Below are 52,537 nucleotides of genomic sequence, written 5' to 3'. Positions count from 1 at the left end.
GCTACTGCGGGCCAACTCGATCGCGCGCTGACGGAACTCCGGCGGGTGTGCTGGTGGCATCCAGACTCCTTTCGGAGGCGAGTATCTCGCCTCACCATTGGTGTCCGGAAGACCGGGGCAACCTCAGGGCGGTCGTCGATTTGCTGGGCAGGGCAGGGTACGAACCGATCGCGATGGTTCGCAGGAGCAGTTCGTCCGTTCAGGTGCCGACCCGGGTCGCCGACCTGCTGCACGAGGGCGGGCTGCGAGAGGCGCTGGACGGTGTGGCGGCGGTCTGTCATCTGGCCGGGCTCACTCGTGCGCGAGAGTCGACGGCCGATCCGCTCCGGTACTTTCGCGTGAACACCGGCGGGACCGTGACCTTGCTGGACGCGATGGCCGCGGCCGGCGTCGCTCGGATCGTCTTCGCCTCGACCGGTTCGATCTACGGCAGCCCGGAGCGCCAGCCGATGACAGAGCGGCTGCCCGACGCGCCGCCGCACCCGTACGCCGCGAGCAAGCTGGCGGCCGAGTGGGCGATCCGCGCCCAGGCACGCACCGGTCGTTTATCCGCTACCGTGCTGCGCTTGACCAACGTCGCCGGCGGCGCCGACCCCGATCCCACGCGCCTGATTCCCCGCGCGTTCGCCGCCGCGACGAAGAGTTCGGCATTGGAGATCAACGGCGACGGCAGCGCGGTTCGCGACTACCTGCACGTTCTCGACGCCGCGGCCGCTTTCGTCGCGTGCGTCGAGCACATGCCACCGCCGGGCGAGTTCGGGCAGTACATCATCGGCAGCGGCCGCGGCAGCAGCATCCGCGACGTCGTAGCCGCCGTCGAGCGGCGGACCGGTCGTCGCATCCAGCTGATCCATCGGCCACCGGCGCCCGAACCGGCCGTGCTGATCAGCGATCCCGCCAAGGCGGCGTCCGAATTAGGCTGGTACCCCGAGCATTCCGACCTCGAGACCATCGTCCGTGACACATGGCGCGCGGCGCGCGACGACGAGCGACGGAACTCGCCTGAGCGCGCCTGAGGTCATCAGCCCAGGCCCGCCCGGTCGAGCAAGTAAGCGATCAGCGGCTGGTAGTGGTCGGGGTGCACACCGTCGTCGAGCGGAACCGTGACGGCGATCTTGCCCTCGTCCTGCCCGGCGAACAGCGCGGGGTCGTTGCTGTCGGCGAACCCGACGGTCTCGATGCCCGCCTCACCCGCCGCCCCGGCCCAGCCGTGATCGGCGATGACCAGGTCGGGCCGACGGCTGGGGCCGGCGTCGCGCAACTCCCGCAATATCGCCCGCATCGGGTGCGGGTCATGAGTGTGTTTCAGCTGACCGTCGGTGCCGAGTGCGGCAACTCCCGAGCTGTAGACGATCTCGCGATACTTCGGGCCGAAGGACGTGCCGACCCGGTAGGACCATCCGGCCGCGGGCGTCGGCACCAAGCAACCCGCGGCACGCAAGGCATCCTCGACAGCGCGATACACGCCCATGAGCGTCTCCGGATGCCCGGTCGCCAGGAGCACCGTTTCCCGGCGACGAGCCGCGAGCCCGATCCGCGCGCCCATCGCGTCGAGCGCATCGAGGGTCAGGTCCGCATCGATGGTGTCGGGGCCCCGCAGATGACGCGGATCGGGGCTGACCCCGCACAGTCGCGCCATCATCGCCAAAGTCTCATCGAAGGTCCAATCCCTCAGTGCCAGACCGAACTGATACCTCGGATTCTTCTCCACCATCTTCCGATAGTTCGAGAGATTCCCCTCCCGGGGCGTCGCGACATCCCCCGCGATCCGGGTCTTCACCAGATGTTCCCGCAGCAGCTCCCGGTCATCGGGGCGGCCTGGCCGAGTCACATTCCCCACCGCTCACACCTCCATATCGGCCGTAAGCCGCGACCGATTCGCCGTTCCGGTCATGCCCGCAGCCCGGTAGCCCGTTCGCTGCCCGCGACCCAACACGACAGTACCCATCGGGTCGGTGACAACCGACTTTTCAGGTATCGGACCCGCTCGGAACGGCGAAGGCCCGCCTCCCGGGACGGGAAGCGGGCCTTGCGGTTTCACGCCGTGGCGAAGGCTTACTTGGCCTTCTCCAGGACCTCGACCAGACGCCAGCGCTTGGTGGCCGACAGCGGACGGGTCTCCATCAGCTGAACGCGGTCGCCGATGCCGGCGATCTCGTTCTCGTCGTGCGCCTTCACCTTCGAGGTGGTGCGAATGATCTTGCCGTAGAGCGGGTGCCGGTTACGGTCTTCCAGCTCGACGACGATCGTCTTGTTCATCTTGTCGGAGACAACGTAACCGACACGCACCTTGCGGGTGCCGCGCTGCCCTTCAACTTTGTCGCTCATGCGGCATCTCCCTTGCCAGCGGGTCCGGTGGCCAGACCGAGCTCGCGCTCACGCATGACCGTGTAGATGCGCGCGATCTCGTGACGGACGACGCGCAGACGACGGTTGTTGTCCAGCTGACCCGTCGCCATCTGGAAGCGCAGGTTGAACAGCTCTTCCTTGGAGTCGCGCAGCTTGGCCACCAACTCCTCTTCGGTGAGCTCGCGGAGCTCTGCGGCCGGTGTTCCGGTAGCCATCAGAACTGCTCCTCCCTGGTCACGATCCTGCACTTCATCGGGAGCTTGTGCATCGCGCGGCGCAGGGCCTCACGAGCGGTCTCCTCGTTCGGGTAGCTCATCTCGAACATCACGCGACCGGGCTTGACGTTCGCGACCCACCACTCCGGCGAACCCTTACCCGAACCCATGCGGGTCTCGGCGGGCTTCTTGGTCAGCGGGCGATCCGGGTAGATGTTGATCCAGATCTTGCCGCCACGGCGGATGTGGCGAGTCATCGCGATACGCGCCGACTCGATCTGCCGGTTGGTGACGTACGCCGGCTCCAGCGCCTGGATGCCGAATTCGCCGAACGCCACCGAGGTGCCGCCCTTGGCCATGCCGGAGCGGCCCGGGTGATGCTGCTTGCGGTGCTTCACCTTGCGAGGCATCAGCATGCGTCAGCCCTCCTGTGTCTCTGCCGGCGCGTCGGCCACCGCGGTGGCGGCGCGCCCGGCCTCGGTGCTGGTCGCAGTGGTGCCGGTGGAACCGGACCGACGCGGACGGCTCGGCCGCTCCCGGCGCGGACGCTCGGGCGCGGCGGCAGCGGCGGCCAGCTCACGCTTGCCACCGACGATGTCGCCCTTGTAGATCCAGACCTTCACGCCGATGCGACCGAAGGTGGTCTTGGCCTCGTAGAGGCCGTAGTCGATGTCGGCGCGCAGCGTGTGCAGCGGCACCCGACCCTCGCGGTAGAACTCCGAGCGCGACATCTCGGCGCCACCGAGGCGGCCCGAGCACTGCACACGGATGCCCTTGACGTTCGGCGAACGCATGGCCGACTGGATGGCCTTGCGCATCGCGCGACGGAACGCCACACGGTTGGACAGCTGCTCGGCGACGGCCTGGGCCACCAGCTGCGCATCCGACTCGGGGTTCTTCACCTCGAGGATGTTCAGCTGGACCTGCTTGCCGGTGAGCTTCTCCAGCTCGGCGCGGATGCGGTCGGCCTCGGCGCCGCGGCGGCCGATCACGATGCCGGGACGCGCGGTGTGGATGTCCACCCGCACGCGGTCACGGGTGCGCTCGATCTCGACCTTCGAGATGCCCGCCCGCTCCATGCCGGTGGCCAGCAGCTTGCGGATCGCGACGTCTTCCTTCACGTAGTCCGCGTACTGCTTGTCCGCGTACCAACGCGACTTCCAGTCGGTGGTGATACCGAGGCGGAAGCCATGGGGATTGATCTTCTGTCCCATTTACTTTGCCCCTCCCTTCCGGCGGTTACGAGTGGATCCACCGGCGGTGGGGATGCTCTCGACCTCGATGGTGATGTGGCTGGTGCGCTTGCGGATGCGGAACGCACGGCCCTGGGCACGCGGCTGGAACCGCTTCAGGGTCGCACCCTCGTCGACGTAGGCCGTCGAGATGACCAGCGTGGCCGGGTTCAAGCCGAGGTTGTTCTCGGCGTTGGCGGCAGCGCTGGCGACGACCTTGGCGACCGGCTCGCTCGCGGCCTGGGGCGCGAACTTCAGCAGGGCGAGGGCGTCCTCGACGCGCTTGCCGCGGACCAGGTCCACGACACGGCGTGCCTTCATCGGGGTCACGCGAACGTGCTTGGCGGTCGCGCGCGCAGTCGGGTTCGACGGAGTCGTCAGCAGTGTCTGATTGCTCTTCGCTTCGCTCATCGCCGCTTGCTCTTCCGGTCTTCCTTGACGTGGCTCTTGAACGTCCTGGTCGGCGCGAACTCACCGAGCTTGTGCCCGACCATGTTGTCCGAGATGAACACCGGCACGTGCTTGCGGCCGTCGTGCACCGCGAACGTGTGCCCGATGAAATCGGGGATGATGGTCGAACGACGCGACCAGGTCTTGATGACCTGCTTGGTGCCCTTCTCGTTCTGCACGTCCACCTTCTTCAGGAGGTGGTCATCGACGAACGGGCCTTTCTTGAGGCTGCGTGGCATTTCTTACCTCCTCCTTCAGCGCTTCTTGCCGGTCTTGCGACGGCGGACGATGAGCTTGTCGCTCGGACGGTTGGGCTTGCGGGTGCGGCCTTCCGGCTGACCCCACGGCGAGACCGGGTGGCGACCACCGGAGGTCTTGCCCTCACCACCACCATGCGGGTGGTCGACCGGGTTCATGACGACACCACGGACCGTGGGGCGGCGACCCTTCCAGCGCATGCGGCCGGCCTTACCCCAGTTGATGTTCGACTGCTCGGCGTTGCCGACCTCGCCGACGGTGGCGCGGCAGCGCACGTCGACGCGACGGATCTCACCGGAGGGCATACGCAGCGTGGCGTAGGGGCCTTCCTTACCCAGCAGCTGGATGCTCATGCCGGCCGAGCGGGCCAGCTTGGCCCCGCCGCCCGGACGCAGCTCCACCGCGTGGATGGTGGTACCGGTCGGGATGTTGCGCAGCGGCAGGTTGTTGCCCGGCTTGATGTCGGCCGTGGGGCCGGACTCGATGCGGGTGCCCTGCGTCACGCCCTTGGGGGCGATGATGTAGCGCTTCTCGCCGTCCACGAAGTGCAGCAGCGCGATGTTCGCGGTGCGGTTCGGGTCGTACTCGATGTGCGCGACCTTGGCCGGGATGCCGTCCTTGTCCAGGCGACGGAAGTCGATCAGACGGTAGGCGCGCTTGTGCCCGCCACCACGGTGCCGGGTGGTGATCCGGCCGTGGGCGTTGCGGCCGCCGGACTTGGTCAGCGGACGCAGCAGCGACTTCTCCGGTTCCGACCGGGTGATCTCCGCGAAGTCCGAGACGCTGGCGCCACGACGGCCCGGCGTAGTCGGCTTGTACTTACGGATTGCCATGAGTTCTTCTCTGCTTTCTGGATTCCCGGGCGCTTACGCGACCGGGCCTCCGAAGATCTCGATGGGCTTGCTGTCGGCCGAGATGGTCACGAGCGCGCGCTTGGTGTTCTTGCGCTTGCCGTAACCGAAGCGGGTCCGCTTGCGCTTGCCCTGACGGTTGGCGGTGTTGACGCTGGTCACCTTCACACCGAAGACCTTCTCCACGGCGATCTTGATCTGCGTCTTGTTCGAGTCCGGGTGCACCAGGAAGGTGTAGGTGCCCTCCTCGATCAGCCCGTAGGACTTCTCGGAGATGACCGGCGCCAGCAGGATGTCGCGGGGGTCGGCGATGGTGGTCACTTGCTCTCCTCCTGTGCGATCGCCGCGGTGTCCTGCGGAGACTCCGCGGGGCCGTGCACGAACGTGTTGAGCGCCTCGACACTGAACACCACGTCGTCGCTGTTGAGCACGTCGTAGGTGTTGAGCTGGTCCGGGGCGATCGGGTGCACGTTCTGCAGGTTCGCCACGCTCTTCCACGCGGCGACGTCCTCGCGGCCGACGACGACCAGGAACTTCTTGCGGTCCGACAGCTCGGCCAGGAAGCTCTTGGCGGTCTTGGTGGACGGGGCCTGGCCCGACACCAGTTCGGTGATCACGTGGATGCGCTCGTTGCGCGCCCGGTCGGACAGGGCGCCACGCAGGGCGGCGGCCTTCATCTTCTTGGGCAGGCGCTGGGAGTAGTCGCGCGGCTGCGGGCCGTGCACGGTGCCACCACCGGCGAACTGGGGCGCGCGGGTCGAACCCTGGCGGGCGCGACCGGTGCCCTTCTGCCGGTACGGCTTCTTGCCGCCACCGGACACCTGGCCACGGGTCTTGGTCGCGTGGGTGCCCTGGCGGGCCGCGGCCTGCTGGGCCACGACGACCTGGTGCATCAGCGCGATGTTGGCGGTCACGTCGAAGATCTCCGCGGGGAGGTCGACGGTGCCGTTGGTCTTGCCACCGATCTCCTTGACCGGCAGCGTGAGATTTGCAGACTTCTTCTCTGTGTTCACAGCAGAGTTCGTCATGCGTGCGCACCACCCTTCACGGCGCTCTTGACGATCACGACGCCGCCCTTGCGACCCGGGATCGCTCCCTTGATCAGCAGCAGGCCGTTCTCGGCATCCACCTTGTGCACCGACAGGTTCTGCGTGGTGACCCGGTCGTTACCCATCCGGCCCGACATGCGCATGCCCTTGAACACGCGGCCGGGGGTGGCGCAGCCACCGATCGAACCCGGGCGGCGGTGCACGGCCTGCGCACCGTGCGAGGCGCCCTGACCACGGAAGCCGTGGCGCTTCATGGTGCCCGCGAAGCCCTTGCCCTTGCTGGTGCCGGTGACGTCGACGTAGGCGCCCTCTTCGAACACGTCGGCGTTGATCTCCTGGCCGACCTCGAAGGTGGAGGCGTCCGCGACGCGGATCTCGACGACGTGGCGGCGCGGGGTGACGCCCGCCTTGGCGAACTGGCCGGAGACCGGCTTGTTCACCTTGCGCGGGTCGATGGCGCCGAAGGCGACCTGGACGGCGCTGTAGCCGTCGCGCTCAACGGTGCGGATCTGGGTGACGACGTTCGGCCCGGCCTTGATGACGGTCACGGGAACGACGCGGTTCTTGTCGTCGAAGACCTGGGTCATGCCGAGCTTGGTGCCCAGGATGCCGGCGGCCGGCCTGTTCTTGTTGTCAGTCATGTCTCGAGTCCCCGTCACTGAATGTTGACGTCGACGCTGGCCGGCAGGTCGATGCGCATCAGCGCGTCCACCGTCTTCGGCGTCGGGTCGAGGATGTCGATAAGGCGCTTGTGCGTACGCATCTCGAAGTGCTCGCGCGAGTCCTTGTACTTGTGCGGCGAACGGATGACGCAGTACACGTTCTTCTCGGTCGGCAACGGCACCGGGCCGACGACGCGTGCCCCGGTGCGGGTCACCGTCTCCACGATCTTGCGCGCCGATGCGTCGATCGCCTCGTGGTCATAGGCCTTGAGCCTGATGCGGATCTTTTGTCCCGCCACGCTAAGTGTCCTTTTCTCCGCTTTCCTTCGTGATCCGGAAGCCGGCTACACCAGCCCTCTGGACCACCCTCATTTGCACAGCCCGAACACACGAAGACGTCCCAGCCCGGGCGGTCAGGCCCGGAAGAGGCTGCCTGCGCATCCACGCAGGGCCCCGGTCGGGCCTGGATCCGACACAGTGGAGACCAATGACCGGGCACGCCCGATCCTCGCCGCTGTTCATCTGTCATGGTTCTCCGGTCCACGCGGTCGGGCGTGTCGCCCGTCCGCTCATTCCTCGGCCTCGGATCGCAAAGCATCTCAGGCCTGGAACGTGTCCCGGACGTACCCACGCCGGAAACCGGCGAGGTACACGATGGGGTACTGCTCACCCCGCCCGACCAGTCGTTTCACGGGGAAACGGACATGGCCCGGTGCAAGGCAACCCGAACAGTATGCACGACCCCGGCCGGTGACTTCAAATCCGCCCCGTCCGCTCGCCGTCGCACCCGAAGCGGACAGCGCTCAGCCCGCTCGGCGAGGCTCGGGGCCGGGTCGGCCACCGGAAACTTACTTTTGAGTAAGATATGCGCATGACGAAAGAGACCGCGACCTACCGCGGCTGGAAGAAACTGCCGGACAACCGGCTGGGGCATGCCCTGTTCTCGCTCGGGATGGTGGCTCGGGTGCCCTACTTCGGCACCGTGTTGCCGAACGTGGTCCGGCTCGAACCGGGGTTGTGCGAGGTGACCTCGCCGAAGTGGTTCGGAATCCACAATCACCTGGGCACTTTTCACGCTATCGCGGCGTGCAATCTCGCCGAGGTCGCGATGGGCATGCTGAGCGAGGCGACCGTGCCAGGGACGCACCGGTGGATTCCGAAGGCGATGAACGTCCAGTACCTGGCCAAGGCCGAGACCGGTCTGCGGGCGGTGGCGAAGCTGCCGGAGATCCCCGATTTCGCGAGCATCACCGAGGGACGCGAGCTGGTGGTGCCGGTCTCGATCTACGACAAGCACGGCCTGGAGGTAGTGCACGCCGACATCACCACGTGGGTGACGCCCAAATAGCCGCTCGGCGGCCGCTCCGCAGTTTCGGCGGCCTGGTTTCGAGAGCGAATTGCGGCCCGGATCGTCGGGTTCCGGTCCGGCGATTCACTCGGTAGCGACGACTCGCCCCTGGTCGATGTGCAAAGTGCGCTCCGCGCAACCAGCGAGCCCGTCTTTCGCGCAAGCCGAGACGACAATCGTCATGTCCTGCCGCGCAAGAGTTCGCAACGTATCGGCGAGATAGCGACGGCCGTCGGCGTCCAGGTCCGCCATCGGATTGTCCAGCACGAGCGCCGCCGGATCGGAAACGAGCGCCCTGGCCAGGCCCAGCCACTTCTTCTCGCTGCGGGAAAGGCGGAGAACGGGTTTGGCACAGAGTTCGCGCAAGCGCGACAGACGCACTGCCCGATCGACAAGGCGCGCGGCCGCGTCGCCGCTGTTGCCCGCGATTTTCGCCGAATAGGCCAAAGTCTCGGCAACGGTCCACGTCTCGTTGCCTTCGTGCACGTCGGGAACCCAGCCGACCTTGGCTCGCACCACCCATGGCTCGACACTCGGGTCGGCGTTCTCCACACGCAGATGCCCTCGGTGCGGGCGCAACTGACCGACGAGCATCAGCAGCAGAGTCGTCTTCCCCGCACCGTTCGGACCGATTACCGCGGTGACTCGGCCCGCAGGGGCCTGAAACGTCACATCATCGACTACGGCGACTCCTCCGAATTCGCGGCGGAGCCCGCTACAAGTAATGCCGAGACCCACCGAGCTACTCCGTATTCGTCATTCGTCGTGAACAATCGTGTCCGGCCGCGGTGCGATCAGCAGGGTAACGCTCGCTGATCACCGGCGAGCGCCGAGAGAACGGCGGCGGTGGTGCGCGGGTCTTCCAGCATGCCGCTGTGGCCCGCGGCGTTGCCGGGGCATCCGTCCTGCAGCCAGACGTTGCGGTCGGCGGCGGTGGGCGCGGTGAGCAGGGCGGTGTCCTGCGGCGTGATCACTTGGTCGGCGCGGGAGGCGATGGCCGTGTACCGGAGGCCGGGCACGGTCTCGCCCCCCGCGTTCAGCCGGTTCAGCAGCGGTGACCCGACCACCTGCTGCTGTCCCGGAGTTCCGAAGACCTGGGCCGCGATCTGGGCGTTGCCCAGGCCGAGCGAGGCCAGGTCCGGGTAGCCCGCGCGCAGCCCGTCCCAGGTCGTGCCGCGATACGGCGTGCCGAGCGTCACCACCTGCGAGACCGCGTCCGCGCCGCGAGCCCGCAGATACTGCCGGATCACGGTGCCGCCGGTGGAATGGCCGACCAGCGCCACCCGGCTCGCACCGGTCGTTTCCCGCACCGAGCGCACGACCTCGGCGAGTTCGGCCGCCATCCGATCGATGTCGGCCACCCCGTAGAGCTCGCGCCCCATCAGGGCGGCGCCGATCGGCCCGATGCCGGTCGAACTCGAGCCGGTCTGCCCGCTCACCGCGTCGACGACGCCCGGCGCCGCACCCAGATTCGCGGCGAACACGCAATGCCCCTCGGCCCGGACCGCGGGCGCGAGCAGGAGGAAGCTGCGGCCCACATCGGTACCCGAGCCGTGCACGAGGATCACCGGTTCCGGCCGCGCCTGGGTGGGCAGGCAGGACCAATCGTTGGCACCGTCCAGCGCAGGAGTCTGTGGGGCGGCGGCAGCGCTCGGCGCGTGCAGCAGCGCCGCGCAGGCCGCGACCATCATGAGGCCGGCGACTCGCGCGGCCCGGAAGCGAAGAGGCATCTCGAAATCCCGACCGATCAGATTCCCAATGGAGCGGCCAGGGTCGGCCAGGAGTCCTTCAGCGCGTCCTCCCAATATCCCCAGGAATGGGTGCCTTCCGGCCGGAAGTTGTATCGCGCGGGGATTCCGAGGCTGTCCAACCGTTCTTTCATGTTGCGCGAGCAGTAATTGGCGCCCGCTTCGATGACGCCGCCGACCACCAGTTGATTCGCGAAACCCCACGGACCGTTCAGCGAATATTTACCGCCGTACTGGTCGTAGACACCGGGCATGCCATTTCCACTGGCGATGTATATCGACTTCCCGCGCAGCCCCTCGGCGTGCACGTACGGGTCGTTGGCTTTCCATTGCGGGTCGCCCGCGGGGCCCCACATGTTGTCGAGCTCGGCCAGGCCCCACTCCTCGACGGTGAGCCGGACGAACTCCCGGCCGACCGGATCGCTGGTCTGCGCGCAACCGCTGTAGGCGGCGACGCTGGAGAACAGGTCGCCGGTGGTCGCCGCGAGCGCGAGCGTCGTCGTCGCCGACATGGAGTAGCCCGCGACGGCATTGCGCCCGCTGGTCGCGAGGTAGGCGTTGATCAACGGCGGCAGTTCGGTGCTCAGGAAGGTCTTCCACTTCTGGCGCCCGAGCCGGGGATCGTCCTTCTGCCAGTCCGCGTAGTAACTGAACATGCCGCCGATCGGCGTGACCGCGTGCACGTTCTTGTCCGCGAGGAACTGCATCGCATCGGTTTTCGTGGCCCAGGTGGCGCCGTCGATCCCACCGCCCGCGCCGAGCAGCAGGTACAGCACCGGACGCGGCACGCTGGTGTCCGCGGCACGCTGCACCTCCACCGGGATATCGAGATCCATGGCGGCGGAGTGCACCGTCAATGTGAGGCTGCGCGCGCTGTGCTCCTGCACCGAAACGATAGAAGACTCCGCGGGCGCCGCGTTCGCCTGCACCGACACGACCGCCGATGCCGCGGCGCCGACGACTGCCGCCGCCAACACCAGCCGGCGGAAGTGGCTTCCTCTCATGACTCCCCTTATCCCGAATCCCGGAACGCCTCGCGTTCCGAGCCCACGGTATGGTGCGCCGCAATCCATTTCACGACTGAAGTTGCTGGGCCACTGATTCTGGGGGCACGCGCGGAAGCGGAATTCTGGCGTCGCCCCGCCGATTTATTCCGATATCGCGAGACCCGAATTCCTTGGGCTCGCGCGCTTCGGATAGTTGCGCTCGCATCGGCCGAGCGGATTGAATGCCCCTATGGGTGTCAGCGCGGGCCGGGAAGTCGATGTGTGCGTGGTGGGGCTCGGTCCCACCGGGCGGGCGCTGGCGCACCGCGCGACCCGCGCCGGGCTGTCGGTCACCGCCATCGACCCGCGCCCCGAGCGGCTGTGGCCGCCCACGTTCTCCTGCTGGGTGGACGAGTTGCCGGAGTGGCTGCCGTCCACGGCCGTCGCGACCACCATTCCGGCGCCCACGGTCTGGACCGGGACCGAACACCGCATCGACCGCCCGTACTGTGTGCTGTCCAAGCCAGGTCTGCACGCGGCGCTGGCGCTCGACGACGCCACCGTCGTGCCCGGCCGCGCCACCCGGGTGGACGCGCACGAGGTGGAGCTCGCCGACGGCACGGTGCACCGAGCGGCGGCGGTGTTCGACACGCGCGGGCTGCCTTCGCTCGGACGACGCCGGGCGGCGAGCGCGCACGGCATCTTCGTCGACGCCGAGACCGCCGCGCCGATGGTCGCCGAGGGCGAGGGCCTATTGCTGGACTGGCGACCGGAGAACGGTGCGGGCCCGGACGAGCCACCGTCGTTCCTCTACGCCGTACCGCTGGGCGACGGCACGGTGATCTTCGAGGAGACCAGCCTCGGCCTGCGGGGCGGCATGCCGCAGCACGAATTGCGCAAACGCACGCTCAACCGCTTGGCCGCGCACGGCATCCGCCTCACCGGCGCCGAATCGAGCGAAGCGGCGCACTATCCGCTCGACCAGCCGCCACCGCGCCGCGGTACCGCGCGCGCCATTCCCTTCGGTTCCCGCGGCGGCATGATGCACCCGTGCACGGGGTACAGCGTCGCCGACTCACTGGCTCTGGTCGACACCGCGATCACCGCGCTGCGCCAGGGCCGCGACCCGATCGCCGCGCTGTGGCCGCCGCGTGCGCGACTGGTGTACTGGATGCGGATGCGCGGCCTCTACGGCCTCGGCAGGCTCACCACCGAACAGTCCGTCGCCATGTTCGACGCGTTCTTCAACGCCTCCCCGCGCGGTCAACGCGCGCTGCTTTCCGCGCACGGCGACTACACGGCGCTGGGCGCCGTGCTGTTCAACACGGTCGCGCACACCTGGCCGTTCCGTTGGCGCTACGACCTGGTCGGCTGGACCAACCGCGATCGCTGGCTGGACTACGACTTCGCCCAACCGCGGGAAGAGGCCGAACGCCGGGTGCGGTGAGCACGACCGGCGCACGGCGAGGGCGTGCGGCTAGGGCCCCGTCTCCGCGGCTCGCCGGTATCCCCTGACCGCGGGATAGGCGAACACGACGATCAACCCGAGCGTCCAGGCGACCGTCTTGATCAGCGGCTCGGCGACCGCGCCACCGTAGGACAGCCCGCGCATCGCATCGATCGCGCAACTCATCGGCTGGTTCGCCACCGCGTCCTGCAACCAGACCGGGTAGGCGAAGACGGGAACGAAACCGGAGTTGAAGAACATCAGCAGCGTGTTGACGATGCCGATGATGTTCACCAGCATCACGCCCTCGGAAACGGTCGCCAGCGCGGTGACCAGAACGGCGAACGCGACCCCGAACAGGACCGGGATGCCGATCAACGCCACCGCCGCCGCAGGCCCCTGATCGAACCGGAAGCCGAGCAACAGGCCGACCGCCACGACGAACAGTGTGGTCACCAGGACGCGGACCGCCTCGGCGAGCAGTCGTCCGGTGAATCCGGCCGCACGATGCACCGGCATCGTCCAGAACCGGCCGAGCAGCCCGGTCATCTTCTCGGTCTTGAAACCGAGCGCGCTCACCACCGCACCGGACATCGCGGCGACCAGCGTCAACAGCGGAACGGTTCCGTACACGGCGGGCATGCCGGTGGCCCCGGTGACCGGCTTGTTCAAGACGATGTAGAACATCACCAACGTCAGCGCGGGATAGACCAGCGTCTGGATGGTCGTCGCCGGATCACGCGCCCAGACCAGCAGCAGCCTCTTGCACTGGATCAGGCTCTGCGTCACCCAGGTGACCAGCGAACCCTCCGGCCTCGCCCGGACGATCGGCAGAGGTTCGCTCGCGCGTACCTCGACCTCGTCGGCCCGCTGGTCGGTGCGCTCCACGGTCGATTCCACCGAACTCATGACCGCCTCACACTCGCCCAGATCGCCAACGGAACGAACGCCGCGGCGAGCCCGATCAACCACACCAACGGCACCCACAACACCTGCCAGGTCACGCCGTCGGCGGCCATGTCGCGCAGGGCGAAGGAGAACTGGGAGATCGGCTGATTGCGCACGAAGGGACGAATCCACTCCGGGAAGTTGCGTTCCGGGACGAACCCGCAGGAGAGCATGCCGAAGATCAGCGTCGGCAGGGTCAGCGCCTGGCTCAGCGACTCCGGACTCTTGGTCAGGCTGCCCAGCGCGTCGGCGCCGATCGCCAGCACCGTGCCGACGCCGAGGGAGAACGTGCAGAACAGCACGGCCTGGCCGAGACCCGCGTCGAAGCGGAAGCCGATCATGTGCCCGAAGAGCACCGCCGCGGTGAGCGAGGTGACCGAGCGGACCAGTCCGGCGCAGATGCGCGCGGTGAACGGCACCAGCGTCCCGATCGGCATGGTCTGCAGGCGGGTGCTCAGTCCGGTCATCGCCTCGAACGCGGCCAGCTGCGCGTTCGACATCATCGTGAACGCCATGGTCTGCAACACGATGATCGGCATGACGTACTGGGCGTAGTCGACGCCCTGGAACTTCATCACGTAGCGCAGCGGCAGGTAGAAGCCGACGGTGAACACCAGCGGCGTGACCATCGCCACGATCAGCTCGCCCTTGGTGGCCATGGTCCAGATGATCCGGCCGGTCAGCGCGCGCCACTGCGCGAAGGACGACAGCCGCGCCGCGGGAAGCTCGGCGAACAAGCTCACCTCGGCCTCGGCGTGTTCCGGGGCGGTCGCAGCGGTCACGCGCGCCCGCCCGAATGGCCGGTGATGGACAGGAACACGTCGTCGAGCGAGGGGCGGCGCAGGGCGATGTCGGCCAGGTCGACGCCGGCGCTGTCGAGTCTGCGCAGCGCCTCGGTCAGCGTGGCGGCGCCCTCCGGCGCCGGGATGGACAGCCGGTCGCCGCCGTCGAGGTCGGCCATGACCGCGGGCGGCACCAGGTCGCCGAGCGCGTACGCGGCGGTGCGCAGCTTCTTCGGATCCAGGGGGACCACTTCGCAGTAGCTGCCGCCGGTCTTCTCCTTGAGCTCGTCGGCGGTGCCCTCGGCGATCACCGTGCCCTTGTCGATGACGATGATGTTGTCGCTGAGCACGTCGGCTTCCTCCAGGTACTGCGTGGTCAGCAGCACCGTGATGCCCTGCGTCTTCAGCGCGGTCACCAGATCCCAGACGCCCTGGCGGCTGCGCGGGTCCAGGCCGGTGGTCGGTTCGTCCAGGAACACCACTTCGGGACGCACCACCAGGCCGCAGGCGATGTCGACGCGGCGGCGCATGCCGCCGGAGTAGTGGCGCACGGCGCGGCGGCCCGCGCTCACCAGGTCGAATTCCTCCAGCAGGGTGTCGGCGCGCTTGCGGGCGACGGACTTGCCCAGGCCCATCAGCCTGCCGAACAGCTCCAGGTTCTCCCGGCCGGAGAGGTTCTCGTCCAGCGCCGCGTACTGACCGGTCATCATGATCGATCGCCGCACGCCCGCCGGGTCCTTCAGCACGTCGTGCCCGGCGACCACGGCGGTGCCGGAGTCGGGACGCAGCAGGGTGGACAGCACCTTCACCATGGTCGTCTTGCCCGCGCCGTTGGGCCCGAGGATGCCGAGGACGGAAGCACGTTCGGCGACGAAGCTGACGCCCTGCAGCGCATGCACGTCGCCGAACGACTTGCGGACGTCCGCCACCCGGACCGCTGGCTCACCCGCATGCGAATCTGCTTGGTTGGAACTCGGCATCAACTCTCCACTATCGGCCGGTACGGCGACCACGTCGCCCGAGCGCAAGCGCACGCTCGGATTGGTGATCCGTCGCGCTCGGCGTGATGTTACCGGCCGAGGTCTGGCCTTTCGCCGCGCGCGGGGACACATACCGCGCGCAGCCGGACGAAGTTCGTCCCCGACCCGCGCGGGGCCGAGCGAAGGCTCGGTAGCCGCCCACTCCGGCGTGCGCCAATTGTGTCCTTACTCACATTTCTCGCCGCCTGTCCGTTGCGCAAGGGATCGACGCTGGTGAGCGCGATCCGGTGCGGCCGGGACCCGGTGGCCGAGCCTTGTCGGGCCGCCGCGCCAGCCCATAGTCTGCTTTGCGGGGGACCACACTCACTCGTCCGCGGCTGTGCCCCGCTGAGCAGTCCGCACGCCGGTTTCGACACTGCGAGAGGTGATCATGGCCGAGTCCGCGCAGCCACGGTTGGCGGCGCGTCCGGGAGGAACGGGCCGAACGAACGTGCTGACGTCTTACGATCCGCGCACCGGTGAGGTCGTGGGCAATTACGCCGTGATGAGCGCCGGCGAACTGAATCGCGCGGTGCGCGCGGCCCGTTCCGCCGAAAAATGGTGGGCGGAACTGGGATTCAACAGCCGCAGGCGGTGGCTGCTGGACTGGAAACGCGAGATCGTCCGCCGCTCCGGCGAATTGGTCACCCTGCTGTGCGAGGAGACCGGGAAGCCGGAGGCCGACGCCGCGATCGAGGTGATGCTCGCGGTGGAGAACCTGGACTGGGCCGCGCGCAACGCGGGCCGCGCGCTGGACCGGCGGCGCATCGGTTCCAGCTGGCTCACCCGCAACCAGCGGGCCACGGTCGGCTATCTGCCGCTGGGCGTCGTCGGCGTGGTCGGCCCGTGGAACAACCCGGTGTTCACGCCGATGGGTTCGATCGCCTACGCGATGGCGGCGGGCAACGCCGTGGTGTTCAAGCCGCACGAGCTGACCACCGGCGTGGGCGTGTGGCTGGCCGACAGCTGGTCCCGGCTGGCGCCGAACCAGCCGGTGCTGCAAGTGGTCACGGGCGACAAGGCCACCGGCACCGCGCTGTGCCGGGCGAAGGTCGACAAGATCGCCTACGCCGGTTCGGAGGCGGGCGCGCGCGAGGTGATCTCGGTGTGCGCGCAGAACATGACACCGGTCGTCGTGGAGCGCAGCGGCAAGGGCAGCATGGTCGTGCACGTCGACGCGAAGCTGGACGACGCCGCCGAGGCCGCCGTATTCGGCGCGATGGCCAACGCCGGGCAGAACGCCACCGGCATCCAGCGGGCCTACGTCGCCCAATCGGTCTACGACCGCTTCCTCGATCTGGTCGTCGACCAGGCGCGCAAACTGCGGCCCGGCGCGGACCGGAAGGCGTCCTACGGCCCGATGATCATGGAGTCGCAGGTCGAGGTGGTGCGCAAGCAGGTGCGCGACGCGGTGGCCCGCGGCGGCCGCGCGGTGGTCGGCGGTCTGGAGTCGATCCGCGAGCCCTACATCGAGCCGATCGTGCTGGCCGAGGTGCCGGAGGAGAGCATCGCGATCACCGGTGAGGGCATCGGCCCGGTGCTCGTGGTCAACAAGGTGGCGAGCATGGACGAGGCCGCCGAGCGGATCAACGCGGTCGGCACCGACGTCGCGGTGTCGGTGTTCACCAGGGACGTGCACGAGATCGAGGCGTTCGCCGAACAACTGCGCGCCGGGGTGGTCACCATCAATTCCTCGACCGCCTACGCGGGCATTCCCGCGTTGCCCTTCGGTGGTGTCGGCGAATACGGCCAGGGCCACAGCCACGGCGACCAGGGGCTGCGCGAGTTCAGCAGGACACTGGCCATCACGCGCAAGCGGTACCAGGCGCCGGTGAACCTGTCCACGTTCGATCGGCACCCGCGCCATCTTCGGTTGGCAAGGACGATCTTCCGGATCCGGCACGGCCGCCGAGCCTGAGCGGCGGGTACCGCTCAGCCGAGCAGCACCGCGTCCATGAGCGCGGTGACCCGTGCCAATTGCGCGGGCCGGGAATCGAATCGGATCAACCGGCCCACATCGATCACCTGGCTGATGGCGGCGTGCACCCGGAAGCGCGCCTCCACCGGATCGCCGTCCAGCAGGTTCGCCCACTCCAGCACGTTCTGCCGCTGAATGGCGCGCAGCTTGTGCTGCTCGGCCTGCGGCAGATTGGTGAACTCCGCGTAGTAGACCGGCATGATCTCCGGCATGGCGAAGCTCAGTTTGGCGTAGCGGTCGGCCAGCCGCCGCGCGGCTTCCTCGCGGCTGGCCGCTTCGGCGAGCGCCTCGGTGATCGCGATGGCCAGCCGGTCGCCTGTGCGGTAGAAGGCCGCGGCGAGCAGATCGGCTTTGCTCGCGAAGTACCGGTACACACTCGAGGCGTTGATGCCGACCGCGGCGCCGACCTCCTCGATGCTCGCCTCGTGATAGCCCTGCCTGCCGAAGATCCGGATGGCCTCGGTGAGCAACTGTTCGCGCTTCGAGGTCACCGGGATGCCGCGCACGGGCGGCCCTGGATCCGGTTCGGCAGGCGCGGGAGGCAACTCGGTACGCAGGACCGCCCAGGCCATCTCGTGCAGCAGCGGAAGCAGCCGCGCGCTCGACAGTGCGGTGCGGTGCGCGGCGATGCTCGCGATCGCGCTGAGCACGCCCGCCGCCAGCATCGCCGCGTCCCCGGACGGCGCGTCGGGTCGCAGCAGCGCGATCGGCGCCATCAGCGTGCTGTTCAGGTCGTCGTAGATCTTCCTGATCCGAACCCGGTCTTCGCGCTCGAGATAGCGCCGCTCCCACCGGTAGAGCCCGGCCTCGCGGCGGATCTCGACGGTGTGCTCGCTGATCGCGCGGATCAGCGCGTCCAGGCGCTGTTCCGGATCCAGCCGGGTGTCATCGGCGGCCTCGGCGACGGTCAGCAGGTGCCGCGCACCCTCCTCGGCGGCCGCGACCAGCAGCGCGTACTTGTTCGTGAAATGCCGGTACAGAGCCGGACCGGAGATGCCCACCTCGGCGGCGATCTCGTCCACGCCGACCGGGTAGTACCCGCGTTCGCTGAACGCCCGCGCGGCCGCCCGGATGATCTGGACCTTCCGGTCCTTCGGACGGCGTCGCACCGACGACGCGCCCTCCGCGCCCGCCCTCCTGCCCGGGTCGGGCCGCGCGGGAGCGAGGCCGACCTCGCTGCGATCCGCGACCATGCACCTCTCCGTTCTCCGGCGGCGCTGGTTGACAGCGCCCGACAATGGAACCTAAGTTAACCACAATTCGCAAAGTTAACCATCATTCACGGCCTGGCGTCCGCCGAATTGCAGCTTAGGAGCGAACATGAGCACCAACGATTCCGCGGTCCCGGCCGCCGCCCCCGCCGCAACGAGGTTCACGGCGGTTCAGGACGGCAAAGTGCTCCGGATCACGATCACCAACCCGAAGCGGAAGAACGCCATCGACTACGACACCATGGTCGCGCTCGGGGACGCCTTCGGCTCGGCGGCCGAGGACCGCGCGGTGCGGGCGATCGTGCTGACCGGCGAGGGCGGCGATTTCTGCACCGGCGCCGATCTGTCGGCCAGCGCGGACGAGGCGCGCCGCGGCATCACCTCGGACATGGTCATGGACGCGGCGAACCGGCTGGTGCGCGCCATCGTCGACGCGCCGGTCCCGGTGATCGTGCGCATCCGGGGCGCCGCGGCGGGCGTCGGCGTCGGCATCGCGCTGGCGGCCGACCTGGTCTACGCGAGCGACGACTCCTACCTGCTGCTGGCCTTCATCAACATCGGCCTGATGCCCGACGGCGGTGCGGCCGCGCTGGTGGCCGCGGCGGCGGGCCGCCCGCTGGCGGCGCGGATGGCGCTGCTCGGCGAGCGGCTGCCCGCCCGCGAGGCCGCGGCCGCAGGCTTGTTCACCGCGGTCGTGCCCGACGACGAACTCGACGCCGCGGTGGAGGCCGGGGTCACGAAGATCGCCACCGGTCCGCGCCGCGCGCTGGAGCTCACCAAACGGGCGCTGAACCAGGCCACGCTGATCTCCCTCGACGCGGCTCTGGCCGCCGAGAAGGCAGGCCAGACCGAGTTGTTGCGCTCCCCCGATTTCGTCGAGGGAGCCACCGCGATGCTCACCAAGCGCAAGCCGGTCTTCGCCGACTGATCAGCCCGCCGGAACAGGCCGACGGGCAGGCGACTATGTTCATCGGCTATGACTTACCTGGTTACCGGGGCAACTGGGTTCATCGGTCGATTCCTCATCCCTGAGCTCCTGAAACGCGAGGGTGACATCCATGTACTGGTACGGCCGGGTGATGCCTCGGCCGACCGGTTCGCCTGCTGTGCGCAGGAATGGGCGGGCGGCGACCGCGTCCGTGCGGTACGCGGCGATCTGGGCGCCCCAGGGCTGGGCATCGACCCGACCTGGCTGGCCCAGCATCGCGGCGCCATCCAGCACGTCTTCCATCTGGCCGGGCGCTACGACCTGAGCGAGCGCGGCGGCGGGACCAGGCACCTGGTCGACGTCGCCGAGGAGCTGGGCGTCGATCAACTGCACCACGTCTCGACCGTGGAGGTGGCCGGGTCCACCGAGGGCCTGTTCACCGAGGACATGTTCGATCACGGCCAGGCACTGGCCACTCCGCTGCAACGGGCCGGATTCGAGGCGGAGCGGATCGTGCGGGAGTCGTCGCTGCGCTGGCGGATCTACCGGCCCTCGATCGTGATCGGGCATTCCAGGACCGGCGAGATCGATCGGATCGACGGTCCGTACTACTTCTTCCGCCTGCTGCGCATGGGCGCACAGCTGCCGAGGTTGCTGCCGGTGCTGGTCCCCAAATTGGGCGAGACCAACATGGTCCCGGTCGATTTCGTCGCTCGGGCCCTCGACCACATCGCCCACCGACCCGGTTCCGACAAGACCACCTATCACCTGGTGGACCCGCGCAGGCAGAGCGCGGTCGACGCGCTGAACCTGTTCGCCGACGAGGCGGGCGCGCCGCACCTGGTGGAGGTGATGCCCAAGCGCACCCTGGCCATGGTGTTGCGCGTCCCCGGAGCCAATTGGCTGCTGCCCCGGGTCGGCGTGCCGCTGGATGTCCTGGAGCACAGCGAATTCGCCTGCTGGTTCGATTGCAGGCACACCAGCGCGGCCCTGGCGGGCACCGACATCAAGGTTCCGCCTTTGGACGCCTACGCGCCGCGGATCTGGAAGTACTGGATCGAGAACTGGGTCTGATCGGCGCCGCACCGGGCGCGGCCGCTAGCGCCCGGTGACGGTGAGATAGATCAGCGCGACGTTGAGGACGGAGATGATCGCGGCGACCGACCAGGCCAGCACGGTGGTCACGCGGTGGTTGACATCCTCGCCCATCAGTGCGCGGTCACTCGTGAATGCTGTCGTTCGGCATCCCTTCGCCCCCGTTTCCATATTCCCTACAAAACCGAACCGCCTGGTCGCTCGCGGCAACCAGGCGGTCGGTGGAGTTCAGCCGGACGTTCCGGCTTCGTTCGGCAGCTCGGCGGCGATCAGAGGCCGAGACCCCTCGCGAGCACCGGCCACGACAGCAGGAACTCGTCGCGCCAGTAGCCCCAGGAGTGGGTGCCCGTGTTACGGAAGTTGTAGGTGGCCGGGATGCCCAGCTGGTCCAGCTTGTTCTTCAGGTTGTTCGTGCAGTAGTTGGTGCCCGCTTCGATCACACCGCCGATGATGATCTGGTTGGCCAGGCCGTATGCGCCGGGAAGGGCGTACTGGCCGTTGAGCGTGTCGTACTGACCGGGCAGGCCGTTGCCGGTGGAGATGTAGAGGTCGAGCCCGCGCAGCCCCTCGGCGTGCACGTACGGGTCGTTGGCCACCCACTCCGGCCCGCCTTGCGGACCCCACATGTTGTCGGTGTTGCCGCCGCCCCAGGTCTCGACCGTCAGCTTGACGAACTCGGAACCGACCGGGTCACTGGTCTGCGCGCAGCCGCTGTAGGCCGCGGCGGCCTTGTACAGGCCGGGCTTGGAGATCGGCAGCGCCAGCACCGTGGTGCCCGAGGTGGACAGGCCCGCGATGGCGTTCACGCCGTTGGTGCCCAGCGCGCCGTCGATCAGCGGGGGCAGCTCCTCGGTGAAGAAGGTCTTCCACTTGTTGCGGCCGAGTACCGGGTCGTCCTTGATCCAGTCGGTGTAGTAGCTCCACTTGCCGCCGATCGGCTGGATCACGTTGACGTTCTTGTCCGACAGGAACTGCAGCGCGTCGGTCTTCGCCTGCCACGAGGCTTCGTCCTCGCCGCCGCCCGCGCCGTTGAGCAGGTACAGCGTGGGGCGCGGAACGGAGGCGTCGGCCGGGCGCTGGACGTCGATGATGATCTTCTCGTCCATCGCCGCCGAGTACACGTACAGGCGGATGCTGCGCGCGTCCTTGTACTCGGCTTTGGTGATACGCGAACCGTCCGGGGCGACCGGGTCGGCCAGCAGGCTCTTGGAATCGATGATCGGGTCAGCTGTCGCGCTGGACGCGCCGAGACCGGTCATCATGCCCGCGAGCACCGCGGTTGCCGCGATCGCGGCCGCGGCCCGCAGGCCACCGCGCCGGGTCTGTCGACGTATCAATTTCGCACCTTCGCTTCGTCTCGAGATTCGCTCTGCATTCCCCACGCGCCGGGTGGATGCCAGGACATCCCGCCCGACCATACGGCCTATGTAGTCGTCACAAAAGGGGACTTCGTTACCGCACCGTTGCCCCATCATGCCGGAACGGTGTCGATCCGATCATGACCGCCCCAGGTTCCGTGTCGTTTCCCACCCCGGGGGATCCAGCAGTTCGGTCAGGCGGGGCCCGATCTGCGCCAGCGCTTCCGGAGAGGTCATCTGATCGTGCGGGACGCCGACGGGATGATCGTCGACCCGGCCGTCGACGTAGGGTTGCCAGCCGTCCGCCGCGGTGTCGTGACCGGCGGCGCTGAAGTAGTCCACACGGCCGCGGTAGACCTTCGGCCGGTGCTCGGCGATCAGCTCGGCCGAGCGCACCGCGCTGCGGTAGATCCGGCGCACCCGGTCCGGGGTGAGCACCGCCATGTCGGGCGGGATGGTGGCGTGCAGCGCGGCCAGCGCGTTCTCGCTCAGGTCGTGGATGTCGCCGTCGCCGGGCAACAGGGCGTCCGCGCCGATGCCGAGTTCGGCCAGCGCCTCGCGGATCGCCGCCCGGAAGTCCGTGACGTCGATGTCCGGATGGCTGTCGAGCATGGTCAGCAGCCCGATGTCCTCCCCCGCCGCCTGCAACTCGGTCGCCACCGCGTGCGCGAGCACACCGCCGAGCGACCAGCCCAGCAGCCGATAGGGGCCGTGCGGCTGCACCGCGCGGATCTCGGCCACGTAGCGGCGCGCCATCTCGGTCAACGACTCCGGCAGGTAGCCCTCTTCGGTCAACGCGGGCGACTGCAGGCCGAAGATCGGCGTGCTCGCGGGCACGTAGCGCGCGAGACCGGCGTAGCACCAGGACAACCCGTACATCGGGTGCAGGCAGAACAGCGGCTGGGCGGCGGCCGTGTCGTGCGGGACCATGGTCCGGATCGGCAGCAGCACGCCGAGCGCCGCGTTCGAGTCCTGGTCGTAGTCGTGGTCGTCGGCCAGCGCGGCGAGGATCCGGGCGGCCAGCGCCGCCGGGGTGGAATCGGTGAACAACCACTGCACCCGCACCTCGGCGCCGGTCAGCGTACGCAGCCTGCTGACCGCGCGCGTGGCGACCAGCGAGTTGCCTCCCAGGTCGAAGAAGTCGTCGTCCATGCCGATCCGCCGGCCGGCACCGGGCTCGAGCACCTCGTCGAACACCTCGAGCACGGTCCGCTCCAGGGGCGTGCCCGGCGCGCGGTACGGGCGGGTCGCCAGCCGCGGCGCGGGCAGCGCCTTGCGGTCGAGTTTGCCGCTGGCGTTCAGCGGCAGTTCGGCGAGCACCACGACCGCGGAGGGCACCATGTAGGACGGCAGCGCGCCACGGGCGTGCAGCAACAGCGCGGCCTCATCGATTGACTCCCCCGGCACGGCGACCACATAGGCGGCCAGCCGGTCCCCGGTGGCGCCGCGCACCAGCGCGACCGCGGCGTGCCGCACCTGGGGGTGACCGGTCAACACGGTCTCGATCTCCCCCAGTTCGACGCGCTGGCCACGCAGCTTGACCTGGAAGTCACCGCGGCCCAGGTATTCCAGCGCTCCGTCGCGCCAGCGCACGATGTCGCCGGTGCGATAGAGCCGGGTGCCGCCCGTATGGGCGACGAAACGCTCGGCGGTGAGGGCCGGGGCCCCGAGATAGCCGCGCGCCAATTGCACACCCGCGACGTACAACTCGCCCGCCGCGCCCGGCGGCACCGGCTGCAACTGCCGGTCGAGCACGTGCACGCGGGTGTTGGCCACCGGAACACCGATCGGAATCGCGGCCGCGGCCGTGTCGCGCACCGGGTGGTCGGTGACCACGGTGGCCTCGGCGGGCCCGTACCAGTTGACCAGCGCGGCGCCGGGTGCGGTGACGGCGAAGGTCGCCGCGGTCTCCCCCGACAACGCCTCGCCCGCGGCGAACACCCGCCGCAACGACGGATACCCCGTGGTCGGGTTGGCGACGCGGTCGAGGAACGCATCGAGCATCGACGGCACGAAATGCACCGTGGTGACCGCGTTCTCGACGATGGTCCGGGCCAGGTAGGCCGGATCGCGATGGCCGTCGGGCGCGGCGACCACGATCGATGCTCCGGTCTGCAACGGCCAGAACAGCTCCCAGGTGGAGATGTCGAAGGTGATCGGCGTCTTGTGCAGCACCACGTCGTCGGCCCCGTGCGGATAGGCCGACTGAGCCCAGCGGAACTGGTTGACCATCTGCCCGTGGGTGATCATCACGCCCTTGGGGCGACCGGTGGAGCCCGAGGTGTAGATGACGTAGGCGACGACGTCCGGGTGGACGTGCTGCTGCGGCCACGCACCCTCGTACGGCGGCAGATACAGCGTGTCCACCGCGATCACCGGGACACCGGTCGCGGTGTCGAAGGCGTCGGCGGTGGTGGTCAGGACGCAGATCGGGGCGGCGCTGCCGAGGACGTACTCGCTGCGCTCGGCCGGGTGGTCCGGATCGATCGGGACGTAGCCGCCACCGGCCCGCAAGACCGCGTAGATCGCGACGATCAGATCTATTCCGCGTCGCATGGCCACCGCGACCAGCGTTTCCGGGCCTACGCCCCAGCGCATCAGCTCGACGGCCAGGGACCGCGCGCGCGAATCCAGTTCGGCGTAGCTGAGGATGGTGTCGGCGAAGCACACCGCGGGCGCGTCCGGCGTGCGCGCCACCTGCGCGTCGAACAGCGACAGCAGCGTCGCGCCGTCCAGCAGTTCGGGCGCGTCGGTGGCGTTGCGTGCGGCCAGCTCGGCGCGCTCGTCGTCCAGCAGCACATCGATCTCGCCGACGCGCGCCTGCGGGGTCGTCACGAAGCGTCCGATCAGCGCCGCGAGCCGGCGCGCGAGCGCCTGCGCCGCCGGTTCGCCGGTCAGGTCGCGCAGGTACTTGACCGAGACGCGCAACTGACTGTCCAGCACCACCATCACGGTGAACGGATAGTGGGTGCCGTTGACCGCCCCGACGCCGGTGACGTTCATCCCGTCGATTGCGCTGGCCTGGTCCAACCCCTCCCGGTCCACCGGGAACGACTCGAACACGACGAGCGAGTCGAACAGCCCTTCCACGCCGACGGCTTCCTGGATGTCGCTCAGCCCCAGGTAGTGGTGATCCAGCAGAGCGGCCTGTTCGGCCTGCAACTGGCGCAGCAGCCCGCCGAGCGTGCCGGTCGCGTCCAGCCGCACCCGCACCGGGATCGCGTTGAGGAACAGCCCCACCATCGCCTCGACGCCGTCCAGCTGGGGCGGCCGTCCGGACACGGTGGCGCCGAAGACCACGTCGTCGCGGTCGACGGTGCGACCGATCAGCAGACCCCAGGCCGCCTGCACCACGGTGTTCACCGTGACGCCGAGACCCGACGCGAGCCGGGTGAGCGCGGTGGTGTCGGCCTGGGACAGCTCGAATCCGACCTCGCCGACGCCCGCGGAGATCTCGCGGCCGGGATCGACCGGCGCGAGCGGCGTCGGTTCGGTGACACCGGCCAGGGCGGCGCGCCACGCGGCACGGGCCGCCTGCGCGTCCTGCGCGACCAGCCAGGCCAGGTAATCGCGGTAGGACCGCACCGTGGGCAGGTGCCGGGAGTTGCCGCCGAGAGCGTAGAGCGTGAGCAAGTCCTTCATCAACAGCGGCATGGACCAGCCGTCGATGAGGATGTGGTGGCTGGTCACCAGCAGGTGGTAGCGGGCGGCGGTGGAGCGGATCAGCGCGAACCGCAGCAGTGGCGGTGTGCGCATGTCGAAGTGGTCGGCGAGATCGGCCGCCTTGATCCGCTCCAGCTCGGTCGCCGCGGCGGCCGGTTCCAGCTGGCTCAGATCGATCAGCCGCCACGGCACCTCCAGCGAATCCTGCACGATCTGCACGGGATTGCCCTCGCTGTCGTCGGCGAAGGCGACGCGCAGATTGTCGTGCCGGTCCAGCACCGCCTGTGCGGCGGCATGCATCCGGCGCGCGTCCACCGCGCCCCCGAGATCCAGCGTGAACTGGGTGGTGTAGACGTCCACCGAATTCTCGGCGAGCAGGGCGTGGAACAGCATGCCCGATTGCAGCGGGGTGAGCGGCCACGCATCGGTCAGATCCGGGTAGGCGCGAGCGAAGCGGTCGATGTCGGGCTGCTTGAGCCGCACCAGCGGGAAGTCCGACGGTGTGAAACCGCCCGCGTCGGGGCGCAATCCGTGCTCGGCCAGGCCGCCGAGCGCGCGAATCCAATGCTCGGCGAACGTTTTCGCGTCCTCGCCACGGAACGCGGCGGCGGCGAAGTCGAAGCGGGCCAGCAGGCCGTCGTCGGTGGCGTCGACGGTCAGCACGAGCAGCAGATCGTCGGACGGGATGTCGGTGTGCACCCGCGCCGGGCGCAGATCCCGGTAGCGCAGCGCGAACCGGCCGCGGCCGAGGCCGCGCAGCTCGGCGGCGGTCTCGGCATTGAGGTGGCGCAGCAGGCCGTAACCGACACCGCGCGAGGGCACCGACCGCCGCAGCTCCTTGATCTGCGCGATCGCGGCGCCCGCCGCGGGGCCGCCGATCAGGGCGTCCTCGATGTCGATCCTGGTCAGCCGCAGCGGAAGCGGGTATTCGGTGACGAAGCCGCCCACCATGCTCTCCGCATCGGCGTGGGTGGCCGCGCGCGGATCGGCGGGCAGCCGCACGACCGAACCGATGGCGCGCGTGACGGCCTCGCCCGCGCAGGTGTGCAGGGCCAGCGCCAGCGCGGTGAGCACGATGTCGTCCACTCCGGCGTGGTAGGCCTCGGCGGCGGCGGCGACGGCCGCCGCGCCCTCCGCCGTGATCGTGAGCGAGACCCGGCTGCGTGCGCGCAGATCGCGGCCGTCGGCTCCGGCGCCCTCGGGGACGGTGCCGAGCGTCCGTCGCCACCAGTCCATCTCGGCGACGGTGTCCGGCTCGTAGGCCTTGTCCGCCAGCGCCCGGATGAGCATGCCCAGGCCGGATTCCGGGGTCGCGGGCGCGGCGTGGCGTGCCCGGTTCCAGCGCGCGGTGAGCTGGTCGGCGATGGTCCGCCAGGAGATGTCGTCGACCACGAGGCTGCTGGCCACGATGATGAGCGTGGAGCGCGCCTCCGGACCGCCGGTGAGCACGAAGTAGATGTTGCGCCCCTGTTCGGGGTCGAGCGCGGCCGCGGCCGCCTGCACCACGTCGTCGATGGGCAGCGAGGTCTCGCCGCGCTGGGGGTCCAGCCTGCGGAACGCCTCACCGGTGCGCTCGTCGGCGGCCGGGATGCGCAGCACGGGCGCGCCGTTGCCGTCGTAACCCACCCGTACCCACAGCATCGGGTGCTGGTCGAGCACGGCGGACACCGCGCCGCGCACCGTCTCGACCGAACAGGTCTCCGGGACGTCGAGGGCGATGGCCCGCACCTCGACGCCCTCCTCCAGCATCCGCGCCGCGTCCGGCGTGAGCGGCAGTTCGCCCGCCTCGTCGCCGTGACCGCCCTCCACCGCGGCGGCGCGGGCCAGGGCGGCGACGGTCCGGCATTCGAAGACATCACGCGGCGAGAAGGTCACACCGCGGGCGCGGGAGCGGGAGACCACCTGGATGGACACGATGCTGTCGCCGCCGAGGGCGAAGAAGTCGTCGTCCAGGCCGACCCGGTCCACGCCGAGCACCTCGCCGATCACCTCGGCGATCACGAGTTCGGCCGGGGTGCGCGGCGCACGGTAGGCGCGGGTGTCCACAGCAGGCTCCGGCAGCGCCTTGCGATCCAGCTTGCCCACGGGAGTCAGCGGGATGGCGTCGAGCACCACGATCGCCGCCGGAACCATGTACTCCGGCAGCGTGCGCCCGATCCGCTCGGTCAGCACGGCCGGATCCGCCGTGGCCTCCCTGGCAGGCAGCACATAGGAGACCAGGATGGTCGCGCCGGAACCGGTTTCCCGGCCGAGGGTGACGGCGAAGTCGACTTCGGGCTGGGCCGCGAGCGCGGCGTCGATCTCGCCGAGCTCGATGCGGAAGCCGCGCACCTTCACCTGGAAGTCGTTGCGGCCCACGTATTCCACGACCGGCGCGCCCCCTGCCCTGCGCCAGCGCACCAGGTCACCGGTGCGGTAGAGGCGCTCGCCGGGCGCACCGTACGGGTCGGCGACGAATCGCGCGGCGGTGAGCCCGGGGCGGGCGTGGTAGCCGCGCGCGAGCTGGACGCCGCCCAGATACAGTTCGCCCGTGACGCCCTCGGGCACCGGGCGCAGCCTGCTGTCGAGCACCAGCGATCGCATGCCGCGGATCGGACCGCCGATCGTGACCGGTTCGCCGGGCCGCAGCGGATCGCTGATGTTGGTCATGATGGTGGTCTCGGTCGGACCGTAACCGTTGTGGAAGTCGCGCTCCGGCACGTCCGTCCACTTGGCCGCAAGATCGGCGGGCACCGCTTCACCGCCCGCGACGATGGTCCGCATCCCCGCCAGCGCGTCCGGGTCGAGCGAGGCGAGCACCGACGGCGTGAGGAAGGCGTGCGTGACGCCCTCGGCGCGAATCAGCTCGGCCAGTTCCTCGCCACCGAAGGTCAGCGGTGGCGCCAGCACGAGACCGCCCGCCGCGCCGAGCGCGAGCAGCAGTTCCAGCATCGACGCGTCGAACGAGGGCGACGCGAACGCCAAGGCGCGCGTGGACCGGTCGAGCCGGTATCGCTCCACCTGCTCGGCGCTGAAGTTCGCCAGGCCGGCGTGGGTGACCACGACGCCCTTGGGCAGACCGGTGGAGCCGGAGGTGTAGATCACGTACGCGGCGTTGTCCGGGCGCGGCGCCGCGCGCAGTTCGCCGGGCCGCAACGGCTGGTCCGAGCGCACCGCGACGTCGACGGTGAAGTCGCGATCGTCCAGGACGACCCACGCGCCACCGGCGAGGGCGGGCAGGTTGTCCAGCTCGGCGGTGAGCGTCACGCCGAGTGTCACACCGGAATCGGCGACCATGTGCGCGATGCGGTCGGCCGGGTAGGTCGGGTCGATCGGGACGAACGCCGCCCCGGCCTTGGCCACCGCCCACAGCGCCAGCACTGATTCCACCGAACGACGGATGGCGATGGCGACCAGCACATCCGGTCCCGCGCCGCGGTCGATCAGCGCGCGCGCCAATTGCGCGGAGGCCGCGTCGAGTTCGGCGTAGAGGAAGGTGCGGTCGTCGGCGACCACGGCGATTCCGGCCGGGTTCGCGGCCACGGCGGCGGCCATCAGGTCCGGCAGCGTGCTCGGCGGCACGGCGGGTGCGCCGGTACGGGCGATCAGGTCGGCGCGCTCGGAGTCGTCCAGTATCTCCAGATCGCCGACGACGGTGGCGGGGTGCCGGGCGACGGCGGCCAGGATGCGGCGGAATCGGCGGCCGAACTCGACGACGGTTTGCTCGTCGAACAGATCGCGGGCGTAGGTGAATTCGGCGGCCAGACCGGCCTCGGCGCCGGACTCGGCGCGCTGCTCGCGCACGGTCAGCAGCAGATCGAACTTCGCGGTGTCGGCGGCCGGGTCGAGCGCGGTGAAGCTCAGGCCGGGCAGTTGGAAGCTGGTGGCGGTGAGGTTCTCGAACGACAGCGCCACCTGGAACAGCGGGTGGCGGCCCGCCGAGCGCTCCGGGTCGAGCGCCTCGACCAGCCGCTCGAACGGGATGTCGGCGTTGGCGAAGGCGCGTAGATCGGTTTCCCGATCGGCGGCGAGCAGTTCGGTGAAGGCGAGACCGGGCGCGACCCGGGTGCGTAGCACCAGCGTGTTGACGAACATGCCGATCAGGTCGTCGAGTTCGGCTTCGCCGCGCCCCGCGACGGGCGTGCCGATCGCGATGTCTTCGGTGCCGGACATACGCGACAGGAAGACCGCGAACGCGGTGTGCACCACCATGAACAGCGTGGCGTTGTGCTGGCGCGCGAGCCCGGCCAGCGCGGCGTGCACGTCGGCGTCGACGACGAAATCGGTCTTGCCGCCCGCGAAGGATTGAGCAGCCGGACGCGGCCGGTCGGTGGGCAGGTTCAGCTCGTCGGGCAGGTCGGCGAGTTCGGCTGTCCAGTAGGCCAATTGCGCACCCGCGAGCGACTCGGGATCGTCGTCGGCGCCGAGCACGTCGCGTTGCCACAGCGCGAAGTCGGCGTACTGGATGGGCAGCGGCGCCCAGGAGGGCTCGCGGCCGCCGCCACGCGCCACGTAGGCCAGCATCAGGTCCCTGGTCAGCGGGCCCATCGACCAGCCGTCGGCGCTGATGTGGTGCGCGACGAACACCAGTACGTACTCCGACCCCGCGAGCTGGAATAGCTTGGTGCGGAACGGCACCTCGGCGGTGACGTCGAAGCCCGTCGCGACGATGCGCTGTATCTCGCCGGCGACGTGCTCGTCCCCGATATGCGCGGGAGCCAGATCCACCGGCACCTCGTGCGGCGCGAGAACCCGCTGTACCGGGCCGTCCGGCGTCTGCGGGTAGATCGTGCGCAGGATCTCGTGGCGCGCGACGAGATCGGCGACTGCCCGGCCCAGCGCGGTGACGTCCAGGTCGCCGGACAGGCGGATGGCGGCCGGGATGTTGTAAACCGAGGCCGAGGTGTCGAACTGGTTGAGGAACCACATGCGCTGCTGCGCGAACGACAGCGGGAGGTGGTCCGGCCGCGGTCCCGCGACCAGCGGGATGCGTTTGCGCGCACCGGTGCCGCGTTCGACCTTGATCGCGAGTGCGGCGACGGTGGAGGCTTCGAACAGCACACGCACCGGAACGCGCGCGTCCAGCGCCGCGCCGATACGCGCCGCGACCTGCGTCGCCAACAACGAGTTACCACCCAAAGCGAAGAAATCATCATCCGCGCCGACACGCTCCACACCGAGCACCTCAGCGAACACCGTCGCCACGATCTCCTCGATCGGAGTCGAGGGCGCACGGAACACCTGAACCTCGAACTCCGGTTCCGGCAACGCCCTGCGATCCAACTTGCCGTTGACGTTCAACGGCAACGCGTCCAACACCACGAACGCCGACGGCACCATGTAGGACGGCAAACCGGCGGCGAGTTCGGACTTCACCTGCGCCACATCGACACCGGCATCAGCATCCGCGGCAACCAGGTAAGCCACCAGGCGGTCACCGGTCCTCGGATCCGACTTGGCGATCACCGCTGTCTGCGCGACTTCCGGCAGTGCGAGCAGTGCGGCTTCGATCTCACCCAGCTCGATACGGAAACCACGGATCTTCACCTGGAAATCCGTACGACCCCGATACTCCAGCTCACCGTTGCTATTCCACGCAACCAAGTCACCCGTGCGATACATCCGCACACCAGACTCGAACGGATTCGCCACAAAACGATCCGCCGTCAGATCCGCACGACCGAAATACCCGCGCGCCAACTGCGCACCAGCCAAATACAACTCACCCGAAACACCCACCGGAACCGGACGCAACCGCGCATCCAACACATACACACGGCTATTCCACTCAGGCGCACCGATCGACACCGACGTCTCATCGGCGAGGGTGACCCGGTGACTGGTGATCGACACCGCCGCCTCGGTCGGACCATACAAGTTGAACAACTCGGCCCGCGGATAGTCACACAGGAACCGTTGTGCGACCGAACCCGGCAGGGCCTCACCGATCGCCAGGACCCGCCGCGGCGACCAGTCCAGCGCATTCGCGGTCGCCCGGTGCACCAGCAGTGTGTCCAGCATCGACGGCACCACGTGCAGTGTCGTGACCGACTCGCGCGCCATCAGCTCGTTCAGATACGCCGGATCCCGATGACCGTCGGGCGATGCGATGACCAGACGACCGCCGCACACCGCCGCCGACCAGAACTCCCACACCGACAAGTCGAACGTCGCCGCCGTCTTCAGCAGTACCGAGTCGTCCTGGTTCAGCTCGAAAGCGGCTGCCTTCCACAGCAATTGGTTTGCGATCGCCGCGTGCGACACCGCGACGCCCTTCGGCCGCCCGGTCGAACCCGACGTGAAGATGACGTACGCCGTGTTCTCCGGCCGCAGCGGAACGACCCGCTCGGAATCGGTGAGCGGCACGCTCGCGACCGCGGTGAGTTCGAGGTCTTCCAGTCGCACCACCGGGGCGACATCGGTATCGAAGTCCGACTCCGCATTGCTCAGCACACACACCGGCGCGGCGACGGAGAGGATGTAGTCGGTTCGCTCCGCGGCTTGGTCCAGGTCGAGCGGCACGTACGCGCCACCGGCCTCGGCCACCGCGTACATCGCCACGACCAGATCCACCGATCGGCGGAACGCGAGCGCGACCCGGCATTCGGGTCCGACGCCCACCGAGATCAGGTAGCGGGCGAGGCGGTTCACTCGGGCGCCCAGCTCCGCGTAGCTCAGCTCGGCGCGTGCGCCGTCGGGCAGGTCCGCGACCAGGGCGACCGCTCCCGGCGTCGCCGCGACGGTCCGGCGCAGCAGGGAGCCCAGCGTCGCGGCCGGTTCCACCGGGTGGATCGTGTCGTTCCAGGTGGTGAGCACATCGGCACGCTCGGCGTCGGGGAGGATGTCGATATCCCCGACCGGCACCGTGGAATCCGCGACGACGGCTGTGAGGATGCGCGAGAACCGATCGGCGAACCCCTGCACCGTCTCCCGATCGAAAAGATCGGTCGCATACGTCAGAAACCCGCCGATACCGGCGGTCGCACCGGACTCCTCGTACCCGTCACCGACGATCAGATGCAGATCGAACTGCGACACGTCCACATCCGCGTCCACACTCGCCACCGACAAACCCGGCAGCTCCAGCGCGGCACGCGCCACATTCTGAAAAGACAAGCCCACCTGGAACAACGGATGACGCGCCGTCGACCGCGGCGGATTCAGTACCTCCACCAACCGCTCGAACGGCACATCCGCATGCGCGAACGCCGCCAAATCCGACTCACGCTGGCGCGCGAGCAGATCCGCGAACGACTCCGCACCATCGACCCGCGACCGGAAAACCACGGTATTGACGAACATACCGATCAGATCGTCCAGCTCACGCTCACCACGACCGGCGACAGGCGTGCCGACCGCGATGTCGTCCGACCCCGACAACCGAGCCAGCAACACCGCGAACGCCGCATGCACCACCATGAACAACGTCGCACCGTGCGCGCGAGCGAGTTCGACCAAACCCGCGTGCGTGGCGGCGTCCACCGCCACACCGACCCGAGCGCCCGCCAACGACGCCACGGCCGGGCGTGGCCGATCCGTCGGCAACTCCAGCGCATCGGGCAGATCGGCCAGCTCAGCACGCCAGAACCCGATCTGCCGCGCGGCAATCGACTCCGGATCCGACTCCGCACCCAGCACCGCGCGCTGCCACAACGCGTAATCCGCGTACTGCACCCGCAGCGGCGACCACGCAGGCAGCTCACCGGCCGCGCGCGCCGAGTACGCCACCATCACGTCGCGCACCAGCGGACCCATCGATGACGCGTCCGCCGCGATGTGATGCACCACCACCGCGAGCACGAACTCTGGCGGCTCATCCGCGATCCGCAGCAACCGCACCCGCACAGGCACTTCGGCGGTCACGTCGAAGGGCGTCGACGCGAGCGTGTACACCTCGCTCGCGACCTCGGCCGCACCGGTCGGATGCACCGCCACGTCCAGCGCCACCTGCCCGGCGGGCAACACCACCTGCACCGGACCATCCGGAGTCTCCGGATACACCGTGCGCAGCACCTCGTGTCTGCCCACCACGTCGTGCAGCGCCGCCCCCAGCGCCGCCACATCCAGCGCACCGGTCAACCGCAAAGCGAACGGCAAATTGTAAGCCGCCGCACCGATCCGCTCCCCCGCGTCATCGGTCTGATCGAATCGATTCAGGAACCACATCCGCCGCTGCGCCAACGACAACGGCAGCCGCTCCGGACGCGCGATTGCGCCCAGTTCGACACCGCGCTCACCGTGCGTGTGCGACTCGATCGCCGCCGCCAGCGCCGTCACGGTGGGCGCTTCGAACAGCGTCCGCACCGCTACCCGCGCACCGACCGCCGCGCCCACCCGCGCCACCACCTGCGTGGCCACCAGGGAATTTCCACCCAGTGCGAAGAAATCGTCGTCCGCACCCACCCGGGGCGCCCCGAGCACCTCGCCGAACACCCCGGCCACGATCTCCTCGACCGCGGTGGCGGGGGCGCGGAATTCCCGCGCGGTGAACACCGGCTCGGGCAGTGCCCTGCGGTCCAGCTTGCCGCTGGGATTGAGCGGGAACTGCGCCAGCGCCACGATCGCCGCCGGTACCATGTACGCGGGCAGCGTCGCACCGATCGCCGCGAGCAGGCCGTCCTGCTCGATCGCGTACCCCGGCGCGGGGACCGCGTAGGCCACCAACTGCTCGCCCAGCGACGAAGACGCGACGAGCGCGACCGCCTGGCTCACCGAGGGCTGCGCCAGCAGCGCCGCCTCGATCTCCCCCAGCTCGATCCGCTGACCACGGAACTTCACCTGGAAATCGGTCCGGCCGAGATAGTCGAGCCGATGCGGCAGTTCTTCGGTCGGGGCGCGCCAGACCACCAGGTCACCGGTTCGGTACATCCGTTCGCCGAGACCGAACGGGTTGGCCACGAACCGGTCGGCGGTCAGATCGGGCCGCCGCACATAGCCACGGGCCAGCTGGTCACCGGCGAGGTAGAGCTCGCCCGGCACACCGGCAGGCACCGGCCGCAACCACGAATCCAGCACGTAGACCTGAGTGTTCCATTGCGGCACGCCGATCGGCACGGACCGTTCGTCGGCCGCGGTCGCGGGCCAGTAGGTCACCGAGACCGCCGCCTCGGTCGGGCCGTACAGGTTGTGCACCGCGGCGTCCGTCACGGCGCGCACCGCGGCGACGGTCTCCGGCGGCAGCGCCTCGCCGATCGCGAAGATGTCCCGCAAAGTGGGGCACGAGCCCGGCGCGGTGTGCGCGGCGAAGACCGTCAGCATGGACGGCACGAAGTCGGTCACCGTCACGCCCTGCGCGGCAATGGTTTCCGCGACGTACACCGGATCGCGATGTCCGTCGTGCGTGGCGACGACCAGCTTCGCGCCCACGCGCAGCGGCATGAAGTAGCCCCACAGCGAGACGTCGAACGTCGTCGCCGTCTTCTGTAGGTACACGTCGTCGGCGTCGAGCGGGTAGGCCGCGAGCATCCAGCTGATCTGGTTCTGGATCGCGAAGTGCGAGATGGCGACGCCCTTGGGGCGGCCGGTGGACCCCGACGTGAAGATCACGTATGCCGGATGGTGCGGCAGCAGCGGGCGCACCAGTTCCTCGGCACGCACCGGAGACTCGTCGAATCGATTCGGGTCCAGGGCGTCCAACAGCAGTACCGCGGTGCCTTCCGGCACGTCGACCGCGTCGGCGGAGGTCGTGAGCACACAGACGGGCTGGGCCGTCTCGAGGATGTGCGCGATGCGTTCGGCCGGATGATCCGGATCCAACGGCACATACGCCCCACCCGCCGCCACGATCGCATACATCCCCACCACAAGATCCAACGACCGACGAACCGCCAACCCCACCAACGACTCCGCACCCACACCCTGCGAAATCAACAACCGCGCCAAACGATTCACCCGCGCATCGAACTCCCGATACGTCAGCCCCACACCCTCGAACACCACCGCGACCTCGTCGGCGTAGGCCTGCGCCGCGCGGCGGTAACCGTCCAGCAGCGACTCGGTGGGCACCGGATAGCGGGTGCTGTTCCACTCGAGCAGTATGCGTTCGCGCTCCTCGGGGGCGAGCAGATCGATCGCGCCGATCGGCCGGTCCGGCTCGGCGGCGGCGACGGCTAGCAGCCGGTCCAACCGCCAGGCGAATTCGGCGATCGTCCGTTCGTCGAACAGATCGGTGGCATAGGTGAACATCGCCGTGAAGCCTGCGGCTTCGCCCTCGGCTTCGGGCACCACGGTCAATTGGAGATCGAACTTCGCGACCGCGCCGTCGAGCTCGACCACCCGCGCCGACAGTCCGGGCAGAGTGATCTCGGGCCTGCTCATGTTCTGGAAGAACAGCGCCACCTGGAACAGCGGGTGATGCGCCTGCGACCGCACCGGGTCGAGCACCTCGACCAACCGCTCGAACGGCAACTCCGCATGCGAGAAGGCGCTCAGATCCGTCTCTTTCGCCTGGGCGAGCAGCGTACGGAACGACGCGCCGAGGTCGATCCGGGTGCGCAGCACCAGCGTGTTGACGAACATGCCGATCAACCCGTCGAGTTCCCGCTCGCCCCGGCCGGCCACGGGCGTGCCGATGGTGATGTCGTCGGTGCCGGTGAGCCGGGCCAGCAGCAGCGCCAGCGCGCTGTGCACCACCATGAACTCCGAGGCGCCCGCGCTGTGCGCCAACTCGGCGAGCCCCCGGTGCACCGAGGCGTCCACCGCGAAGGCGTACTCCGCACCCCGGCCGGAGGCGACGGGTGGGCGCGGCCGATCCGAAGGTAGGTCGATCCGGTCCGGGATACCCGCCAAGGCGCGACGCCAGTAGCCGAGCTGGGCCGCGGCCACCGATTCGGGGTCGTTCTCGTCGCCGAGCATTTCGCGCTGCCACAGCGTGTAGTCCGCGTACTGCACCGGCAGCGGCTCCCAGGACGGCCTGGCCCCGTTGCGACGGGACAGGAACGCGCTGAGCAGATCCCGCAGGAACGGCGCTACCGACGCGCCGTCGGCGGCGATGTGATGCACCACCACCACGACCACGTGGTCGCCGGGACCGATTTCTGCCAGGGCGATGCGCAGCGGCACTTCCGCCGCGACATCGAAGCCGGCCAGCGCGAATCCGCGCAGCCAGTCCATGAGCTCGTGCTCGGCGACGGGCTTCGGCGCGAGGTCGGGGACGGCCTGTGCGGCGGGCACCACCACCTGATAACCCATACCGTCCACCGCCGGATACACCGTCCGCAACGTCTCATGACGCTCGACCACATCCGCGACCGCCGCCTGCAACGCCGCCACATCCAACACACCCGACAACCGCACCGCGAACGGAATATTGTTCGCCGCAGAACCAGTATCGAACTGATTCAAAAACCACATCCGCTGCTGCGCCAACGACAACGGCACCCGCTCCGGACGCTCCACCGCCACCAATGCGCGCCGGTCCCCGGCCCCCTTCAACGGCTCCAGCCGCGCGGCGAGCGCGGCGACGGTGGGGCTCTCGAAGATCAGCCGCGCGGGCACCCGCGCCGCGATGGCGGCTCCCAACCGGGCCGCGACCTGCGTCGCGATCAGCGAATTGCCGCCGAGTTCGAAGAAGTCGTCGTCCGCGCCGACCGGTGCTCCGGGGCCGAGCACTTCGGCGTACACCTCGCCGACCAACTCCTCCAGCGGGCCGACCGGCGCGCGGAACACCTTGGTCTGCAACCGCGGCGCGGGCAGCGCTGCGCGGTCCAGTTTGCCCACCGGGGTCAGCGGGATCTTCTCCAGCACCATGACCGCTGTCGGCACCATGTGCGCGGGCAGGCTCTGCTCGGCGAAGGCGGCCAGTTCGGCGGCGTCGGCGGCCGTCCCGGGCGCGGCGTGCACGTAGGAGACGAGAATGGTGGCGCCACTGTCCAGGTGGTGCCCGACGGTGACCGCGAAGTCGACCGTCTCGTGCGCGGCCAGCACCGCGTCGATCTCACCCAGCTCGATCCGGAAACCACGGATCTTCACCTGGAAATCGTTGCGACCGAGATACTCCAGCTCACCGTTCGCCGTCCGACGCACCAGGTCACCGGTGCGGTAGAGCCGGGAACCGTTCGCGTCGAACGGGTTGGCCACGAAGCGGGAGGCGGTCAGCCCGCGCCGTTCGTGGTAGCCGCGGGCCAGTTGGGCACCGGTGATGTACAGCTCGCCGACCACGCCGCCGAGGACGGGGACCAGCCGCTCGTCCAGCACGTATTCGGTGACGGCCCGGATCGGGGCGCCGATGGTCACCGGCTCGCCGGGCACCAGCGGCGCGCTGATGTTCGTCATGATCGTGGTCTCGGTCGGCCCGTAACCGTTGAAGAATTCGCGGGTCCGGCCACCGGACACCGGTAGCACCCAGCGCCGCACCAGCTCCGGGGGGCACGCCTCGCCACCGGCCACCACCACACGCAACTCGTCCAGACCCGCCGGGTCCACCGACGCGAGCGCCGCCGGGGTCACGAACGCGTGGGTCACCGCCTCCCGGCGCACCAGGGACGCGAATTCCTCGCCGCCGAACACCGTGGGGGACGCGACGACCATGGTTGCCGCGCCGCCCAGCGCGAGCAGTAACTCCAGCACGGACGCGTCGAACGAGGGCGACGCGAAATGCAACGTCCGCGACGCACTCGTCACCCGATACCGATCACGCTGCTCGGCACAGAAACTCGCCAACCCCGCCTGCGTGACCACCACGCCCTTCGGCTTACCGGTCGACCCCGAGGTGTAGATGACATAAGCGGGATGCTCCGCGCGCAGCGGGCGCACCCGATCGGTGTAGGTCACCGGGTCGGCGGGGAACTCTTCCAGCCGACGCGCGCATTCGGCGGTATCGATGGACAGCCACTCGACCCGGTCCGGTAGGTCGGTGCGGACCTCGTCTACAGCGAGCCCGAAGACCGCGCCGGAGTCGACGATCATGTGCTCGACACGATCGTTCGGATAGTTCGGATCCACCGGAACGAACCCCGCACCGGTCTTGGCCACCGCCCAGACCGCGACCACCGACTCGACCGACCGCGGAATCCCGACCGCGACCAGATCCTCCGGACCCACGCCACGATCGATCAGCAGACGCGCCAGCCGGGTGGAGCGTTCGTCCAGCTCGGCGTAGCTCAGCTCGGCCAGCGTGCTGGTCGCGTCGGCGAATACCACGGCGGCGCCGCTCGGGTTGGCCTCGACGGCAGTGGCCATCAGCTGGGGCAGGGTGGTGACGCGGGGGCGGCGGGTCCGGGTCGGGCGCACACGGGCCGGGCGGGTCATGCGGGCACCGCTTCCGCAGTCTCGTCACACCGCTGCCCGACCGCCCGAACCATCGTGCTGCCTCACCCTGTCTGTTGTCGCCACGCGCACGTTCACCATGCTCTCGCCCTCATGATCATCGAACACGCGCATGCCGATCGTTACCGAACCGCCGGCCCACGCCGCGCGCGAACCGGCCGCGATCCGGGGGTTCCGGGTCGCGGGAGCGGACGCGTGTGACGAGTGCCGGGGACGATTATTCCCTGCCGACGCACGATCCGGGTCGCGACGTCGGCCGGAACGATCAGCGGCGACCGTCGAGCAGCGCGGCCAGCTGCGGGCCGATCACCGCCAGCGCCTCCGGCGCGGCCATCCGGGCGTGGGTGACCTCGACCGGCCGGTCGACGACCATGCCCTGCACGTACGGCCACCAGTCCGCCGCTGCGGCGCGCAACTCGTCGGTGGGGTCGGCGACGGCCGCGCTGAAGTACTGCACGGTGCCGCGGAATACCCCGGGCCGGTGCTCGGCGATCAGTTCCGCCGAGCGGACCGCGCTGCGGTAGATCCGGCGCAGCCGCTGCGGGGTCACCGCGACGAGTTCCGCCGGGATCATGGCGTGCAGTGTGGCCAACGCCTCGTCGTCGAGTTCGTAGACATCATCCCCCTCGGCGAGCACCGTGCCCAGACCGAGTTCGGCCAGGGCGCCACGCACCGCGGCGCGGAAGCCGACGACGTCCGGATTCGGATGACTGTCCATCATGGCCAGCAGTTCCACCTCGTCGCCCGCGTCCTGCAACCTGGTGGCGATGGCATGGGCGAGCACACCGCCGAGCGACCAGCCGAGCAATCGGTACGGGCCCTGGGGTTGGACCGTCCTGATCTCGGACAGGTAGCGCTCGGCCAGCTCGGCCAGCGAACCGGGCAGCTCGCCGTCCTCTGACAGCGCGGGTGATTGCAAGCCGAGGATCGGCTGCTCGGCAGGCAGGAACTGGGCCAGTCCCGCGTACGACCAGGCCAAGCCGTACATGGGGTGCAGGCAGAACAGCGGGGCCGCCGAACCGCCCGCGCGGATCGGCAGCAACACGTCCAGCGCGGCGGTGGCGTCGGCGTCGCCCGTGTCGATGCGGGCGGCCAGGCCCGCCACCGTGGCGTCGGTGAAGAACCACTGCACGCGCACCGTCGCTCCGGTCGCGTCGCGCAGCCGTCCGACCACCTGCGCCGCGAGCAGCGAGTTGCCGCCGAGGGCGAAGAAGTCGTCGTCGAGTCCGACCCGGTCGGCGTCGAGCAGTTCGGCGAACACCGCGGCCACCGCCTGCTCGGTCGCCGTCTCCGGCGCACGGTAGACGGCTCCGCCGCCGAACTCCGGCGTGGGCAGGGCCCGCCGGTCCAGTTTTCCGTTCGGGGTCAGCGGCAGCGCGTCCAGTACCACCACCGCGTCCGGCACCATGTAGCCGGTGAGGAACCCGGCGACCTCGGCCCTGACCGCCGCAGGGTCGATGGTCACGCCGATGTCGGCGACCACGTAACCGATCAGGCGCTCACCGGCATGCTCGTCGTCGCGTACCAGCGCGACCGCCTGCCCGATACCGTCGCAGCGCAGCAGCGCCGCTTCGATCTCGCCGAGTTCGATACGGAACCCCCGCAACTGCACCTGCTGATCACCACGCCCGGCGTACTCCAAGGTGGCGTCGTCCTCGCCCGCGCGCCAGCGGCCGATATCGCCGCTGCGGTACATCCGCGAGCCCGGCGCACCGAACGGATTCGCCACGAAACGCGTCGCCGTCAATCCCGGCCGGCCCAGATAACCGCGCGACAACTGCGCGCCGACCACATGGATCTCACCCGGCACACCCACCGGCGCCGGATGCAGCCGCCGATCCAGCACGAACGCATCCAAACCCGGAATCGCCCGCCCGATCACACTGGCCGCGTCCCGCGCGTCGCGTTCCCCCAGCGGCAGGAACGACACATGCACCGTGGTCTCGGTGATCCCGTACATGTTCACCAACCGCGTCGAAGCGTCGTGGCGCTCATACCAGCGGCCCAGCTTGCGCAGATCCAGCGCCTCACCACCGAACACCACATACCGCAACGCGAGCTCACCCGCACCCGCCACCCGATCGGCCTCCACCAGCTGATAGAACGCCGAAGGAGTCTGATTCAGCACCGTGACCCGCTCCCGGACCAGCAGTTCACGCAACTGCTCCGGCGAGCGGGAAGTCACATAGTCGACCACGACCACACTGCCACCGTGCGCCAGCGCGCACCACAACTCCCACACCGAGAAATCGAACGCGAACGAATGGAACAACGTCCACACATCGGTCTCGTCGAACCCGAACAGCGGCTGCGTGTTGGCGAACAACTCCACCACATTGCGGTGCGCGACACCCACACCCTTGGGCACACCGGTGGAGCCGGAGGTGTAGATGACATACGCCAAATTGTCCGGGCGCAACCGAGCCACACGCTCCGCATCACCCACCGGCGCCTCAGAATACGCACCGGCCTCCGACAACAGCACCACCGGCAGCTCACCAGCCGGCACCGCCTCACACTGCGCCGCGGTGGTCAGCACACACACCGGGGCGGCGTCTTCGAGCATGAACTCCAACCGCTGCACCGGATAACTGGTGTCGATCGGCAGATACGCCGCACCCGCGGTCAACACACCCAACAACGCGACCGGCAGCTCCTCGGTGCGCGACACCGCCACAGCCACCAAAGATTCCGGGCCCGCACCCTGCGCGATCAACGCCCGCGCCACCTGGTTCGCACGGCGCTGCAACTCACCGAACGTCAGCGACCGGTCACCGAAGCGGATCGCGACCGCGTCCGGACGCAACCACGCCTGCTCGGCGATCACATCCGGCAGCGTCGCGCCGGGGACCCACGCCCCCTGCGCATTCCAAGCGCTGAGGATCTGGTCGCGTTCGCCGGGCGCGAGCACGTCGATGTCGCCGACCGCGGCGGTGGCGTCGGCCACGACCGCCGCGAGGACACGGCGGAACCTGCTCGCGAAGTCGCGCACGGTCGATTCGTCGAACAGGTCGGTCGCGTAGCCGACCACCACCGAGATGCCCTGTGCACCTGGTTGTTCGGCCAGGGTCACCTGCAAGTCGAACTTGGCGGCCGACACCTGCGGATCGATGCCGGACACCGTGAGACCGGGCAGTTCGAGCGTCGCGGGCGCGAGGTTCTGCAGCACCAGCATCACCTGGAACAGCGGATGCCGCGCCGCCGAGCGGACCGGGTCGAGCAACTCCACCAGGCGCTCGAACGGCAGGTCGGCATGGCCGAACGCGGCGACGTCGGTCCGGCGGACCTCCGCGAGCAGCGCCTCGAACGGCGTGCCCGGCTCGACCTCGGTGCGCAGCACCAGGGTGTTGACGAACATGCCGATCAGGTCGTCGAGTTCGGCCTCGCCCCGCCCGGCCACGGGCGTGCCGATGGCGATGTCCGAGGTGCCCGACAACCGGGCCAGCAGCACCGCGAGCGCGGCGTGCACCACCATGAACAGCGTCGAATTGTGCTGCTGGGCGAGGCGTTCGAGCCCGGCGTGCAGCTCGGCATCGATGTCGAAGGCGAAGCTCGCTCCGCGATAGGACGCCTGCGCGGGCCGGGGCCGGTCGGCCGGAAGCGGTAGTTCGTCCGGCAGGCCGGCGAGCGCGCCGCGCCAGTACTCGGCCTGCTGCGCGATCAGGCTGTGCGGGTCGGTCTCCGAACCGAGCACCTCGCGCTGCCAGAGGCTGTAGTCGGCGTACTGGACCGGCAGCGGGGCCATGGCCGGCGCCTCGCCTCTGCTGCGCGCCTCGTAGGCCAGGACCAGATCCCGGGTGAGGGGTCCGAGCGACCAGCCGTCGGAGCTGATGTGGTGCGCGACGAACGCGAGCACGTGCTCGGTGGGGTCGTCCGCGCTCGCGGACGCGACCTCGAACAGCTCCACCCGGAACGGGACCTCGGTGGTGACCTCGAATCCGGCCGTGACGGCCGCGGTCACCGCGGCGACCAGATCCGCCGCCTCGACGCGGGTGGGGATCAGGCTGATCGGCACCTCGTCCACCGCGAGCACCTGCTGTACCGGGCCCTCGGGCGACTGCGGGTAGATCGTGCGCAGGATCTCGTGGCGCGCGATCAGGTCCGCGACCGCTTGCCGCAGCGCGGCGACGTCCAACTCTCCGGTCAGGCGGATGGCGGCCGGGATGTTGTAGACCGACGACGCCGGGTCGAATTGGTTCAGGAACCACATGCGTTGCTGTGCCAGCGACAGCGGAATCCGCTCCGGTCGCGGACCCGCGACCAGAGCTTTGCGTCCGCCGCTGCCCGCGTGCTGCTCGACCTTCGCGGCCAGACCGGCGACAGTCGCCGCCTCGAAGATCGTGCGGACGGGGACGCGGGTGTCCAGCGCCGCGCCGATACGCGCCGCGACCTGCGTCGCCAACAACGAGTTACCACCCAAAGCGAAGAAATCATCATCCGCGCCGACACGCTCCACACCGAGCACCTCGGCGAACACCGTCGCCACGATCTCCTCGATCGGAGTCGAGGGCGCACGGAACACCTGAACCTCGAACTCCGGTTCCGGCAACGCCCTGCGATCCAACTTGCCGTTCACATTCAACGGCAACGCATCCAACACCACGAACGCCGACGGCACCATGTACGACGGCAAACCAGCGGCGAGTTCGGACTTCACCTGCGCCACATCGACACCGGCATCAACATCCGCGGCAACCAGGTAAGCCACCAGACGGTCACCGGTCCTCGGATCCGACTTCGCGATCACCGCCGTCTGCGCGACCACCGGCAACGCCAACAAAGCAGCTTCGATCTCACCCAGCTCGATACGGAAACCACGGATCTTCACCTGGAAATCCGTACGACCCCGATACTCCAGCTCACCGTTGCTATTCCACGCAACCAAGTCACCCGTGCGATACATCCGCACACCAGACTCGAACGGATTCGCCACAAAACGATCCGCCGTCAGATCCGCACGACCGAAATACCCGCGCGCCAACTGCGCACCAGCCAAATACAACTCACCCGAAACACCCACCGGAACCGGACGCAACCGCGCATCCAACACATACACACGGCTATTCCACTCCGGCGCACCGATCGACACCGACGTCTCATCGGCGAGGGTGACCCGGTGACTGGTGATCGACACCGCCGCCTCGGTCGGACCGTACAGGTTGAACAACTCCGTGCGCGGGTTCTCCCGCAAGAACCGCTGCGCCACCGAACCCGGCAACGCCTCACCGATCGCCAACACCCGCCACAGCGAATTCGGCATACCAGCCGTCAACAACGCATCCAACATCGACGGCACCACATGCAACGTGGTGACCCACTCACGCGCCATCAACTCGTTCAGATACGCCGGATCCCGATGACCGTCGGGCGATGCGATGACCAAACGACCACCACACACCGCCGCCGACCAGAACTCCCACACCGAGAGGTCGAACGTCGCGGCGGTCTTCAGCAGAATCGCATCCGCAGCGTCCAAACCGAACTCGATGTTCTTCCACTGCAACTGGTTCGCGATCGCGCCATGCGGCACCGCCACACCCTTCGGACGCCCCGTCGAACCGGACGTGAAGATCACGTACGCCGTGTTCTCCGGACGCAACGGGGCAACCCGCTCGGCATCGGTGACCGGCTCGGCGGCCACTGCTGCCAGATCGAGTTCATCGATCCGCACCACCGGCGCGACATCGGTATCGAACTTCGCCTCAGCGTTGGTCAGCACACAGACCGGTGCCGCCGTCTCCAGGATGTAACTCGTGCGCTCGGCAGCCTGATCCGGATCCACCGGCACATACGCACCACCGGACTTCGCCACCGCGTACATCGCCACGATCAGATCCACCGAACGAGGCAGCGCCAGCGCGACCCTGGACTCCGGTCCGACGCCCGACGAAATCAGATGCCGGGCAAGTCGATTCACCCTGGCGTCGAGTTCGGCGTAGGTCAGCTCGACCCGCTCACCGCCGACCTCGTCGGCGACGATGGCCGTGGAGCGCGGGTCCGCCGCGACGCTTCCGTCGAGCAGCGAGACCAGTGTCGCGCTCGCGTCGACGCTCTGGTCGGTCGCGTTCCAGCGCGCCAGCACGTCGTGCCGTTCGGCATCGGCGAGCAGTTCGATATCGCCGACCGTGGTGTTCGCATCGGCGACCACCGCCGCGAGGATGCGCGAGAAGCGCGCCGCGAAACCGTCCACGGTCGCACGGTCGAACAGGTCGGTCGCATACGTGAAGAACCCACCGATACCGGCAGCCGCACCCGACTCCTCGTAGGCGTCACCGACGATCAGATGCAGATCGAACTGCGACACATCCAAATCGGCATCGACACCGGCCACCGTCAACCCGGGCAGCTCCAACGCGGTCCGCGCGATGTTCTGGAACGACAACCCCACCTGGAACAACGGATGGTGCGCCGTCGACCGCGGCGGATTCAGCACCTCGACCAAACGCTCGAACGGCACGTCCGCATGCGCGAACGCCCGCAGATCGGATTCACGTTGCCTGCCCAGCAGTGCGGCGAACGACTCACCCGGCTCGAACCGCGTCCGGAAGACCACGGTGTTCACGAACATGCCGATCAGGTCATCGAGCGCACGCTCACCACGACCCGCGATAGGTGTTCCGATCGCGATATCCGAACTGCCGGACAGTCGGGCCAGCAACACGGCGAACGCCGTATGCACCACCATGAACAAGGTCGCGCCGTGCGCACGCGCCAACTCGACGAGTCCGGCGTGGGTCGCGGCATCGATCTCGATATCCACCCGTGCACCGGCCATGGACGCCACCGCAGGTCGCGGCCGGTCTGTCGGCAACTCCAGCAGGTCAGGGAGACCGGCCAGTTGCGCACGCCAGAACCCGATCTGCGCAGCCGCAACCGACTCCGGATCGGACTCCGCACCCAGCACCGCACGCTGCCACAACGCGTAATCCGCGTACTGCACACGCAAGGGCGACCACCCCGGTGCGTCACCGGAGGTGCGCGCCGCATACGCGACCATCACATCCCGCACCAGCGGCCCCATAGACGACGCGTCCGCCGCGATGTGATGCACCACCACGGCGAGCACGAACGTATCCGGCGCACCGTCGAGCTGAATGAGCGTCGCCCGCAGCGGCACCTCGGCCGTCACATCGAAGGGGGCCGCGGCCAGGGTGTACACGGTGCTCGCCACATCGGTCTCGGCCAGCACTCGGGGAGTCAGGTCCAGGGCAACCCGGCCCGCGGGCAACACCACCTGCACCGGACCATCCGGAGTCTCCGGATACACGGTGCGCAGCACCTCGTGGCGCGCGACCACGTCGTTCAGTGCCGCGCCCAGTGCAGCAACGTCCAATGCACCGGTCAGGCGCAGCGCGAACGGGAGGTTGTAGGCGGCCGAACCGATCTGTTCCCCGGCATCGTCGGTCTGGTCGAAGCGGTTGAGGAACCACATCCGCCGCTGCGCCAACGACAACGGCAATTGGTCGGGACGAGCGATACTCCCCAACTCGACACCACGCTCACCGTGCGTGCGTGACTCGAGCGCCGCCGCCAGGGCCGCGACCGTGGGCGCTTCGAACAACGTCCGCACCGCCACCCGTGCGCCGACCGCGGCACCCAGACGCGCCACCACCTGGGTGGCCACCAGGGAGTTACCGCCGAGCGCGAAGAAATCGTCATCCGCGCCGACCCGGCCCAAGCCGAGGACCTCACCGAATACTCCGGCCACGATCTCCTCGATCGCGGTCGCAGGCGCACGGAAATGCTTGCTCTCGAAAGTCGGCTCCGGCAGCGCCTTGCGGTCCAGCTTGCCGCTGGAGTTCAGCGGGAACTCCGCCAGCGCCACGATGGCGGCCGGAACCATGTAGGTGGGCAAAGATTCACCGATCGCGGACCGCAGTGCCTGCGCGTCGATCCGGTCTCCCGGAGCGGGGACGACATAGGCGACGAGCTGATCGCCCAGCGACGACGGCGCGACGAGTGCGGCCGCCTGGCTCACCGAGGGCTGCGCCAGCAGCGCCGTCTCGATCTCGCCCAGCTCGATCCGCTGACCACGGAACTTCACCTGGAAATCGGTCCGGCCGAGGTAATCGAGCACCGCGTCGTCGGCGTCCTTGCGCCACACGACGAGGTCGCCGGTCCGGTACATCCGCTCGCCCGATGCGAACGGGTTGGCCACGAACCGGTCCGCGGTCAAGTCGGGACGCTGAACATAACCGCGTGCCAGCTGATCACCGGCGAGATACAGCTCGCCCGGCACACCGACCGGGACCGGCCGCAACCACGAATCCAGCACGTAGACCTGGGTGTTCCACTGCGGCAAGCCGATCGGGACGGAACGCTCGTCCGCCGCCGCGGGCCAGTAGGTCACCGAGACCGCGGCCTCGGTGGGCCCGTAGAGGTTGTGCACAGCCGCGTCGGACACCGCCTGCATCGCCGCGACGGTCTCCGGCGGCAGCGCCTCGCCGATCACGAAGACGTGTTTCAGCGTCGGGCAGCTTCCCGGCGCGGTGTGCGCGGCGAAGACCGTCAGCATGGACGGCACGAAGTCGGTCACCGTCACGCCTTGCGCGGCAATGGTTTCCGCGACATAGGCGGGATCGCGATGGCCGTCCGGCGTGGCGACGACGAGTTTCGCCCCCACGCGCAGCGGCATGAAGTAGCCCCACAGCGAGACGTCGAACGTCGTCGCGGTCTTCTGCAGGTACACGTCGTCCGGACCCAGCGGGTATTCCGCGAGCATCCAGGCGATCTGGTTGTCGATCGCCGCATGCGAGACCGCGACACCCTTCGGCCTGCCGGTCGACCCCGAGGTGAAGATCACGTACGCCGGGTGGTCCGGCAACACCGGGCGCACCAACTCCTCCGCACGCACCGGGCTGTCGTCGAATCCGTCGAGATCCAGCGTGTCCACGGCGAGGGTCGGGACGTCACCGAAGAGAGCCGCCGCGTCCGCACTGGTGGTCACGACGCGAACGGGGCGGGCGGTGTCGAGGATGTGCGCGATGCGTTCGGCCGGATGATCCGGATCCAACGGCACATACGCCCCACCCGCCGCCACGATCGCATACATCCCCACCACAAGATCCAACGACCGACGAACCGCCAACCCCACCAACGACTCCGCACCCACACCCTGCGAAATCAACAACCGCGCCAAACGATTCACCCGCGCATCGAACTCCCGATACGTCAGCCCCACACCCTCGAACACCACCGCGACCTGGTCCGGGTGCGCGTCGACGGCACGGCGGTAACCGTCGAGCAGCAGCTCCGAGCGGACGGGATAGCGGGTGTCGTTCCACTCGTGCAGGATGCGATCCCGCTCGACCACGCTGAGCAGCTCGATCTCGCCCAGCGCGCGATCGGGATCGGCGGCGACCGCGCGCAGCAGCCGGTTCAGGCGGCCCGCGAATTCGGCCACCGTCTGCTCGTCGAACAGATCGGCGGCATAGGTGAACATCGCCGCCAGGCCCGCGTCCGGACCCTCCTGCGGCGTGAGGGTCAGTTGCAGATCGAATTTCGCCACCGCGCCGTCGAATTCGACCGCGCCGACCGACAGGCCGGGCAGCTCGAGCTGCGCCTGATCCATATTCTGGAAGAACAGCGCCACCTGGAACAGCGGATGATGCGCCTGCGATCGTACCGGGTCGAGCACCTCGACCAACCGCTCGAACGGCAACTCGGCATGCGAGAACGCCGCGAGGTCGCGCTCCTTGGTCGCCGTCACCAGTTCGGCGAACGACGCCGCCGGATCGACTTCGGTGCGCAACACCAGCGTGTTGACGAACATGCCGACCAGATCATCGAGTTCCGCCTCGCCGCGACCGGCGACCGGCGTGCCGATGGTGATGTCGGTGGAACCCGACAGCCGGGCGAGCAGCGCCGCGAAGGCGGCGTGCACCACCATGAACAGCGAAGCGCCGCGAGCGTGCGCGAGATCGTCGAGCCGGTCTCTGGTCGGCGCGTCGACGGTGAAGGTGAACACGCCGCCGCGCCCGGAGGCCGACGCGGGCCGCGGCCGATCCATCGGAAGATCGAGCCGATCCGGAATGCCCGCCAGCGCGTCGCGCCAGAAAGCGATCTGTGTCGCGGCCACGGAGCGCGGGTCGTTCTCGTCGCCGAGCACGGCGCGCTGCCACAGGGTGTAGTCGGCGTACTGCACCGGCAGCGGAGCCCAGTCGGGCGCCGCGCCCGCGCTGCGCGCGACATACGCGGTCATCAGGTCGCGCACCAGCGGCGCGATGGACGTGCCGTCGGCCGCGATGTGGTGCACCACGACGGCGAGCACGTAGTCGTCGGAGCCGACGCGTGCGAGCGAAAGCCGCAGCGGCACCTCGGCCGCCACGTCGAAACCGGCGACGGCGAAGGTGCGCAGCCAGTCCGGAAGCTCGTCGGCGGTGAGGCTGTGCGGCGTCAGGTCGGGGACGGCCTGCGCGGCGGGCACCACCACCTGATAACCCATACCGTCCACCGCCGGATACACCGTCCGCAACGTCTCATGACGCTCGACCACATCCGCGACCGCCGCCTGCAACGCCGCCACATCCAACACACCCGACAACCGCACCGCGAACGGAATATTGTTCGCCGCAGAACCAGTATCGAACTGATTCAAAAACCACATCCGCTGCTGCGCCAACGACAACGGCACCCGCTCCGGACGCTCCACCGCCACCAACGCGGGACGAGCGGCGCCGCTGTCGAATTCGGCGAGCCGGGCCGCCAGCAGCGCGACCGTCGGCGCTTCGAACACCGTGCGCGCGGGCACCCGCGCGCCGATCGACGCCCCGAGCCGGGCCGCGACCTGCGTCGCGATCAGCGAATTGCCGCCCAGCTCGAAGAAGTCGTCGTCCGCGCCGATCTCGTCGCCCGCGTTGAGCAGGTCACCGAAGACGCCGGCGACCAACTGCTCGAGCGGGCCCGAGGGCGCCCGGAACTCCTTGGTCTGCAACTGCGGGGCAGGGAGGGCACGACGATCCAGCTTGCCCACCGGCGTCAGCGGGATCTCCTCCAGCACGGTGAGCGAGGTCGGCACCATGTGCACCGGCAGACTGCGTTCGGCATGCCCGATCAGCTCGTCGGCATCGATCGAGCGACCACTGGCGGCGTGCACGTAGGAAGCGAGAATCGTCGCGCCACTGTCCAACTGGTGCCCGACGGTGACCGCGAAGTCGACCGTCTCGTGCGCGGCCAGCACCGCGTCGATCTCACCCAGCTCGATCCGGAAACCACGGATCTTCACCTGGAAATCGTTGCGGCCCAGGTACTCCAGCTCACCGTTCGGCGTCCAGCGCACCAGGTCACCGGTGCGGTAGAGCCGAGAGTGGTTCGGGTCGAACGGGTTCGGCACGAAACGCACGGCCGTGAGGCCGGGGCGCAACTGGTAGCCGCGAGCCAGCTGCGGTCCGCCGATGTACAACTCGCCGACCACACCGATCGGCACCGGCACCAAGCGCTCGTCCAGCACGTACTCGGTGGTCGCCTGGATCGGCGCGCCGATGGTCACCGGCTCGCCGGGCACCAGGGGCGCGCTGATGTTCGTCATGATCGTGGTCTCGGTCGGCCCGTAACCGTTGTAGAACTCACGATCGCCGTCGGCGATCGGACGCACCCAGCGCCGCACCAGCTCCGGCGGGCACGCCTCGCCACCGGCCACCACCACACGCAACTCGTCCAGACCCGTCGGGTCCACCGACGCGAGCGCCGCGGGAGTGATGAACGCGTGCGTGACGGCCTCCCGGCGCAACAGCGCCGCCAGCTCGTCACCGCCGTAGACCGTCGGCGCGACCACGACCATGGTGGCCGCGCCGCCCAGCGCGAGCAGTAACTCCAGCACGGACGCGTCGAACGACGGCGACGCGAAATGCAACGTCCGCGACGCACTCGTCACCCGATACCGATCACGCTGCTCGGCACAGAAACTCGCCAACCCCGCCTGCGTGACCACCACGCCCTTCGGCATGCCGGTCGACCCCGAGGTGTAGATGACATAAGCGGGATGCTCCGCGCGCAGCTGCCGCAGCCGATCCGCGTAGGTGACCGGTTCGGTCGGGTACTGCTCCAACTGCTGGGCGCAGGTGTCGGAATCGATGATCAGCCATTCGATCTCGCTGGGCAGGTCCGCCACCACGCGCGCGATGGCGAGCCCCAGCACGGCGCCTGAGTCCTTCACCATGTGCTCGACGCGATCGGCCGGGTAGTTCGGATCCACCGGAACGAACCCCGCACCGGTCTTGGCCACCGCCCAGACCGCGACCACCGACTCGACCGACCGCGGAATCCCGACCGCGACCAGATCCTCCGGACCCACGCCACGATCGATCAGCAGACGCGCCAGCCGGGTGGATGCGGCGTCGAGTTCCGCGTAAGTGAGGTGCCCGCGAGAGCTGACCGCGTCGGCGAAGACAACCGCGGTGCCGGTCGGATGGGCTTCGACGGCGGTTGCCATCAGTTGTGGGAGGGTGGTGACCCTAGGTCGCCGGGTGCGTGTGGGCCGCACCCGCGCGGGCCGCGTCACGCGAGCCCCGCTTCGTGCTTCCTGGTCCCCCATCCAAGAGCCGGCAGACTATTCCCCGACAAGCGAAACATGAAAACCCTGCACATCCTGCCTGTTAGAACACGTCCATGACACATTTCCAGCGGACGCCCTGATACAGCAAACCAACCTGCTGTGTGCATGGTCACACAACAGGAGGCTTGCATCTGACCGCGAATCGCCCTCACTCGGTGGCGAACAACTCGGTGAACTCTACGATCGTAGCCACATTCGTCCAGGGTCCCACGGGCACCGCGCCGACTCCATTGTCGAGCACCACCGCGTGCAAATCCTCCATCCCCGTCGGGTCGAGCGTGTCCAGCCCGGTCCGATCCGTCACCAGATGGCTTACCCACTCGTCGGCCAGCGACTCGGTCAGCTCGCCGTCCGCGTCGACCAGCACCACCGACGCGCCCACCGATCCGGCGGCGACCACTTCGACCACCGCGGCCGCAGACTGCGGGCTGCCGTGCTGGAAGGTGCGCGACTCGAAGGTCAGCTCGGTGCGCGCGCGCAGCCGTCCGGCCGCCGTGGCCAGATCGTCGTAGCTGAACACCTGTGCGCCGACGAACGCCGGGTCGCTGCCGCGCAACGCACGGGTGCGGTGGGCGTAGGTGACCGGGCGCGGGGACTCGGCGGCGATCTCGGCGGCGACGGTGGCGTCGTCGAGCGCCAGCCAGTCGACCGCGCCGATCGAGCGCGAATCGCCGACCGTCAAGCCGACCTTGATCTCCAGGTCGTCCGGCAGCGCCGCGTCGAGTGCGTCGACCGGTACCACCGCGGCGCCTGCTTTGAGTACGGCCCAGCTGGCGATGACGGCTTCGATCCCGCGGTCCAGCCGCACCGCCACACCCGCGCCGGGTCCGCATCCGCGTGCGATGAGCACCCGCGCCAACCGCGACGAGCGGGCGTCGAGATCCTGGTAGGACAGGGCGTTTTCACCGGAGACCACGGCGGGTCCGTCCGGATCGTCTTCGACGGCGGCCGCCAGTGCCTGGGTCAGCGCCGTGCCCGCGGTGGCCGCGGGCGCCTCCACGTTCACCGACTCGGCCGCGGCCGCCATCCGCTCCCGCTCGGCTTGGTCGAGGATGTCGATGTCGCCGATGAGGGTGTGGGGGTTGGTGGCGATGGTGGTGAGGATGCGTTGGAGGCGGTGGCCGAGGGTGTGGATGGTGGGTTCGTCGAAGAGGTCGGTGGC

The 52,537-nt window shown here is 69.0% G+C and carries 27 protein-coding genes and 3 pseudogenes; 6 read left to right on the top strand and 24 right to left on the bottom strand.

What is annotated here, in order from left to right:
- Positions 1–47 precede the first annotated feature (47 nt).
- Positions 48–1,016 carry an NAD-dependent epimerase/dehydratase family protein gene (locus IU450_RS37870; RefSeq protein ID WP_324197971.1) on the top strand — a complete coding sequence of 323 codons (969 nt, stop codon included), beginning with the start codon at positions 48–50 and terminating at the stop codon, positions 1,014–1,016.
- A gap of 5 nt (positions 1,017–1,021) precedes the next feature.
- Here IU450_RS37870 and IU450_RS37865 read toward each other — a convergent pair whose 3' ends face one another.
- From IU450_RS37865 to rpsJ, 12 genes and pseudogenes are all read right to left on the bottom strand, one after another.
- A complete protein-coding gene (locus IU450_RS37865; protein WP_324197970.1) occupies positions 1,022–1,840 on the bottom strand; it encodes a phosphatase in 819 nt (272 codons plus the stop codon).
- 215 nt (positions 1,841–2,055) lie between these two features.
- Positions 2,056–2,304, bottom strand: a pseudogene (gene rpsQ / locus IU450_RS37860) (30S ribosomal protein S17); the annotation flags it as partial.
- 20 nt (positions 2,305–2,324) lie between these two features.
- Positions 2,325–2,564 (bottom strand): 50S ribosomal protein L29, encoded by a 240-nt coding sequence (gene rpmC, locus IU450_RS37855; RefSeq protein ID WP_040864843.1) that lies wholly within the window; start codon positions 2,562–2,564, stop codon positions 2,325–2,327.
- Positions 2,564–2,980, bottom strand: a complete 417-nt coding sequence (gene rplP / locus IU450_RS37850; RefSeq protein ID WP_040864842.1) for a 50S ribosomal protein L16 — start codon at positions 2,978–2,980, stop codon at positions 2,564–2,566. Before rplP ends, rpmC begins: the two co-directional genes overlap by 1 nt.
- A 3-nt stretch (positions 2,981–2,983) precedes the next feature.
- Entirely contained in the window at positions 2,984–3,778 is a 795-nt protein-coding gene (gene rpsC / locus IU450_RS37845; RefSeq protein WP_043687258.1) for a 30S ribosomal protein S3, read from the bottom strand.
- On the bottom strand, positions 3,779–4,207 hold the full coding sequence (gene rplV / locus IU450_RS37840) for a 50S ribosomal protein L22 (protein ID WP_051046218.1): 429 nt from the start codon (positions 4,205–4,207) through the stop codon (positions 3,779–3,781). It lies immediately after the preceding gene.
- Positions 4,204–4,485: a 30S ribosomal protein S19 gene (rpsS, locus tag IU450_RS37835; protein WP_043719741.1), complete on the bottom strand. Its 282-nt coding sequence runs from the start codon at positions 4,483–4,485 to the stop codon at positions 4,204–4,206. The genes rplV and rpsS overlap by 4 nt, the downstream gene beginning before the upstream one ends.
- Positions 4,486–4,500: 15 nt before the next feature.
- Positions 4,501–5,337 (bottom strand): 50S ribosomal protein L2, encoded by an 837-nt coding sequence (gene rplB / locus IU450_RS37830; RefSeq protein WP_043687244.1) that lies wholly within the window; start codon positions 5,335–5,337, stop codon positions 4,501–4,503.
- A gap of 33 nt (positions 5,338–5,370) precedes the next feature.
- Positions 5,371–5,676 carry a 50S ribosomal protein L23 gene (rplW, locus tag IU450_RS37825; protein WP_011207266.1) on the bottom strand — a complete coding sequence of 102 codons (306 nt, stop codon included), beginning with the start codon at positions 5,674–5,676 and terminating at the stop codon, positions 5,371–5,373.
- Positions 5,673–6,383 carry a 50S ribosomal protein L4 gene (gene rplD, locus IU450_RS37820; RefSeq protein WP_195154520.1) on the bottom strand — a complete coding sequence of 237 codons (711 nt, stop codon included), beginning with the start codon at positions 6,381–6,383 and terminating at the stop codon, positions 5,673–5,675. Before rplD ends, rplW begins: the two co-directional genes overlap by 4 nt.
- Positions 6,380–7,045 (bottom strand): 50S ribosomal protein L3, encoded by a 666-nt coding sequence (gene rplC / locus IU450_RS37815; RefSeq protein ID WP_181724133.1) that lies wholly within the window; start codon positions 7,043–7,045, stop codon positions 6,380–6,382. The genes rplD and rplC overlap by 4 nt, the downstream gene beginning before the upstream one ends.
- A gap of 14 nt (positions 7,046–7,059) precedes the next feature.
- Complete coding sequence (gene rpsJ / locus IU450_RS37810; protein ID WP_003938093.1) at positions 7,060–7,365, bottom strand: 30S ribosomal protein S10; 306 nt, start codon at positions 7,363–7,365, stop codon at positions 7,060–7,062.
- 572 nt (positions 7,366–7,937) lie between these two features.
- Here rpsJ and IU450_RS37805 point away from each other — a divergent pair.
- Complete coding sequence (locus tag IU450_RS37805; protein ID WP_195154519.1) at positions 7,938–8,414, top strand: hotdog fold domain-containing protein; 477 nt, start codon at positions 7,938–7,940, stop codon at positions 8,412–8,414.
- An 84-nt stretch (positions 8,415–8,498) separates the two neighbouring features.
- On the opposite strand, the gene IU450_RS37800 is transcribed toward IU450_RS37805, so the two are convergent.
- The 3 genes from IU450_RS37800 to IU450_RS37790 form a co-directional block, all read right to left on the bottom strand.
- Positions 8,499–9,086, bottom strand: coding sequence for an ATP-binding cassette domain-containing protein (locus IU450_RS37800; protein WP_195154518.1), 588 nt, complete (start codon positions 9,084–9,086; stop codon positions 8,499–8,501).
- A gap of 122 nt (positions 9,087–9,208) precedes the next feature.
- Entirely contained in the window at positions 9,209–10,144 is a 936-nt protein-coding gene (locus IU450_RS37795) for an esterase/lipase family protein (RefSeq protein WP_195154517.1), read from the bottom strand.
- Between the two features lie 17 nt (positions 10,145–10,161).
- Positions 10,162–11,166 (bottom strand): alpha/beta hydrolase, encoded by a 1,005-nt coding sequence (locus IU450_RS37790; RefSeq protein WP_195154516.1) that lies wholly within the window; start codon positions 11,164–11,166, stop codon positions 10,162–10,164.
- A gap of 232 nt (positions 11,167–11,398) precedes the next feature.
- On the opposite strand from IU450_RS37790, the gene IU450_RS37785 reads away from it, so the two are divergent.
- The gene (locus IU450_RS37785) at positions 11,399–12,595 is read left to right on the top strand and encodes a lycopene cyclase family protein (RefSeq protein ID WP_195154515.1); all 1,197 of its coding nucleotides are present in this window, start codon (positions 11,399–11,401) and stop codon (positions 12,593–12,595) included.
- 30 nt (positions 12,596–12,625) lie between these two features.
- Here the strand turns inward: IU450_RS37785 and IU450_RS37780 are convergent, their stop codons facing one another.
- From IU450_RS37780 to IU450_RS37770, 3 genes are read right to left on the bottom strand one after another with little or no spacing between them, the layout of a single operon-like run.
- Complete coding sequence (locus tag IU450_RS37780; protein WP_195154514.1) at positions 12,626–13,504, bottom strand: ABC transporter permease; 879 nt, start codon at positions 13,502–13,504, stop codon at positions 12,626–12,628.
- Positions 13,501–14,325: an ABC transporter permease gene (locus tag IU450_RS37775; RefSeq protein ID WP_195154513.1), complete on the bottom strand. Its 825-nt coding sequence runs from the start codon at positions 14,323–14,325 to the stop codon at positions 13,501–13,503. The genes IU450_RS37780 and IU450_RS37775 overlap by 4 nt, the downstream gene beginning before the upstream one ends.
- The gene (locus IU450_RS37770; RefSeq protein WP_195154512.1) at positions 14,322–15,305 is read right to left on the bottom strand and encodes an ATP-binding cassette domain-containing protein; all 984 of its coding nucleotides are present in this window, start codon (positions 15,303–15,305) and stop codon (positions 14,322–14,324) included. Before IU450_RS37770 ends, IU450_RS37775 begins: the two co-directional genes overlap by 4 nt.
- A 430-nt stretch (positions 15,306–15,735) precedes the next feature.
- On the opposite strand from IU450_RS37770, the gene IU450_RS37765 reads away from it, so the two are divergent.
- Positions 15,736–17,262: an aldehyde dehydrogenase family protein gene (locus tag IU450_RS37765; RefSeq protein ID WP_195154523.1), complete on the top strand. Its 1,527-nt coding sequence runs from the start codon at positions 15,736–15,738 to the stop codon at positions 17,260–17,262.
- Between the two features lie 14 nt (positions 17,263–17,276).
- Here the strand turns inward: IU450_RS37765 and IU450_RS37760 are convergent, their stop codons facing one another.
- Positions 17,277–18,515: a TetR/AcrR family transcriptional regulator gene (locus IU450_RS37760; protein ID WP_195154511.1), complete on the bottom strand. Its 1,239-nt coding sequence runs from the start codon at positions 18,513–18,515 to the stop codon at positions 17,277–17,279.
- A 127-nt stretch (positions 18,516–18,642) separates the two neighbouring features.
- Here IU450_RS37760 and IU450_RS37755 point away from each other — a divergent pair, with 127 nt between their 5' ends.
- Entirely contained in the window at positions 18,643–19,461 is an 819-nt protein-coding gene (locus IU450_RS37755) for an enoyl-CoA hydratase (RefSeq protein ID WP_195154510.1), read from the top strand.
- 48 nt (positions 19,462–19,509) lie between these two features.
- Entirely contained in the window at positions 19,510–20,535 is a 1,026-nt protein-coding gene (locus IU450_RS37750) for an SDR family oxidoreductase (RefSeq protein WP_195154509.1), read from the top strand.
- A 24-nt stretch (positions 20,536–20,559) separates the two neighbouring features.
- Here the strand turns inward: IU450_RS37750 and IU450_RS37745 are convergent.
- From IU450_RS37745 to IU450_RS37725, 5 genes and pseudogenes are all read right to left on the bottom strand, one after another.
- A pseudogene (locus tag IU450_RS37745) lies at positions 20,560–20,688 on the bottom strand (divalent metal cation transporter); the annotation flags it as partial.
- Positions 20,689–20,825: 137 nt separating this feature from the next.
- Entirely contained in the window at positions 20,826–21,815 is a 990-nt protein-coding gene (locus tag IU450_RS37740) for an alpha/beta hydrolase (RefSeq protein WP_195154522.1), read from the bottom strand.
- Positions 21,816–22,052: 237 nt separating this feature from the next.
- Positions 22,053–38,804, bottom strand: a pseudogene (locus IU450_RS37735) (non-ribosomal peptide synthetase); the annotation flags it as partial.
- Positions 38,805–39,087: 283 nt separating this feature from the next.
- A complete protein-coding gene (locus IU450_RS37730; protein WP_416382944.1) occupies positions 39,088–51,354 on the bottom strand; it encodes an amino acid adenylation domain-containing protein in 12,267 nt (4,088 codons plus the stop codon).
- A gap of 169 nt (positions 51,355–51,523) precedes the next feature.
- The coding region (locus IU450_RS37725) for an AMP-binding protein (RefSeq protein WP_195154506.1) at positions 51,524–52,537 on the bottom strand (1,014 nt) is incomplete at its 5' end.

The organism is Nocardia abscessus, from assembly GCF_015477775.1.
GTDB lineage: Bacteria > Actinomycetota > Actinomycetes > Mycobacteriales > Mycobacteriaceae > Nocardia > Nocardia abscessus_A.
The sequence above is the reverse complement of the archived record's forward strand: the minus strand, read 5'-3'. Positions and strand labels throughout refer to the sequence as shown.

Bases quoted from the DNA above. Each gene is read 5' to 3' on its own strand.
- IU450_RS37730 (WP_416382944.1), bottom strand. From the start codon at position 51,354: ATGGGGGACCAGGAAGCACGAAGCGGGGCTCGCGTGACGCGGCCCGCG.
- IU450_RS37780 (WP_195154514.1), bottom strand. From the start codon at position 13,504: ATGAGTTCGGTGGAATCGACCGTGGAGCGCACCGACCAGCGGGCCGAC.
- rpsS (WP_043719741.1), bottom strand. From the start codon at position 4,485: ATGCCACGCAGCCTCAAGAAAGGCCCGTTCGTCGATGACCACCTCCTG.
- rpmC (WP_040864843.1), bottom strand. From the start codon at position 2,564: ATGGCTACCGGAACACCGGCCGCAGAGCTCCGCGAGCTCACCGAAGAG.
- IU450_RS37750 (WP_195154509.1), top strand. From the start codon at position 19,510: ATGACTTACCTGGTTACCGGGGCAACTGGGTTCATCGGTCGATTCCTC.
- IU450_RS37790 (WP_195154516.1), bottom strand. From the start codon at position 11,166: ATGAGAGGAAGCCACTTCCGCCGGCTGGTGTTGGCGGCGGCAGTCGTC.
- IU450_RS37760 (WP_195154511.1), bottom strand. From the start codon at position 18,515: ATGGTCGCGGATCGCAGCGAGGTCGGCCTCGCTCCCGCGCGGCCCGAC.
- rplC (WP_181724133.1), bottom strand. From the start codon at position 7,045: ATGACTGACAACAAGAACAGGCCGGCCGCCGGCATCCTGGGCACCAAG.
- IU450_RS37785 (WP_195154515.1), top strand. From the start codon at position 11,399: ATGGGTGTCAGCGCGGGCCGGGAAGTCGATGTGTGCGTGGTGGGGCTC.
- rplV (WP_051046218.1), bottom strand. From the start codon at position 4,207: ATGAGCGAAGCGAAGAGCAATCAGACACTGCTGACGACTCCGTCGAAC.
- IU450_RS37765 (WP_195154523.1), top strand. From the start codon at position 15,736: ATGGCCGAGTCCGCGCAGCCACGGTTGGCGGCGCGTCCGGGAGGAACG.
- rplD (WP_195154520.1), bottom strand. From the start codon at position 6,383: ATGACGAACTCTGCTGTGAACACAGAGAAGAAGTCTGCAAATCTCACG.
- IU450_RS37795 (WP_195154517.1), bottom strand. From the start codon at position 10,144: ATGCCTCTTCGCTTCCGGGCCGCGCGAGTCGCCGGCCTCATGATGGTC.
- IU450_RS37740 (WP_195154522.1), bottom strand. From the start codon at position 21,815: ATGACCGGTCTCGGCGCGTCCAGCGCGACAGCTGACCCGATCATCGAT.
- IU450_RS37770 (WP_195154512.1), bottom strand. From the start codon at position 15,305: ATGCCGAGTTCCAACCAAGCAGATTCGCATGCGGGTGAGCCAGCGGTC.
- rplP (WP_040864842.1), bottom strand. From the start codon at position 2,980: ATGCTGATGCCTCGCAAGGTGAAGCACCGCAAGCAGCATCACCCGGGC.
- IU450_RS37805 (WP_195154519.1), top strand. From the start codon at position 7,938: ATGACGAAAGAGACCGCGACCTACCGCGGCTGGAAGAAACTGCCGGAC.
- rplB (WP_043687244.1), bottom strand. From the start codon at position 5,337: ATGGCAATCCGTAAGTACAAGCCGACTACGCCGGGCCGTCGTGGCGCC.
- IU450_RS37755 (WP_195154510.1), top strand. From the start codon at position 18,643: ATGAGCACCAACGATTCCGCGGTCCCGGCCGCCGCCCCCGCCGCAACG.
- rpsC (WP_043687258.1), bottom strand. From the start codon at position 3,778: ATGGGACAGAAGATCAATCCCCATGGCTTCCGCCTCGGTATCACCACC.